The organism is Psychrobacter sp. PP-21 (assembly GCF_033790785.1).
In the GTDB taxonomy this organism is placed as follows: domain Bacteria; phylum Pseudomonadota; class Gammaproteobacteria; order Pseudomonadales; family Moraxellaceae; genus Psychrobacter.
On record NZ_JAMYEB010000009.1, the window covers coordinates 1 to 57,671 of the forward strand.

Genomic DNA, 57,671 nt, shown 5'->3' on the forward strand with positions numbered 1-57,671 from the left:
AGGTCATGCCCTCATCTAAGCTTTTTAAGACTTGTTTGCGATAATCTAGGGAGTAAGTCATGGTTATTTATTGTGGTAATCGTTTAGTTGATTTATTTTATAACATTTTTGTGGTCAGGTGACTATATGGTCAGATGACTGTTTAATATAACAGTCTTTTATCGGCGATAAAGCCTGTTTTGTAGTGATCTGTCTTAACAAATCAACATGTCTCTACCAATCAAAAGGTGACTTCATAACCCAAAGTGATCCCTCTATGAAAAAGAACCTCATAACTTTGCCCGCTCCTTATCAATTACAGACAATCACTATCAAAGCAACAGATGGTACAGCGCTCCCCGTATCGGTTATTGGACGCGGTACACCCGTCATGATGATGCATGCTTATGGTATGGATGCACGAGAGTTTTTACCTTTTATACTGCCATTGATCGGTAAATATGAATTTTACTTGCCGCATTTTCGGGGATTTGGTGCCGCAAAAAATATCGAGGTGACGCCGTTTGATTTTGTCAATCAGTACGCTGAAGATATTGATGCCATCATCGATCATGTTTGCATAAACCGTAACGTAGAGTCGTTACCCGTTGCTGGGATTTCGATGGGGGCATTGGTGATGTGGTCTTACTTTACCCACTTTGGCACATCCCGTATCAGCCGCTATTTGAACATCGATCAAAGCCCTGTTATTCACAATCAACCAGCTTGGCAAGGTGGATTGTTTGGTGATCGGCAAACGGAGATGTTTGCAGTTTTCCAAGAAATTATTGATATGACGCTACCGTATGCGCAAGTCGAATGCTTTACGCATTTGCCTTTTTCTCTTAAACGCCGTGTGACCGATGTTGAGAAATTATTTTCTTTACTCTCTGTCAGCCGCCCGTGCTCGAAAGCCATCGTACGCGCACTCACTCATCAAAATGATCATAAACTGGCATTTTATAATCATAAGACATGGCAACATAAGATGCGCTGCCTACAAGCGTATCTTGCCATACCTTATGATTTTCGGGTAGGTATAGAAAACATCACCATTCCCGTCGTCAGCTTGATCGGTGGTCAATCAACGCTCTATGACCCTAAATGGCAGCAAAGAATCACCCAAATGCTGCCCAATGCTAGTGAAATCATACTGCCATACTCAGGTCATGCCGTGCCACTAGATGCACCTATAGCCTTCTATAAAGTCCTAAAAGAATTTCTACAAGATTAACTAGAGTTTTACACAACCGCTTTACAATCCCTACTATAACTTTACAACCTGTCATCGCAATTGTTTTGGGCTAGTTCTATACTTAAAAGCTGATGCTAATCCTTAATGACTCACTATGAATAACATTCACTGATAAGCATCAACATAAAAATATATGAACATAATAATACCAAAAGGATAAGATAATGCCCTATGTCACTGTTGCAACACAAGACGATCAACCGGTTGAACTCTATTACGAAACCCAAGGTACAGGCAAACCTGTCATACTCATCCATGGCTGGCCACTCAGTGGTCGCGCTTGGGAAGCACAGCTACCTGCGCTAGTCGAAGCAGGCTATCAAGTCATTACTTATGACAGACGCGGTTTTGGTCAATCGTCTAAACCATGGAATGGCTATGATTACGATACGCTAGCCGAAGACTTGAAAGGGTTGATGGAGGCGCTCGATCTACAAGACGCGACCATCGTTGGATTCTCTATGGGCGGCGGTGAAGTGGCGCGTTATCTGGGCAAATACGGCTCAGAGCGTGTGAGTAAAGCAGTACTCGCGTCTGCGGTCCCGCCATATTTATTTAAAGCAGATGACAATCCTGATGGTGGTCTCGAAGAGTCAGATATTCAAGGTTTCTTGGATGGTGTCAGCGATGATCGTATTGCCTTTTTAAATGATTTTACTAAGAACTTCTTTACCCCAAAAGATGGTAAGTTGCTGGTCAGCAAGCCCATGCGCTTATACAACCGTGACATCGCAGCGTTCGCTTCTGCTAAAGCAACCTTTGATTGCGTCAAATCGTTCAGCTATACCGATTTTCGCGATGATTTAAAAGCGTTTGATGTACCGACATTAGTCATACATGGCGATGCGGATCAAATCGTACCAATCGAAGCCAGTGGTGAACGCTCTCACGATATGATTGCAGACAGTAGATTACACGTCATTGAAGGTGGTCCACACGGTATCAATGTGACCCATAGCGAAGAGTTCAATAAAGCATTGATTGCATTTTTGAACAACTAATGGCGCATCTATCTAAAACCTAGATATAAAACAAAAAAAACGACCTCAACGGGTCGTTTTTTTTGGGTGAAATTTCTCGTGCGTGGTGGTTCAGTACTAATCATTCAATGATTGAATCAACTCAAATCGTGGTACCTCTTTACCTTCAACGCTGACTGTTTCAGCAAACATCGCAAGCGGGCGTACCCACACCCCATACTCACCGTACAGACAACGATAGACTATGAGCGACTCTTCGGTCTCTGAGTGCTGCGCGGTATGCAATACTTGATACAAGCTGCCTTTGTAATGGCGGTAAATGCCTTGGGGGATGGTTTCAAAATTATTATTTTTCATACTTAGCTAGCTTCTCTATTAACTTGATTTTATGCTCAAACCATTCATCTTTTGACATGCTATACATCACCGTGTCCGTGACCACACCATTTCGACGTACTCTAATACCGCGTATGATGCCATCTTTTTTGGCACCTATTCTTTCAATTGCCTGTTGCGATTGAGTATTTTCAATATCTGTACGCCATCCAACGGTTAGGTACTCTAAAGTTTCAAAAGCATGAGTTAATAGCATGAGCTTACAGGTTGTGTTGATATGACTACGCCAGTACGATTTGGCATACCATGTATAACCAACCTCTAAACGCTTTGCTTGAGATAAGATGTCATGGTAACTTGTACTTCCGATAGCTTTTCCTGTCCTTTCGTCTATCACTACAAAAGCCACTCTATCTGTCATATTTGTGGCTTTATTAATATAGTCAGCAACTGTTGTCGGCGTAGGTACAGATGTGGTTGTTTTTTCCCAAAGTTCACCATCTTGGCAAGCCACCATTAACTCATTGGTATGACTTAGCGTTAACGGCTCAAGAGTAACACCGTTATGTGACAGGGTTGGTTGATTTAGCATGTGTTACTCTCATTAAAAAATATTTTATTTCATATGCCGTTTGATAAGTTTGCCTTGGTATTTAATAATCAAATACTTTGAGAGCTTAGCCCACCGTTACTCTAGCATAGCCCTTTTTGCCTGCTTGAATCACGACCGTCTGACCTGAGGTTAAGCTAAACCCACCATCAACTACCTCACCATCGACTTTTACCGCGCCGCGCTTGACCATATCTTTTGCCGCGGCGCCGTTTTTGGCAAGCTCAGCTTGGTTTAGGATTTGCGCGATAAATAAGGCATTTTGACCTTCTTCAAGCGTTAATGTCACTTCTGGCAAATCAACCGGTAGCTCACCATCTGCTAACACATTACCAGCAGATTTGTGCGCATTGGCAGCGGCATCCGCATCGTGGAAACGCTCGATCAATTCTTCAGCTAGAATACGTTTGATTTCTTGTGGATTACGACCAGCTTCCATCTCCGCCATCAAGGCTTCGATTTCGTCCATTGGCTTAAAGCTCAAAAACTCAAAATAGCGTTGGATTAAGGTATCTGGCATCGATAGGATTTTTTGGTACATGGTGCCTGGTGCATCATAGATGGCGACATAGTTTCCTAGTGATTTGGACATTTTATTAACGCCGTCTAGCCCTTCCAAAATAGGTACTGTGATGCAGACTTGTTGCTCTTGATCATAGCGCCCTTGCAATGTGCGTCCCATTAGTAAATTGAAGGTTTGATCGGTACCGCCAAGCTCAACATCGGCTTTTAGCGCGATAGAATCATAGCCTTGCACTAATGGATACAGAAACTCATGGATTGAGATAGGTGTTTGCGAAGCATAGCGTTTAGAGAAGTCATCACGCTCAAGCATACGCGAGACCGTCTGCTGACTGGCAAGCTGAATCATGTCAGCGGCGCTCATGTCACTGAACCACTCAGAGTTAAAGACCACGCGAGTTTTTTCTTTGTCTAAGATTTTAAATACTTGCTCAGCATAGGTTGTTGCATTGGCTTTGATTTGCTCATCAGTCAATGGCGGACGTGTAGAGTTCTTACCAGAAGGGTCGCCAATCTTGGCCGTGTAGTCACCGATTAGAAAATAAATCTCATGACCCAAATCTTGAAAATGCTTGAGCTTATTGATCAGTACTGTATGACCTAAATGCAGGTCGGGCGCAGTAGGATCAAAGCCTGCCTTGATACGTAGCGGGCGATTGAGTTTTAGCTTAGCCACCAAATCGTCTTCGGAGAGTATCTCTTGCGTACCGCGCTGAATAAGGGCCAGTTGTTCTTCTAGGGTGTAGGTTTTATCGGTCATGGTACTCTCTATATATTGCTGTCGTTAGGGTTTTTATAAGGGATTATTACTGGCTCAATACCTTATGACGTTTAGAAGCTCAAAAGGTGAGAAAAAATGCTAGAATTTGACGGATATACTAGCGTTTTTTAAGGTAAATTGCCATGACCAACCTCGCATCGCCTACTGATACTGATCATAATGCCCTTGCCGACTTGCTTATGAATAATAGTTTGGATAATAACTCAAACGATATCGACGACTTAGCCCATGATGGTTCGAACTACGCCACCCTGACCGACGCTCTTGAGCAAACGGTGTTTGAAAGCTTTGATGATGGCTTATATATCGGCATGATGTCAGGCACCAGTTTGGATGGGATGGATACAGTTCTTTGTCAGTTCAATAACGACATGGCTGATAAAGAAAATACCAACAAAGAAAACACCATTGATGAAGAGAATAGCCAACCAGCAATGCAACTTCTCGCGACATATAGTCAAGAGTTTCCACCAAGACTGCGTGAAGTGCTACTGGGGCTATGTCAGCCGAATGGTGTGAATCAACTCGTACCGGAGGCCGGTGAACCAAACAGTGAATTGGATTGGTTTGGCTGGGCAAGCCGCGCGTATGCGGAGTTCGCAAGCGAAGTGGTCAATACCTTATTGCAGCAATCAAATACCGACCCCGAATCAGTACTGGCGATTGGCTGTCATGGACAAACCGTCCGTCATCGCCCGCAAATGGGCTTTAGTTTGCAACTGGTCGATGCCAATATCATCGCTGAGCGTACAGGCATCAGCGTGGTCAGTGATTTTCGTCGTCGTGACATGGCAGTTGGTGGTCAAGGTGCGCCTTTAGTACCTGCGTTTCATCAGGCCTTATTTGCTACACCTGATAGCACACGCGTGCTCCTAAATTTGGGCGGTATTGCTAATATAACCGTCTTGCCAGCGTTAACTAATAGCGCAGACAGCAATCTGGATAATAACGTAGATAGCGCAGATAACGTCATTGGCTATGATACTGGGCCTGCTAATTTATTGATGGATGCATGGACAGCGTTACATACAGGTAATGACTATGATGCAAAAGGCGCTTGGGCACAATCTGGCACCATCATCGAGCCGCTATTGCAACAGCTATTGACCCATGCATTTTTTGCTCAGCCTTATCCCAAGAGTACTGGTCGTGAAGACTTTAATTTGGCATGGCTACAGGATGAGCTACAGGCTTTTAAACACGCCAATGCCAACGTCAGTTATTCAGCGGCTGATGTACAAGCCACTTTGACTGAACTAACCGCTATCAGTGCGAGCACGCAAATCAGTATGTTTACAGATACGGATAAAAACAGCTCGGTGTACGTCTGTGGTGGCGGCGCACTAAATGATTATCTAATGACACGTCTACAAGCCCATCTACCTCACTGTACAGTACAAACTACTGACGATCTGGGGCTGGCGCCAACATGGGTAGAAGCCGTCGCTTTTGCGTGGTTAGCCCGTCAAACTATCATGGGTGAAACGGGTAATTTACCAGTAGTAACTGGTGCCAATAAACGCGTGGTATTGGGTCAGGTCTGTTTTGCCTGACCAGTTATATTTTAGTTTACATACGTGCACCTATGTGTTTTATAATAACTTTTAAAATGCCATCCTCTTAGGACCCGTAAGTATAGGACATATCGTATGAGCCAACACAGCAGTTCACCTATTGACCAAGCCACCAATGATGACACAAACAATATGACCGCAGCACCTGTACATAAATCGCGTCAAAAACCACCGCACTACGAGCGTTCTGATGAGACTCGCGTGGTGGTCACAGGGATGGGCGCCATCACACCGCTTGGTCTAGATGTTGATAGCTCGTGGTCCAAATTGCTCAATGGTGATAGTGGTATCGCACCGATTACTCATTTCGATGCCACAGGCTACCGTGCTCAGATCGCAGGCGTGGTCAAAGACTTCGATGCCAAACAGTATATGAGCGCCAAAGATGCCCGCCGCTATGATGAGTTTATACATTATGGGATTGCAGCATCTTCTATGGCATTGAAGCATGCTGGGTTTATTGATGAGATCAGTGCTGCTGATGCGCCAGTACAAGATGTGGAGCAAGATCGTTTTGGTATTATTTTGGGCTCAGGTATTGGTGGTATCCAAACCATCGAAAACAGCCGCGATACCCTACGTGAAAAAGGCGCAGCCAAGGTGTCACCTTTCATCATTCCAGGATCTATTGTCAATATGGCGGCAGGATTGGTCGCGATCAAACACACCCTAAAAGGTCCGAACTTGGCAACATCAACCGCTTGTACCACTGCCACTCATGCTATGGGTTTGGCAGCGCGTTTGATTGCTTATGGTGATGCTGATGTCATGCTGGCGGGTGGTAGTGAAAAAGGCTCAAGCCCACTTGGCATATCTGGATTTAGTGCCATGCACGCGCTCTCAACGCGTAACGATGAGCCCACCAAAGCATCGCGTCCATTCGATAAAGGTCGTGACGGTTTTGTACTTGGGGATGGTGCTGGCGTGGTCGTCTTAGAAAGTCTTGCTCACGCCAAAGCTCGCGGCGCAACGATCTTGGCAGAGCTTGTCGGGTTTGGTATGAGCGATGATGCCAGTCATATTACCGCACCACCAGAAGACGGTAGCGGCGCTGCAAAAGCGATGCGAAATGCACTCAATGATGCGGGTATCGAGCCATCAAGCGTGGGTTATGTCAATGCTCATGGTACCAGTACACCTGCGGGCGACGTGGCGGAGTCCATTGCTATCGAAACTGTGTTCTCTCCTGTTAAAGACAGTATCTTGGTCAGCTCGACTAAATCAATGACGGGGCATTTGCTGGGTGCTGCTGGCGGTGTTGAAGCTATCTTTACCGTACTTGCGCTACAGAACCAACATGTACCACCGACAATCAACTTAGATGACGTCGAAGACAACTGTAACCTCGATTATGTGGCTAATCAATCGCGTAAGGTCGATAACCTACAGTATGCTGTCTCTAATAGCTTTGGTTTTGGCGGTACCAATGGGTCCTTGGTATTTGCACGTTGGCCCATCAATCAATAACAGCCACCCATCTGCATCGCAGTGCATGATAATGATTGCGTTGTAACGCTGGTGTCAGGTTGGCTACGTTTGTCCACTTGCAGCCCCTTATCGTACTTGCGTATGATAAGGGGTAATTTTTGGAACATTTATGGAAGATACCATGTCAAGCTACTCATTTTCCCATCAGTTTTATCAGCGCTGGACGTGCGCACCTGAGCCGGTACGCGCAGCAATCACTCAAGAACTCAAAGACATCACCACTCTACTACAAGCTGACACTCCATTCGAAAGCTTTGAATTTAATACGCATGATCTGGATACTCATGTGGACGAGCTATACGACAATTATAATGCCGAACAAGCCATTGCCAAAGCTATCGCTGACAAACAAGAGCAAGCAAATGAAGCAGCCGAAAAACAGCGATTAGAAGAAGAGCAGAAAAAAGAGACCGAAAAAGCGGCACTCCAAGCAGAATCCGAACTGGCTGAAGCAGCTCAAAAAGAACAAGAAAAAAATAAGCAGTCAGTACTGAAAGAAGACAATAATCAAGGAGAGCCTACCGCTACCGATATAGAAAAAATAAATGCTGATAAAGCCATTACAGACAGTGCGGTTACTGATAATTCTATTGCAAAGACCGAAAAAGAAGCATCAGAAACACAAAAGACTCAAAGTAGTGCTAGCGATAATAAAAGTGATAATAGCAAAACTATTAACGAACAAACCCATGCTATTAGCGAAAACCATATTAAAGACATTCATCATAAAACCAGCACAGCGATTAACTTAGTGTTAAAAGACGCAAAATTAGATATAACGCATCAAGAGCTTATCCGTGAACTTGAAACGCAAGTCGATGATTATTTGAGTGAGCAAATGATGCTATTGTCTGAAAATCTAAAGTCTTGGCTACGTGCTGAGGTGACCCAGCATTTGAGCGAACAGAATGATTCGACTGCTAATAACGAAGCTGCTAAGAGCATCCATTAACTTTGCTTATTTTTCAATATTGGACTTGCCGTTAGAAACAGCCGCTCAGCAGTAAGTAACGAGCATTAAAAAGCCCCGTAAATCTTTACGGGGCTTTTTATTTTTATTTAATGTTTTGAGCTTGATATTAAATGGCTTTGGTACGTTCAGTCAACCATTCAAACGCGGCGCCTTCGACCCGATTTTTTAGCTCTGCATAGACTTGGCTATGATAGTCATTTAGCCAGTCTATCTCGGTTTGATCCAACAACGATGGCTCAATCAGACGCGTGTCAATTGGGCAGTAAGTAATGGTCTCAAAGTTTAAGAATTGACCAAACTCTGTCTCAGTAGGACTGGCAACTGATGTATTCACCACCAAGTTCTCGATACGAATACCCCATTTGCCTTCGCGGTATAGACCTGGCTCATTACTTGAAATCATACCGACTTTCATCGCGCGCTCTTTTGGGGTGCTGGCACTATAAGCGATGACTTGCGGGCCTTCGTGTACGTTTAAGAAATATCCAACGCCATGACCGGTACCATGACCATAATCCATCTGCGCTTGCCACAGCGGGGCACGGCAAATCGCATCAATCAACGGTGAGGCGATGCCATCAGGGAAATGCGCACGGGCAAGCGCAATATGTGCTTTTAGTACCGTCGTAAAATCACGCTTATGCTCAGCGGTGACTTGCCCGATACCAACCACGCGGGTGATATCTGTCGTGCCATTCTGGTACTGCGCACCTGAGTCTATCAGTAGCAATCCGCCCTCGCCTTCACTCACATCAAGGTAGCTGAAACTCTCTGGTGTCGCGCGGTAATGGGGCAATGCGCCATTTTCGTTAAAACCTGCGATGGTCGGGAAGCTTGGCGAGACATAATGCGGCTGACGACTACGTACCTTTATCAGCATACTATCGACATCCAGCTCACTTAGACGCTCGCCTGCCGCTAGACGCTGCTCAAAATCGACAAAGAATTCAGCTAAAGCAGCACCATCTTGACGCATGGCCTCACGCACATGCTCGATATCTGCATCAGACTTCACAGACTTAAGCAGTGTACTGGGTGCCATCTGCTCAATAAAACCAACATCATCTGCCATTTTTGAGAGTGTGCCAACGGCAACTTTGCTCGGATCTAATAGCAATAAATCGTCTGGCGTCAGTGCACCAAGTGCTTCTTGTACAGCCGAATAATCAGCCAAGGTGATACCGCTGTCTTTTAGACTCTGTGCTATGTCAGCACTGACTTTATCACTATCAACAAACAACGTCGCACGGTCTGCATCAATCAGCATATGTGATAAAAATACAGGATTATAATCAACATCAGCGCCGCGTAAGTTCGTCAACCAAGCGATGTCATCTAAGCTTGAAAGCAAATGATGGGTCGCTCCTGCCGCTGCCATACCTTCACGTACTGCGACAAGTTTTGAAGCAGCAGACTGGACAAGGAACTGCTCATCATGTACGTATAGCTTGGCAGCTGGCAGGGCCGGGCGATCTGTCCAAACGCTCGTCAATACATCACGCTCAGTGATCAAAGTAATATCATTCACATCAAGGGCCGTGAGCAATCGGTCTTGCTCAGTGATAGAGAGCACATTGCCGTCTATTGCCACGCTATTCCCTTCTTGTAGATGTTCGGCTAACCAATCGATATGGTTTGGTTGATCTGGCGCGAGCTTTTCTAAAGTGATACCTGTACCTGCTAACTGATCAGCAGCATGTACCCAATAGCGGCTATCAGTCCACAGACCAGCAAACTCAGCTGTCACAACTAGCGTACCAACAGAACCGGTAAATCCTGATAGCCATTGGCGGGTTTGCCAGTACTCTGGTAGATACTCAGACAAGTGAGGATCGGCAGAGGGCACGATGATTGCGGTGAGATCTTGCTCTACTAAGCTCGCACGTAGGCTAGCTATCCGCTCGTGAATGGTTTGTTTTTTCATTGAATGTGTCCTTCTAGATGTTTTAAGAATATTATGATGGCGTGATTATTTACAATCGTCTTGTTCTAATAGTCATCTTTTTTGGGTTATTGATACCGCTTTAGTTTTAATAAAATATTTATTATCGATAGTAATTGTTTAAGTAAGCACTTTCTTTAACTGTGTTTGCTTGATAGTTGCTTCTGCTTATTGAGAATATTTGATTGAGGTTGATATTGCGTCACTGATATTTAGCGTGAGCTACCCTTAGATGTTTGGGCAGAGCGTAAGCTTTCAATGACTGATGCCAAATATCTCACCAAATAAAACAATAAGACGTGCTACCAGTAATGGTAACACGTCTTGTCATACGTCATTTATGCCGTTGTCGTTCGCGGCTATACCGGTCACTCAGCTCCATAGACGTCGCTTACTGTTTGGCCAGCTGCTTCTCACGCTCACTATCTCTAAGCATTTTGTTGATAGGTTTAGCGAGTGCTAGCAAAAACAATGCTGTCACCACCAAGAAAATAGTCATGGTAGTAAACAGTCCTGGTAATCCTTCGATTTTGTCAGCAGATACATGACCACCGAAGAACGCAGCAACCAAGTTACCCATGGCAATAGAAGCGAAGAAAAGCCCCATCATTTGACCTTGCATGCCCTCTGGTGCCAGCTTAGTCATTGCAGATAATCCAACAGGGCTTAATGCCAGCTCACCTAGCGTCAATAATAATAGACTACCTACCAACCATAGTGGCGATGCCAAGCCCGCACCAGGTGCTAAAATGCTTTTAGAGGCAAAAATCATCAAAGCAAAACCCGCAGCGGCAAGTAACATACCCAGCGCAAACTTTGCCATACTGCTTGGCTCAAGACCTCGGTTACCAAGCTTGACCCAAATAATGCTGACGATAGGTGCCAATATCAAGATAAACAATGGGTTCAATGACTGGAACCAGATACTAGGCACGTCAAACCCTAAAACGTTTAGGTCGGTATAACGATCAGCAAATAAGTTAAAAGACGTGGGCTGCTGCTCAAAACTTGACCAAAACAGCGTCGAACCGATGATTAAGACAAAACAGATCAACAAGCGTAATTTGTCCGTCTTATCGAGGCGCGGTGAGATAAACATAATCGCAAAATATAAGATGACTACCGCAGCGATGATATACGTCATGTACTCTGCGACCATCTCAGGATTGAACGATATCATGCCAGTAGACACTAATAGCACTACGGCGACTAACAACGCGACAAACCCACCAACCCAGCGTCCAATGTTTTTGTAGCGGTCATTGGAATGCTCCCATTCGGCAGAGATACCTTTAGCTGTGGCATAACGAGTCAGATTTTTTTGCGCGACAAAACGATAGATAAGCAAGGACACGAGCATCCCTAAACCACCGACGCCAAAGCCGACATGCCACATGCCTTTTTCTTTGAAGACACCAACGATCAGTGCCGCCAATAGCGCGCCGATATTGATACCCATATAAAACAAGGTAAAACCACCGTCACGGCGAGAGTCCCCTTTAGGGTATAGCGCGCCAACCATGACTGAGATACAGGTCTTAAATAATCCTGAGCCCAAGACGATACAGATTAGACCTACGAAGAACAATGTCATGCCAAACATGGCAGAAAGCGCGATACATAAGTGACCAAGAGCAATCACAATACTGCCCCACCACAGCGCGCGCTCTTGACCAAGCCAGTTGTCAGCCAACCAACCCCCTGGTACCGCTGCTAAGTACAACGAACCTGCAAAAATACCATAGATAGCAGAAGCCGTGACTTCACTAAAACCAAAACCGCCGCTACCCACAGTCGCAACCATAAATAGAACTAATAATGGACGGATACTATAGTAGGAGAACCGCTCCCACATTTCGGTAAAAAATAATGAGCGTAATGGCGCAGGATGTCCCATAAAGCCATTGTCTAGTGCTTGCAGCTCTGCTGCACTAGTACCTGTTTTTGATTCTGTACTCACAGCTTTATTCCTTTAAAGATTGTTTTTTTAATGACCAAATGCCCTATTATCCAGACGAGCGGTCATATAGGCGGAACATTGTTTCACTTGGCCATAATCAAGTAAAGAAATAATTGGTTAAAAATTACACAAATACCCATAAAAAAGCCCGCTCTCAATGACTGAGAACGGGCTTTTTTATGGGTCTATCAACACATCTATCATATTGTTATTACTAACAATCAGTACTTATACAACTGCCAACTTATAAGATATTTTGCAATATAGCTATTTACCTATCGAGTCACGACAGCAAACACTACTGTGCGGTGGCAGTATCATCAGCAGTAGCGGCGGCATCACCAGCATCTAAATCGCCATCTGCTTGCTCAGCGGTCAAGTCAGCATCGGCAACCGCGGCTTGGCTCACTGTACCAGAAGCTGTCGCTGTACCTGCTTCTGCACTAACAATTGCGCTATCAGCGTCTGTCGCTGCTGCTGGTGTTACCGCTGCATCTGCAGCCGTATCAGGTGCTGCCGCATCTTCTGCAACCATCGCAGTATCTGTCTCAGCAGCTGTGTCTTCAGTCGCAATGGCTTCTGCCTCGTCTGCCGCCGCTGATGCTTCCGTTGACTCAGCAGTGATATGCTCACCTGCTGGACGCAAAAATGCAGAAACACCAATGAGTAAGACAATACCTAAGAACATGGCAATGCCGCCCAGAGTAAACAACAGCTCTTTTTTTGGATTGTTATTGACGATACCTTCTGACATACCTTATCACCTTGCACAAAATATTTGAAATATTGACCTATTATATCGCAATTTATACTGATTTGTGAAAACCCTTAAGTATTTAAAGGGTTTATTATCAACAATTTTACTACTCATTTTTGGTATATATAGCCATCATTCACCCAATTACCTGATTATCATAGGCTAGCACCATTGAGCGTGTATCGTTTTTACTTACCCAGACGTATTGGAGTTTTTGGACGCTTGCCCAAGTAACTCAGTATGAGTAATAGCGCCATAATAAATAAAATAGGATAATGACCAAAGCGCATGAATGGTGTGTTACCCACTCGTGCTTGCACCTCACCGCGTAATACCGTGCGCTCGAACTGCGGCGCGCGTTCTACGATACGACCTTTGTGATCGATGATAGCGGTCACACCTGTATTGGTCGCACGCATAAACCAGCGACCGTTCTCTAGTGCGCGCATCTGTACCATTTGCAGATGTTGTAGTGGACCTGCTGACGTACCGAACCAAGCATCGTTTGAGATGGTTAATAAAAAGTCCGTACCAATCGCGTTTTTGCGCGTCGTATCTGGATACGCGACTTCATAGCAGATGGCAGCACCTAAGCTATGACCACGCACCTGTAACGGTGATTGTTGGTCACTGCCTCGGCTATAACTCATAATGTCTTGACTACCAGCCAGATTGGGCAATATATCAAGCACACCTTGAAACGGGATGTATTCACCAAACGGTACTAGACGCTGCTTTTTGTATAGACCCTCTGCCTGAGCACCAAGCGCCACCACGCTATTATAAAACGGCGCATACTTGTCTGTACTGGCATCAAACGCGGCTTCGTCTTTGTAGGGAATACCCGTCACCCATGTCGTATCCGTTTCCTTCGCCATCGCTACCATTTCATTGATAAAACCAACCGCTTCTGTCTGAAACATAGGAATCGATGACTCAGGCCACAAAACAAGATCACGGCCCCATTCGTCACGCGTCAAAGTAGCGTAGATTTTTAGGGTCTCAATCTGATACTCAGTGAGCCATTTTAGATCTTGCGGGATATTGCCTTGAATCAGCGACACTGACAGATCAGGCGTACCTTTGGGCTTGGTCCATTGCGGATTGACCAACCACAGCGTAGTACTAATAACCAGCAGCGCAACCGACGGAATCATATAACCGCCACGGCGACGCAGCAGCTCAACGATACTGGCAGCCAGTAGTATCGCCACAAAGGAAACCGTGAAGACGCCAGCAACAGGAGCGAGCGATGACAGCCAATACTGCTCAGTAAAGGCATAACCGACAAACAACCAAGGAAAGCCTGTGAACAGCCATGTTTTCATCCACTCTTGCAGTATCCAAAGCGCAGCAAAAGATAATGGTTGCTTACCGACCACGCGATTGAAAATCAACGCCAAAAACCCATGGAACAGTCCCATGCCAAGACCCATCAACGCAATCATAATCAGCGCAAGCCATGCAGGGGTGGAGCCATAAACATGAATAGACGTATATAGCCAGAATGCCCCCACGCACCAAAGCCCTGTACCGTATGCCTGACCAATAACAAAGGCGCGGCGACCTGTCATCTCAGGCATCAATAGTGCATATAAGATAGCAGGCGATATCAGAGCCACTGGCCAAATGCCATAAGGCGCGAGCGCAAGTATAAAAGCAGCCCCTGCCAACAAAGATATCAGTGCCGCCAATCCCAAATGTAATCCTTTTGACTTCTCAGGGTTCAAGCGTTTTTGTAAATCAACAGTAGACAGGCGCATAGCAATTATCCAAGACTATATTTTTCAAATATTTCACAGCTCAACACTAAAAAAACTGAAGCGAAACTGAGGCAAAGCTGGCTGCATCATACATCATGCAGAACCACAAATAAAACCCACCCATGATACCAGTCAAAACCCATCAATGGGTAAATTTGCGTAGCGAAACCTCAAACTAAAAAGCAAAAGCCAGAAAGCAAAAAACACGATTTTTTATCGTGTTTTTTATTACATTTACTAGCGAAATTCATTGAGCACTCAGCTGCTAAGACATGATTCACAAACTATATGAATAAGCTAATGGCTACCTATTAATATCTGCTGGTCTGCAGTGGTCTTGGTTAGCTCTAGGTTTTGGATAAATCGTCCTTCAACATCAGTGATGGTGATCTGCCAATCATCTATCAAAACGCTCTCGCCCTCTAGGTCACCGACATAACCGAGTGCTTGCATGACCAATCCGCCCATCGTATCGACATCGGTATCATCGAAACGACTACCAAGCTCATCATTGCAGTCTTCGATGACGGTAGACGCTTGGACACGCCATGTGTTCGGCTTTTCTGGATCTGCAACGATGTTGTTGATGTCGCTGTCTTCGTCAAAATCGTCATGCTCATCCACGATGTCACCGACGATTTCCTCAAGCAAGTCTTCCATGGTCACCACACCACCAAAGTTACCAAACTCATCGACGACAATCGCCATATGAACTTGCGTCCGCTGCAACGAGCGTAGCAAAGTATCTGAGCGCGCAGTTTCACTAATATAGAGCGGCTGACGTACTAGGTCTTTTAGGCGTTTGCTATCAATTTTGTCTTCTTGGTTACGCACCATATGAACCAAAATAGGAATCAAATCTTTGGCCAGTAAGATACCAATAACGGCATCATCATCTTGACTGTCAAAAACAGGATAGCGCGAGTGCGTGGTCTCAAGAATAATGTCCATCACTTCAGCAAGGCTGGTGCTTTCGTGAATACCAATCACTTGCGGGCGTGGCGTCATGATTTCGCGCACTTGGGTTGCTGGTAGATCGAGTACGCCTTCTAGCATATCGACCGTATCAGGCTCTAAGAACTGGCGCGAGTCTTGTACCAGACGAATCAATTCGTCACGGGTCTCGGGGGCGGTCGATAGCCAGCGTTTTAAGCCGCGCATCGACCAACTACTCGGGCTGGGAGTGTCGTCAGACATGGTGGTGTGATTTAACCTCTTTAGTTAATGGCAATTAAAATAATCGTGAATAAAAACAAGTAGCGCCTAGATGGGGACAAAAGTAGCAAATAAAATGGCTGATTTATCATTAGTTGATGATTCAATCGTAAACATGCCAGCACTAATTAGCTTCACTTTATCGCAAGGCTCACCGACATTCAACGACAAATTCACTCAATTTGTATTGTCAGCGTGTTATAAACTTTGCTATGGTCAAAGCCTTTATTTAGCAAAACAAACCCTATGTCGCTACGTTCTCTTTTTTCTCGCTTGCTCTCGTCGCGTTCACGCCGCCATCCTAAGGATCGTAGCGTGAGCGATAGCGTAGCAGATAGCAAACAGCCAAAATCCACATGGCGACATCGGCTCGTGTCTTTTTTGATTGCTATTACTCTGCTCCTATCGGCAGTATGGTTACTGCTAGCGATTTGGTACCAGTACGGGATAGGCTCTATAGTGACTTGGCTTTTCACCATTGCCGTCACAAGTCTACTAGGAGCACTGCTTAGCACCCGCTATTGGCGTGCCGTCACAAAAATACTGTATCGCTATACCTCAGCTGACAACATAGTGACTAATAAAGCCACTGCCAATAAATGGCTCATCGGAATATACGGCGTGATTTGGCTCATGGGTGTGGGCTGGTTTTTTTCTATTGAGCCCAAGCAGGATCGTGACTGGATGGCTGAGGTCGATCAGCAAGTCGCTTATAAGCGCGATGCGGCCAATCCTAATTTGATTACGTTAACCAATGTCCGCAACTTTGATTGGCGTACAGATACAGAAGCAACCGCGCACTGGGATACCCGTACGATTGATTTGTCCAAACTCTCAGGCATCGATGTGACCAACTCTTATTGGATGGGACCACTCATCGCTCATACTTTGGTCAGCTTTCGTTTTGAAGACGATAGACCACTTGCCTTTTCCTTTGAGATTCGTAAAGAAGATGGTGAGTCGTTTTCAGCCCTTGCTGGGTTTTTTAGGCGTTATGAGCTGAGCCTGATTGCGGCAGAAGAGCGTGACATTATCTATACCCGTAGCAACGCGCGCGGTGAGCAGGTCTATCTATTTCCCATTAGCAACTTGCAGCAGCATGAAGTCAGATCATTATTTGAGTCCTACCTGACTGCCATTGATGAGCTAAATAACAAACCTGCTTGGTACAACACATTGACGAGCAACTGTACCAATATTATCTTTTATATGGCGCGTATCGTCAGTGGCGATCGCTTGCCATGGGATTACCGGATTTGGGTCTCTGGGTGGTTACCCAACTATCTATACGATGTCGGTATGCTCGATGCAGCGCCCGAACAGCCCGATCAACCTTGGTCGATGGATACATGGTATGAGCGTACTCATATTAATCCAAAGTCGCTCGGTTTTGACAATCTGCACTCCACTGGCAATAGCCGTGCATTCTCACAGCAAATTCGTCAAGACATTCCACTACCGCCACTCGCCCACTCTCAATCTAGTGCCGAGGCAAAAGCTAAGTCTACTGCTCAGGCGTCTAACTAAGTATCATCCAACGAATAAATGAAGAAATAAAAGTAGCGCAGTATTTTGCTAAGGGTTAACCCAACTGACCACCCGTGTCTCCATCTCTTCCTCAGACATACTGGTTTCAGACACACAGCGTCCTGCAACGCCGACATTAGCAGCGCGCATCTCGTGTTGTGTCACCACTGGATCCTCAGTCAATAACAGGTGCCAGCTTGGCAGACTCTGTCCTTTATATAACCGCTTGTAAGCACAGTGCGATGGTAGCCACATCATGTTGGGCAAGTTGTCCATGGTGAGCTGAATGCAATCTGGGACATAGTCTTGACGCGTCGCATAATGGCTACAATATCCCGTCGCACAGTCCATTAGCTGGCATGTGACATCGGTATATTCAACCAGCTCTTCGTCTACATTGCCATCCTCATCTTCATCGATGTATTTGATCAGGCAGCAACTGCCGCAGCCATCACACAACGCCTCCCATTCGCTATGATTCAGCTCGTTCAATGCAAATCGCGACCAAAACTGCGGGCGCAGTGGCTCAGACTTAGAGCCAGTATTAGAATCGACATCGCCGCTATCAGGAAACAAACTCATCGATTGCGTAGGCTTAGTATCTGAATCAATACTTGAGTGCAAGTCTGGTTTGTCATCATTTTTGTTTAACAAATTTATAGTCATAAGGTCGCAGTAGCATTTTGATAAAGAGCGTTACAGTATTATAGCTGTTTTTGCTAGACATGGGCGTTAAGGTAGTACGAGTTAGGAACACGAACCATCACAGCCACAAATAATTAAAACTCATAACATAAAAAAGGACAATAATATGTCAATTAAGACTTTTGAATTAATCAGTACAACCGAAAACGGTATCGAACTTATCAGCTATGTTGCACTGCCAGAAAATGCTTCAGATGATAATCCAGCAGCAGGTATTTTGGTCGCACCAGAATGGTGGGGCGTGGTCGACCATCCAAAATCAGTAGTAGAGCGTTTGGCTGAAGCAGGCTATGCGGCTGTCGCTATGGATGTCTACGGTGAAGGAAAATTAACTACTGATGCTGCCATGGCCAACATGTGGATGGAGCAGGTATTGGCTGATCAAGACATGCTTATGTCACGCTGCCGTCTGATTTTGAACGACTTTAGCGATCAGTTATCAGTGGATGGTGACAATCTGGGCGCAATCGGTTACTGCTTCGGTGGTAAAGTTGTCCTTGATATGGCACGTGAAGGCATGCCATTAAAAGCCGTTGCAACGTTCCATGGTAACCCAACGCCAAAACAGCCAGCTGACAAAAACTTTGCCGCAAAAGTACTTGTCGCTCATGGCCGTGATGATTCAATGGTATCGATGGATGCCATCGAAGGTCTAAAATCAGAGCTAGATGCTGCTGATGTCGATTACACTATCGATGTCTATGACAACGCTAAGCACGGCTTTACCAACCCACACGCTGATGAGCGCGCTGCCAATAATGAAGTAGACCTTGGCTATAATGAAGCAGCGGCTAAACAAAGCTGGGAAAATATGATTGAGTTTATGAAAGCAAACTTGGCATAAAAACAGTTTGATATAAAACTTATCAAGAAGGGCAGCTTAACTATTTAAGCTGTCCTTTTATTTTGCGTATGTTTTAACCAATGTTTTTGAGGAGCGTCATCAGACCAGTCTTGTACTTCTTATCAAATCGCGTCATTATCACCTTACTATCCGTTGGCTTGAGTAACGAAGATGTTATATCTATTGGTGACCCAGCTCGGTTGGCTGGCTTTTACGATTCTATTGATTGTGGTAGTCGCGTTATACACTAGGACAACTCGAAAAATCGAGTATCTACGCCGCGACGTCACAAAACTACAAGCTGAGCTTACACAGCAAAAAGACCTCAGAAAAGATAATAGTATAAGTCGTATGACTGCCTCATCTACCGGTTTGGCTGATGACAGTGTTCATGTGCGCAGGTCTTTTACTGAAAATATCGCAACTGAAAACAATGCGCCTAAAAATAGCGCGCCTGAGCCCTCTAATATCGTTACGACAAACAGCGCTAATGAGAGTGCAGCTTTTGATTCACAAAAGTCGTCAACAGCAGATACCTTACCATCCACATCATCATTTACGTCGTCATCCACGTTACCGCCACCATTGCCAACGATGGCACCAGCGCCAGCCCAAAATATCATATCGGGCGTCGCTAATGATGGAACTATAGATCAACCCCACTCAAAAACAACTGCGCATAGCGTGCCAGCTGCCCCAATTGAGCCAGATGAACGCTCACTACCCATCGTCACATCGCTCATTCATTCAATAAAAAACTGGTTTTTCGGTGGCAACTTGGTCGTGCGAGTCGGCGTACTGGTGCTGCTGGTAGGTGTGGTGCTCCTGCTTCGCTTATTGAGCGAATATATCGAGATTTCAATTACCACAAAGCTGATAGCAGTTGGCGTTACAGGGTTAGCATTGGCAGCGCTTGGGTTAAAGCTAACGGCAAAACGCTTCTCATATGGGATTACGCTACAAGGTGCAGGTTTAGCAATTGCGTATCTAAGTACCTTTTTTGCTTACAGTGTTTATGAAATCATTCCTAGTGTCCCAAGCTTTATCGGACTTGGGTTATTGTCTGCCATTACCATTGCCCTCGCCGTACGTCAGAACGCCTTCCCATTGGCATTACTGGCATTATCGGGTGGTTTTTTTGCACCGATTTTGACCAGTGAAGATACTGGCAGCTTGGTCATCTTATTTAGCTATTATCTACTGTTAAATATCACGATTGCCGTTATTGCTCATTACCGCCCGTGGAAAATCCTAAATTTATTCGGTGCATCGGTGACGTTTGGCTTGGCCTACTACTGGGGCGTCAGTGAAAATCTGAGCGCTGTCATAGAGTCGCAGCGTTGGTCACTTGTGACACTGGTTGCATTACATTTACTGCTTTATTTATTTGTCGTCATTCGTTATGCGCAGCAGATCATTACTTACAATACGCTTAATGACCAGAGTCTTAGCCATACAGATGATGCAAACATACTAGGACATTTGGACAAAACACCTAAAAGTAATCACCCCTACCTATTCCCCATCGATACCGGACTGCTGTTTTCAGTACCGATTCTGGCTTTTGGCTTATTTGCTGCCTTACTCGATGACATTTCCAATGCTCTAACCTTTACTAGTACAATTTTGGCAGCGGTGTATCTCGGACTAGGCTGGCTGTTTGTCCAGCGTAGTGGGCGCTATGCACTCATTACTGAAGGTATGCTGGCGTTAGGATTTGGGTTTTTAGCGCTGGTAATACCGCTGGCGCTGGATGCTGAGTGGATTGCTTTTGGGTGGTCAGTACAGGGGCTCGCATTAGTCTGGTTTGGCAGGCGCTCCTTACGGTCATGGTCCGTGTTATTTGGCTTGGCTTTACAGCTCATCAGTATCGGTATGCTCTTGACCACCGCGATATTCTCTATCAAAGACTATCCCGTCTTAGCCTTTAGTGTCTCAGCGATTGCTTATCTGGCGACTGTCTTTATCTTACGCGCCAGCAACTCCCCTACCATGCTCATGACTGAGCTCAATAATAGCAACACTGATGGCAACAGTAATAAGCACAACGCGGCAACTGCCTCAGAGTCGGTTACTCGTTACGCCCGTACGCTTGGTGTCAGCACCCAAGCTGCCCAGCAATGGCTAACCTCTATTGATAATCAAAGCCGCGCATTCAAGCTTGTTTGGCACAGTCCTAGACTAATAAAGTTCCTAACAGTGACTGCCATGGCGTGGGTGTTACAAGTGCTCATACTTGATCTTCATCATTGGTTTGATACTTGGCAGTTAGAGACCACGGTCATTGCGCTAGCCGCACTCATTAGCCTAACGATCTATTGGATGATCAATCGCTATCGCTCATGGTCGGAGATTCGGCAGTTTAGTCGTGGATTGCTACTATTGTTTTGTCTCATGCTAGTGGTACAACTCGCGCAAAAGTTTGAGCTCAATTTGACATGGACGACAGCAGAATGGCTGATATTCGTAGGTTTGATAATCGGCTGGCTCATGATAGGTCAGCTATGGCTAAAAACATGGTCTGATATCTGGTCTGATACATGGATTAATAATAACAATGCCTCACGCTATACGGCTATTAGTTGGCTAGGTACTGGTATCTTACTGGTTGCTGCCGCTGCGCATTATGGCCTACCAGACTCTGATGGCATCATAGCGGTATTGAGCTCAGCTGTACTCATTTTGACTGGGCTATGGCTCAGTCATCGTGATCTCAGTCATCGTGATCTCACTCAAAGAGAAAAAAATCTATCAACCAATAAAGCTTCACAACAAGGGCTACTGTATTGGTTTGACTGGCAACAGGCACTACGAGGATGTGCTGCGATCTTTGCTCCCATTGCTTTATTCTGGATTGTCATGACCAATTGGTCTTATGACGGTATAATTTGGGACATGTCTTATTTTCCATTATTCAACCTGTACGACATCACCTCGTGGTTGACGCTATTGGTTGGTTTTAGTCTTTATTATATAAGCTGGCGACACCGAGACAAAAACCCTATCCAATCAGATACAGTCACCAAAACCAAGCAGATATTCAATGCTGACAGCTTACTAATAATACTGGGGTTTATTAGCTTTTGGCTGATATCTAGCATGTTGGTCAGAACGCTGCATGCCTTTATCGGTACACCGCTCTGGGACGGTACTGGCACTCAAGGCGGTGCATGGCAAAGTGAGCAAGTGCAAACAGGACTGACGATTTTATGGACACTCTTGGCATTGGTCGCCACCATTATGGCGAGTCGCTACTGGCAACGCGCGCTTTGGTTTATGGGTATTGGATTGTTAGGCGTCGTCGTGCTCAAGCTGGTACTGATTGATCTGTCACAGACCGAAGCGATTTGGCGCGTGATTTCCTTCCTTGGCGCGGGTAGCTTGATACTATTGATTGGTTATCTTGCGCCTTTACCACCAGCCAATGAGACAACAGAAAATAAGCATCCAGAGTAGCGGCGTACCTGGTCAAGCGAGCGGACCAAGTGAACTGCTCAGGCGAAATTGTCCCGTGAATACATAGGTTCTGTAGTAAACTGGCAACTATGAATAAAGACAATGCCAAAAGTTACCAAAATCGCGCACTGTCTTTAATGCAATATTTTATGAATAAAAAGGTTATGAAAGACAATGGATAAGAGAACAAGCATTCAGTGGTTCCCTGGGCATATGAACAAAGCCCGTAACGAAATCAAAGAAATCATGCCGCAGATGGATTTGGTCATCGAGGTCATTGATGCGCGTATCCCTCATAGTAGTGAAAACCCAATGGTTGCAGCACTACGCGGCGAAAAGCCTGTAATCAAAATCCTGAATAAAGCTGATCTTGCCGATCCAGAATTGACCCAAGCGTGGATGGACCATCTTGAGCAGCAAAATGGTGTCAAGGCCATTGCTTGTGATACGGAAAAAGCCGATGACGTCAAACGTATCATCGCCATCTGTAAGCACCTCGTACCCAACAAAGTCGGTACTGGCCGTCAGATCAAAGCGATGATTATGGGCATCCCGAACGTCGGTAAATCAACACTGATCAATACGCTAGCAGGACGCGCCGTGGCGAAGACAGGCGACGAGCCAGCCGTGACCAAGTCGCAGCAGCTCATCAAGCTCGATGATGACATCATGCTCTATGACACGCCTGGTATGCTGTGGCCAAAGGTTGAAAATGAAAACTCTGGCTATCGTCTAGCCGCAACGGGCGGTATTCGTGATACGGCTTTTGATTTCGCTGATGTGGCAAGCTATACCGCTGAGTATCTCATGCACGCCTATCCTGAGCTGCTAAAATCTCGCTACAAAATTGAAGAACTGCCCAAGACCGATTGGGAGTTTTTTGAAGTGGCGGGTCGTAATCGCGGCTGTGTGCGCGCGGGCAACCAAGTCGATACGTATCGCATGTCTGAGATTCTCATCAATGAGCTGCGTAGCGCGAAGATTGGGCGTATGACGCTTGAAACCCCAGCCATGATTGAAGCGGAAGAAATTGTCGTCGCTGAACAACGTCTCGCTGCTGAAGAGAAGCGCAAAGCCCGCGAGGAAGAAAAACGTCTACGCAAAAAGCGTACCCGCCAGAATCGGAAGTAGGTCTATTAACGATATAAGCCACTATGAATCCATTAATACCCTCAGCAAAAACCATTCAAATCTACCTGCCCACAGGTAACCCTCGTGGGCTGCGTGTCGCTGAGATGACCACGCGCACCGTGCGTCTGATTGAAGTGCCGCGCATTCATATTGCAGATTTTTTAAGTATGCCCGACGCCAAGCAAGTAGGCTTATACTTTCTAATTGGTGATACCGATAGCACGGACAAACCACTACTCTATATTGGGCAAACAGGCGATTTAACCCAGCGCCTGAAAAGCCATAATAATGGTAAAGATTTTTGGACAAGGGTGTTTATCATGCTCTCTACCAACAACACCATTACTCAGACGCATGCGTTGTATATGGAGCATAAAGCCATTCAAATTGCCACAGACGTTGGGCGTTACGATTTGCAAAATGGTAATAATGGCAGCAAGCCGCACACGCCTGCACCGCTGCAAGCAGACTGCGAAGAGCTGTTCCACACATTAGATATTTTACTATCTACCCTTGGACAGCCAGTTTTTGAAGCGATCGGTATTGATACTCCTAATACTGAAGCTTACCAACCAGTGATACCAGATACCTGCCAGTCTCTCCAAGACGCACCAGCAGTCGTACCTGACAAGCAACCAATGCTGTTTTATTGCAAAGCCAAAGACTGCGATGCTCAAGGCTATTACGATAATGACGGTTTTGTCTTGTTAAAAGGCTCTCTCTTTCGCAAAAGGCATACGCCATCATTGGGAAAATGGGCTGTTAACAAAACACACGAGCTGTTAGTAAATGGCAAATTGGTTGAACACAATAATGATTCTTATCGACTCACAGAAGACCAGCTTTTTAAAACGCCAAGTGGCGCAGCGCAAGCGGTTACTGGCCGACCAACCAATGGCTGGGTAGAATGGAAAAACGGCTCGGGACAAACACTTAGCGACATTTACCGCTAGTAAATCAACCAGATAATCACTATATAGGATGAACGCTTTGCTTAAGTGTAACCGAAGCGCCCTTTACCTACTGCCAATTTTATAAGAGCCTATGACCCAATCTACCGCCATACCCGATACTTCCTTTTCTCAGCCCACTGACGCATTAGACTCCTTCGCCCCGCGCCTTCTCGGCTGGTTTGCCGAAAACGGTCGTCATGATTTGCCGTGGCAGCAGCATCAGACTGATACGCCCAATCCTTATATTGTTTGGCTATCCGAAGTCATGCTCCAGCAAACACAAGTCACCACCGTATTGCCCTACTTTGCGCGTTTTATGGAGACGTTTCCAACCGTACAAGATTTGGCTGCGGCAGATTGGGATGTGGTCGCTGAGTATTGGGCAGGACTTGGCTACTATGCGCGCGCGCGTAATCTCCACAAAGGTGCGAAGCAGTTGGTTGCAGTGATTGATGAAACGGGCGGATTCCCGCAGACACTCGCAGGTTGGGAGGCGATTTCTGGCGTTGGTCCATCTACCGCTGGCGCGATTATGGCGATGGGATTACACCGCTACGGCGTCATCTGCGATGGTAATGTCAAACGCGTGCTGACACGTTGGGCCGCTATCGACGGCGACATCACTAAATCTGCTACCACCAAGGAATTATGGGCGTTGGCAGAGCGACTAACCCCAAAAGAAAACTCAGGACTATTTGCTCAAGCCATGATGGATATGGGCGCAACGCTATGTGTTCGCCGCAAGCCTGCATGCCTGTTATGTCCATTGCAAGCCGACTGCTTGGCACATGCAGAGGGGCGCGAAACCGATTATCCTGTCAAAGCAAAAAAACAGCCCAAGCCAAGCAAATTTAGCAATGCGCTACTGATAGAAAGTGTAGACAGTGAACTATTGTGGCTACAACGTCCTGATAACGGCATTTGGGGTGGATTGTGGAGCTTGCCATTACAGTTTGTAGAAAAAATTGACGGTAAGACAAGTAGTAAAGCCACTGGTAAGACTGATGCTAAAAAACCAGCGAACGATGATAAGCCAACTAATATACCAAGTGACGTCCGTAGTCATGAAAAAGTGTACGAGACAGAATTCACCACGGCTGAGCAAATTATCAATGAATGGTTGACGAAGAATAAGCTAGCCGCACAATCAGTCAGTAAGTCATTGCTTGATGATGCTCCGATTAAGCACTCATTGACTCATTTTCATTGGTATTTAACCCCGCAAAAACTAACGGTTGATGCTGTACAAATACTAGAGCTCAATGAGAAATTAGCAGCGGCTGAGATTGATTTTAAATGGCTCACCGAACAAATAGCGCAGGATAGTTTAGGACTGCCTCGTGCGATGATTAAGATCTTAGAATAAAAATTAGCATAAAAAACTGAAATAAAAAAAGCGACTCATAATCAATAGTGAGTCGCTTTTTTATGGTGGCAATATAAAGGCAGCTGAGATTAGAAATTTAAGACTTTGGCACACGCAAGCGCATTAGACCTTCTTGCTGCACGGTTGCGACCAGTTTGCCCTCTTGCCAAAACTGCCCATGGTTTAACCCTTTCGCATTAGAAGTGGTGTCACTCCACATGTCGTATAGCATCCATTTATTCAAATCAAACTCACGATGGAAATGCATCGAGTGATCGATACTAGCGGCTTGTAACCCACTGGTCATAAAGCTCACGCCATGTGACATGAGCCCTGTGCCCACCAAATAAAAGTCAGACGAAAACGCCAATAGTGCCTGCTGAATCGCTACTGGCTGATTGCCAAGCTTATGAATACGCAGCCAATTTGCCTGTTTAGGTTTCATAGGTTCTGGGCTAATCGGGTTGCGCGGCTTAACGGGTTTTATCTCGACATGACGGCGACGCATAAATCTTGCTTTGAGCGCTTCTGGTACTTTTCCAACGTTCTCTTCTTTTAACTCTTGCTCAGTCAGCAAGTCTTCTGGCGGTGGATAAACAGGCATATCCTCTTGATACTCAAGCCCCTCCTCCATCGGTGAAAACGAGGCAATCATCGAAAATATCACTTGCTCAACAGGCGGCTTACCACGTACTTCTTTGTATTGAATAGCCGTCACTTCACGTGCAGAGAGGCTGCGGCCATCACGCAGACGACGCACTTGATAGATCACTGGTTGATTGATATCCCCGCCACGCAAAAAGTACCCATGTAGTGAGTGACAGGGCTTGTCTTGCTCCAAAGTATGCGCGGCTGCCATGATCGCTTGGGCAAGTACTTGTCCACCAAATATACGACTGCCCACATAGTCATGGCTTTTGCCTTCAAAGACATCAGGGGTAACTTCAATAAGTGCGATGGTAGCCAGCAGCTCATCGATCAGTTGTGAATTATTGGACATGACGATATGTTTCCTTATTTTTATCAACAACACCCAGCACTCGAAAATAAGCATCTAACCATATCGACGCGATATAACTGCTGCGCTTGCATGTAAAATAATATGGGATCACTTGCTAACAGATACAAGCGATACTGTAGAACGAACAAACAACTGTAGCTAACAGAGCCATCGCTACATATTTACTTTCGATAGAAAAGGTAAACATCTTACCCAATATCTATAGCTTTGACTAGCTACTGTCGGCTTACTTGCGAGTGTTGCTTTGCTGTTTTTGCTCAACAAATAACGATTTGTCAGTGCGTGTATGCAGTATGAATCAAAAAAACGAGATGTCTGATAACATCTCGTTTTTTAGTGGTTTCGACGATAATACTGCACTATCTACGGCTTGACGGCGACCAGTACACGAATAGAGTCCGGCACCAATGATAAGTTGCCAAGCGCTTGCTCACCTTGAGCCTTGAGTTGCTCTAGGCGCTCAATCTCTTCAGGACGCACGTTTGGATTGATAGTTTGCAGATGCTTGAGACGTTTGATCTCGCGCGACCACTGCTGACTAAAGCGGCTACTGGCTTGCTCACCAATCTCAGCGATCTGCGCGCGTGCGATATCTTCAGCTTCATAGTAACGCTGCTCAATCACATCGCTGCGTACCTTGATGACTTGGCGGGCACGGTTTTTGTCCAAACGCTCAATATGCGGCATGATCATATCGGCACTAATACGAGCAGATAAGTCACTGCCTTGCTCACTGATAAAGACACGGATGTTTTGTGTAGTCAATGTCGCAGGCAAGTTAAGCAGCTTTGGTGCGATGGCTTCAACGCGGAAGTTCACCTCTAGCAGTACCATACCTTGCGGTACAGCAGCGCTTTTGAGCATAGCCACAGTAGTATTACCAAAAGTGCTGGTACTCGCCAGCTCATAGATGGCGCGCATCAACGGATGCTCATGCGTGATAAAGTCGATATCTTCACGCTGCAGCGCTTGCTCACGCTCAAACGTCAATGTCATGCCATCTTCATCGCCAAGCGGCAACCCGTCGATATAGTCACTAATCTCTGTGCTGTCGATAGGCGCGATAACCCACGAGCCATCACGCTGGATGTTGTGATCGATATTGGCAGAGGCAAAGAAACGCTCAATGAAGTGCGGTAATAGATTGTTGCCATCAAAATCACGCATAGCATCAGCGATACGGCCAGCGACACGCGGGCGACATGAGTTGTATTCTAACAGACGATCGCGACCCGCTTGCAACTGCGCCTCAAGCCCCAGTCGCGTTTGCAGCGCTTCATCGATAATATCTTGTAAAATGACATTATTTTCAGCAGTGTCAGCGCCTTCAAGCATCGGCTTAAGATCTTGGATATACTGCTCTTGTACGCTTTGTGCGGTTGGCGATATTTGGCTAAACATGTTTAGCGCATCGTTGTACCAGTGATACAGACGCTCTTGTGCCGTACCTTGTACATAAGGGACATGCAGCATGATCTGCTGGGTTTGTCCGATACGATCTAGGCGACCAATACGCTGCTCTAGCGTATCTGGATTGGCAGGGAGATCCCATAGTACCAGTTGGCTTGCAAACTGGAAGTTGCGACCTTCTGAGCCAATCTCCGAACACAATAGTATCTGCGCGCCTTCACTATCAGCAAAGAATGCGGCGGCTTGGTCACGCTCTAGTAGCGTCATCTGCTCAGTAAAGATAGCGGTTTTTATGCCGGCATGCAGGCGCAGTACTGCCTCTAGGCTCTCTACGGTTGCACCACTACGCGCGATCAACAGCACCTTTTGCTGCTTAAGCTCACCGCGTAGGATATCAATCAACCAAGAAACACGCGGGTCGTCCTCTAACCAGCCACCATCTGGTTGATTTTCTTCACCCCACAGCTGCTCACGCAATTTACCATTGGTTTGATAGCTGTCACGCCATGCTTCAGGCAATGGTAGTGGATGCGGCTGGCTACTACGGCCATAGAATCCCTTGACACTCTCACGCGTATTACGGAATAAAATACGACCCGTACCATGACGATCTAGTAGCTCGTTGAGCGCATGCGTACGTAGCTTGTCGTCATCGTTGATCGAAGCCAGCTCATCAATACTGATGTCCAATAGACTACTCAGAGCAGCAATTTGACCTTCATTTAGTGGCTTGTCTTCTATCAAGACCCCAGCCACAGCTGCCGTCTCCTCAAAAGCAGCCTGACCATCGATGAACTCATCTAGATCATCGAAACGGTCTGGATCAAGTAGACGTAGACGGGCAAAGTGACTTTGCGCACCAAGCTGTTCTGGTGTTGCGGTCAGTAGCATGACCCCTGGGGTCTCTTCTGCAAAATCTGCCACCAGATCATATTGATCATTACCGCCCTGTGCTTCATCCCAATGCAGATGATGCGCCTCATCAACGACCAGTAGGTCAAACCCTGCATCCATCGCTTGATCATACAAATCAGGATGGTCAATCAATAGATCCATACCTGCGATGATGCATTGCTCAGTGGCAAAGACGTTTTGCTCAGGGTCATGTTCTTTGATAGCAGCCGTACGCACCAAATCAAACAGCGCAAAGTTTAGGTTAAATCGGCGACGCAGCTCAATCATCCACTGATACTGCAAGCTATCTGGCACTAAAATGAGTACGCGCTCAGCCTTGCCTGTTAGCAGCTGCTGATGGATAATCATACCCGCTTCGATGGTTTTACCAAGACCCACTTCGTCAGCCAATAGTACGCGCGGCGCGATACGCTTACCGACTTCGTGCGCGATATAGAGCTGATGTTCGATGATATCGACGCGCGCACCCATGAGACCTTTTAGCGGATGACCTGCCAGTGCTGACTGCATACGCAAGATATCTTGGCGCAGCTCATACCAGTCACCACGTTCGATACGACCAGCAAGCAGACGCTCAAGCGGCTTAGCCAATGTGATATTGGCAGCCAAACGGGTCTCCATGATGCCTTTTTCGTGCTCATCAACTCCGTACTTGAGTACACCCATGACTTCATCGACAGCATTTACGGTGTAGCTTCTGCCATCTTGGTCATAGATGGTATCGCCCACTTTGAACACCACGCGCGATAGTGGCGCAGAGTTTTTTGCGTAGACGCGTGTCTCTTCACTTTGTGGAAATAAAATATGCACACATCGATCATCGACGTCGATAACCACACCTAAGCCAAGCTCAGATTCCGTATCAGATAAATAACGTTGGCCAACGGCGAATTCAGTACTGTGCAATGAAGCAATAGAGATAGTCATAGGGCGATGTCTTTTGTACTCAGATAATTAAAAATTAGATAGCAATGGTGGCTTTTGATAGCGGTAAGATTACAAGCTATGCACAGCATCAGTAAATGTGAATGCAATATTGTAATCTTGGTAAAACCAGTCTTAAGAAAACCAATAGCTAAGCCATACCATTATATAACGTTAGCGGCTAGATGAGTGCGTTAAGTTGAATTTTCAAGAGGTCGATTGTGATACCTATAATTTTATGAAGACTTCAGTCCAAATCAGCCTGGGTAGGTCGGTTTATGATATAAATCACTTTGTTTTTAGCCGCTTATGTCTACGGCGATAGCATTTAACGAATTGGTTTTTGACTAAAAATATTAGCGTGCTACATTAAGCCGATAATGATTTATTTGATGAACGCTTATGCAAAGTGATTTGTTCGAGCATTTTCTATATAAAACTGACCTATATGACAACAATAAATCCTATATGACAACAATAAATAAGGAACAACCATGCAAGCCGTTTTTTTAGACAAAGGTACTTTTTCTGACGGTATCGACCTGCCTGCACCAACAGGCGTGAGCGATTACGTCACTTATAACGACACACCAAAAGATACAGACGTCATCGTCGAGCGCTGTCGTGACGCCGATATTATTATCACTAACAAAGTCCAAATCAGCGCTGAGGTAATAGCACAGCTCCCCAAGCTAAAGCTTATCCAGTTGACTGCTACTGGCATGAACAATGTCGATCATGATGCTTGCGATAAACACGATGTGGTCCTTTATAATGTCGCAGGTTACGCGGTAAAAAGCGTCCCTGAGCACACCTTTATGCTGATGCTAACTGCCTTGCGTGCTGGTATTCACTACCATCAAAAAGTCGCTGATGGTACATGGCTAGCAAACGGCAATTTTTGCCTGTTAGATATTCCGCTGATAGATTTGGAAGACAAGACGCTAGGCATTATTGGTATCGGTACGATTGGCAAGCGCGTAACCGAGATCGCACGTGCTTTTGGGATGACAGTACTCTGGGCAGAGCATCAAGGGCGCACGCCTCGTAGTGATGAGTACACGGCATTTGATGACGTGCTAGCACAGGCTGATGTGATAAGCCTGCACTGCCCGCTAAACGAGCAGACCGAGCATCTCATTAATAAAGACACTCTGGCAAAAATGAGCAAACAACCACTCATCGTAAACGTGGCTCGTGGCGGTGTGGTCGACAGTCAGGCATTGACCGACGCGATTAACAACGAACAAGTTATCGGTTATGCCAGTGACGTGTTCGAACAAGAGCCTATTGCTAAGGACGACCCACTGCTCAGTCTCAGTGACCATCCGCGTGTTATCTTTAGTCCGCACAATGCTTGGGGCAGTAAAAGCGCACAAGAGACTTTATGGCAGATGTTGAGCAAACAGGTGGCTGAATTTATTGACAGTCACCATTGAAAACGAACATCAATAGCGACTGTCATACACTGATCAGCTACTAACGACTAAACCGCAACCAGTCGTCTTTTATTTTGCGGTATTTAAGCATGACATGATCGCTAAGATAGTTATTGGTCACGTACCACGGGTAGCGATCGCCTTGCTTAGGCAGTCTGTCTGTGGCGCGCCTGACATACCCAGATGACAGCGAGCCCATCACCGTGTCTGTCTGAGCACAGGCAGTAGCACTCGCTGTCTCTGCCTGTGGCAGCGCGACTTGGTAGCGGTTTTTATGCATGTAGCTCAGTAGTCTTACCAAATACTGACACGCCAAATCGATTTTTAGCGTCCACGAAGCATTGGTATAACCAAACAAAGCCGCCATGTTAGGTATGCCCTCAATCATGACTGCCTTATACGTCATGCGCGTGCCGATATCGATAGCTTGACCATCGATAGATACCGCTGCGCCGCCCAGCATTTGCAATTTCAAACCCGTTGCAGTAACGATGATGTCAGCATCGAGATGCTCGCCTGATTGCAGCAGGATACCAGTCGTGGTAAAACGGTCGATTTGATCGGTCACCACCGCTGCACGTTTGCCTTGCAAAGACTCAAACAAATCACTGTCTGGTACGGCGCAAACGCGTTGATCCCAAGGATCATAGTCAGGCATGAAATGCTCCACACTAACACCGCTACCTTTTAGCTCTTTTTTTACGCCACTCTTCATTACAGCTTTCATCAGCGTGGGTGCGTGAGTCGCTAATTTATATAACCCTTGCTGCCGTAGCACATTGCGTGCACGCAGCGCTGTATAAGCTTGCTCTTTTGACAAGGGTGAAAATTTACCTGATAGCCAGTCAATCGCGTAATCATCGCCTGGCACACTTGCCACATAAGTTGGCGTCCGCTGTAGCATCGTGACGTGGCGTGCACACTGATCACTATCTTCATCCACCATCGCAGGCAATAACGTCATGGCAGTCGCACCGCTACCGATGATGATTACTTTTTTGTCGTGATACTTTAGATCATTCCAGTGCTGTGGATGGACAATATGCCCACAAAAATCTTCTTCGCCATCAAAATGAGGTCGATACCCTTGCTCGTAGTCGTAGTAGCCTGTAGCACCCACGACGAACTTTGCTGTCTTAACGAACACCTCTCCGCTGGCGTGATTTTTTATGGTTGCTGTCCATAACTGATCCATGCTCGACCATGCTATCTGCTGGACTTCATGCTTATAGCGGATATGATCCGTAATACCAAACTCGCGCGCCGTATCAGCGATATAACGCTTAATATCACCGCCTGCTGCTAGCATTCTATAATCTAGCCATGGCCGAAAGTTGTAGCCAAAGGTGAGCGCATCAGAGTCAGAGCGAATACCAGGATAGGTAAATAAATCCCATGTCCCGCCAAGATCAGCACGTTTTTCTAGTACGACAAAGCGCTGCGAGGTATTTCTCTTATCGACTGATTTATTTTTCTTTTGCTTTTTTGCGCTTTTGTGGCCAAATAAATTTGTGTGCTGTAGTTGCTGTAAACGGCAAGCCATGCCAATACCAGCAATACCGGCGCCAATAATCATAACTTCATAATCGGCTGGCGCATTCAATTTTTCACTTTTATGTCTAAGACGTTTTTTGATACCTTGTGCGGTGTTGTTAAGCATGCTCTCATCCTTGTGTGCATAACTGATGCTATGTGACTGACTTTGAGGCCATAGCTGTTATGGCCTTTATTCATTTCCCTTTACAAAATCTAACGCTCTAAAACACAGAATCTAACGCCCTAAAACGGACATGGGCTTTCCCAATCCATCCAAGCACCCAATACTGGATGTTTTAACCGTAATTGCTGCGCATGTAAGTTTAGCCTTGGTGCAATCTTGAGTGCCGTACCTTCAGCATAAATCGGATCACCAATCATCACGTGACCTGCATGGACCATATGTACGCGCAGCTGATGACTGCGACCCGTCACCGGTTTGAGCATCACTCGCGTAACTGCTTCACCATTACACATTTCGTGCGCTATGACTTCATACAATGTTAATGCATGTTTTGACCAGTCGTGATCGACGATATGACGCGGTTTGGTAGTCGGCTCATAACGCACTGGCACGGAGATCTTACCCGTTGCACCCACCTGCTCCCATTCGCCAAAGACCCGCGCTTGATAATTTTTTTGTGGTAGACGCTCAATAAACTGCTTACTGATATTGGTTTGGGCTTCTGCATTTTTTGCAAAAATAAGCAGTCCTGAGGTATCCATATCCAATCGATGAATCAGCTTGACCGCTGGATTGGCACGCGCAAGCCGAGCAAGCAGACTTACCTTTAGCGTTTTGCCATCGACACTTAGCAGCCCTGCTGGTTTATCAACCACCCAAATATCATCGTCCTCATAAACAGTAATTTCTTGTGCAAAATTCTTGAAAAACTCGAGCGGGTAAGCATTTTCTTGAGCATTAAGGGCGTTGACTTCTTCATCGGTAAAAGGCATAAAATTAACTACTTATGTAAATTGGATTAAATATGTGATTTTGGTTGATATTGTTTTGATACGCTATCGCTGTTATTACTATTCTCAAAATATTATTGTTTGATACCGAAAGCAGCCACTGCTATATGATTGACTGGTGCTCAAAGAAATGCATTATTGTCACAATGGTGATAGCAAGTAACAGGGAAAACCTAAGCGGTATCATTTTGTCTTGATTTATTGTGCTAATCGTAATTGTTAAACAATTTAACCGGCCTGTATCTGTCAAGCATGAGCAAACATGTTAATATAATGGCACATTTTCACCCCTTCCAAACAATTCTTTAATCATTAATCGATTCATTATTAAATCAATATGCACGTCGATACGTGATGATAGAAGTTACAAAACAAAAGAGATAAAATTATGTCAGACCTTATTGTACATACTACCGACACAGACTTTGATCAAGACGTTCTACAATCAGACGTGCCTGTACTGGTAGACTTCTGGGCACCATGGTGTGGTCCTTGCAAAGCCATTGCCCCTATTTTAGAAGATCTAGCCACTGAGTACCAAGACAAAGTCAAAATCGTCAAAGTAGACGTGGATAACAACCCACAAGCAGCAAGCCGTTTCGGTATTCGCAATATCCCAACACTATTTGTATTCAAAGACGGCGAAAAAGTTGATTCAGTAATGGGTCTACAACCAAAAGCTGAATTGGCTAAAGTTCTAGACAAGCATCTGTAAGCCAAATGCATTCGCTCTAAACTGTTTAGCGTGAATAAGTAGAACACGTGAAAAGCCATTATCTGAATCAGATAATGGCTTTTTTGCTTGTTTTTTGTGCAAAAAACTTGATTATACGAATTTTTTGGCAAAAATTATTGACAATGCTATTGTGAAGACCGTATAGTCTGCTGACAAGAGAAAACCAACTGTTTTCCTAGTATCTTGTCGCTATTCTCCTCGTGTTTATCAACAAAAACACAATCGTCATTATAAACACCATTGCTGAACAAAATGACTAAACGCAATTACTGATATTGAGTTTTTGACGCAGACTCTTATGTAGCCTTTTTTATCCCTATTTCTTAAGACCTTGCATCTACCGATCGCAATGCGTCCATAAGCAGACATGCATAACCAAAACTACATAAACCACAGCGCTGTACAACTACCCTCTATCCTCATATTACTGTTATTTTAATCACTGTCGTGATTTGTGCTGCTAATGGCATCTCTCATCTGATCAATTGCTAATGACCTATCTATGAATCTAACTGAATTAAAGAAAAAATCAATCTCTGAGCTATTGGCTATCGCCAAAGAAATGGGTCTTGATAACATGGCGCGTAGCCGTAAACAAGACATTATCTTTGCTATCCTAAAAACTCACGCTCGTAACGGCGAGGCTATCTATGGCGATGGCGTACTTGAGGTTCTTCCTGATGGCTTTGGCTTTTTGCGCTCATCAGAAGGCTCTTATTTAGCAGGTCCTGATGATATCTATGTCAGCCCTAGCCAGATTCGTCGCTTCAGCCTAAAAACTGGTGACAGTATCGCTGGTACGATTCGCCCACCAAAAGATTCTGAGCGTTATTTTGCGCTTCTTAAAGTCGGCGAGATCAACTTTGATACACCAGACCGCTCACGTCATAAGTTGATTTTTGAGAACCTAACGCCCCTATTCCCAACTGAACAGCTAAAGCTTGAGCTAGGTAACGGTACTACTGAGGATTTGACGGGTCGTATCATTGACCTAATCGCTCCGATTGGTAAAGGTCAGCGCTCTATCATCGTTGCACCGCCAAAAGCGGGTAAAACGATGTTATTGCAATCTATTGCTCAGTCCATCACGCGTAATAATCCTGAATGCTACCTGATTGTACTTTTGATTGATGAACGTCCAGAAGAAGTCACCGAGATGGAGCGTACCGTGCGCGGTGAAGTGGTTGCCTCTACCTTTGATGAGCCGCCACAGCGTCACGTACAAGTGGCTGAAATGGTCATCGAAAAAGCCAAGCGTTTGGTTGAGCATAAACAAGACGTGGTCATTCTATTAGATTCGATTACTCGTCTGGCGCGAGCTTATAACACAGTCATACCGTCATCAGGTAAGGTCTTGACCGGTGGTTTGGATGCCAATGCTTTAGAACGTCCAAAACGTTTCTTCGGTGCGGCTCGTAACGTCGAGGAAGGCGGAAGCTTGACGATTATTGCCAGTGCATTGATCGATACTGGTAGTAAAATGGACAGTGTTATCTTTGAAGAATTTAAAGGAACGGGTAACCAAGAAATCACGCTTGAGCGCGACTTGGCCGAAAAACGCGTCTTCCCTGCGATTAATATCAAAAAATCTGGTACGCGCCGTGAAGAGCGTCTATTGGATGAAGATAAGCTGCGTAAGGTATGGATCTTGCGTAAACTACTACAGCCAATGGATGGTGTCCAAGCGACTGAGTTCTTGTTAGATCGTCTAAAAGAAGCAAAAACTAATGATGAATTCTTTGAGCAAATGAAACGTAAATCACAGCATTAATTTGCACACACTTTGCTAGCGCTGTTTTTGTAGCCAACTCAGATTAAGACCACTACTAGGTGGTCTTTTTTTTGCTTATCTAAAACTCAGCGTACTCGCTATCATACTATTATTACTATTACGTCAGTTATGCCACCTAAGAAGGTATCAACACGATAAAGTGTCAATATAGAAAAACACTAATATAAATAGGTGCTCATTACGTGTAAGTGCTAGCTCGATGATACAGTCTGGCAACATCGATTACATGTTATTTGCAAAGTTTAGCGTTTTTACTATGACCAATAAGTTGTTAACCGACTATTATGGCAGACAGTAGAAATATATTTGAAAATACGATGGGTACTGCTTTTTAAAAGTTCTGTATTCTAACTTGACGACTCAATAGGTGATAATATGAAATTTGCTAAAACAATCGCAATGACTGCAATTACTAGCTCAGCACTAATCATGACTGGCTGTAACTCATATGGCGGCATGAGCAACACTGCTAAAGGTGCAACTGCTGGCGCTGCTGCTGGCGCGCTTATCAGAAGCAAAGGCGACAGCAAAGATATCGCTCGTGGCGCGTTAGCTGGCGCAGCTATTGGCGGTGCTGGTGGTTATGTTCTTGATAATAACTAATAGCGTTTTACTCTGATATTGTCTGACTGTTAGGTTGGTAATATCAAATAAAAGACATTAAAAAAGCCCGCAATTGATTGCAGGCTTTTTTAATGTCTTTATTTTAGTGTTATATGTGAGCTGTGGTTTTTACGAGTTAGTATACGTCGCTTTTAGCGCACGCTACTGATAGTTCTAGAGCGCACCACTAAAGGTGTCGCAAGATTGTACATTACCGCTCTCTAGACCACGAGTAAACCATTCCACACGTTGTTGGCTGGTACCGTGAGTGAAGTTATCAGGAACAACTGCCCCGCCGCTAGCTTGTGCCAGACGATCATCACCGATTTGACTGGCAGCGTTTACAGCTTCATCAATATCGCCTGCTTCTAAGAACTGTACGCGCTCTTGATTACGCTGTGCCCATACACCCGCAAAGCAATCTGCCTGCAGCTCTTGTAATACTGATAATTTATTAGATTGTACTTGCGTGACTTGCTGACGAGCTTCATTAACTTGCTGACTGATACCAAGTAGCGTCTGCACATGGTGACCGACTTCATGTGATATGACGTAAGCCTGCGCAAAATCTCCTGCTTTGCCTTGGTTCTCTTGACTACCTGACCCTTGCTGATCTCCTGAGATACCAAGGTTCTGACGCATCTCTACAAAAAACGAGGTATCTAAATAGATTGTTTGATCGCCAGGGCAATAAAATGGACCTGTCGCTGAACTGGCACTACCGCAAGCTGAGCTTACTTGACCATTAAAAAGAATTAGTGAGGGCTCTTTATAAGTACTGCCCCCTTCATTAAATATCTGATGCCATACTTCTTCTGTATCCGCCAGTACCACTTTTACGAACTGTGTATCCCGATCAGTACTGGTCGCAGGCTCGGTAGAGGTCCCATTACTACCACCACCAGCAACCACCTGACCTGTTTGCAATGCGGTCATTGGATTGACGCCAAAGACTAGCCATAAAATTCCAGCAATAATAATACCGCCGATACCGCCGCCTATCATCTTACCGCCACCCTTACTGGATCGTACGTTAGAGCTGCCTCGTCTGCCTTGCCATTTCATAGTTTGTTCCTCAAATATACGATATCTATAGTCATTCGTATTGGTTATTCATTATGTGATACAGTTTTTAGTACAAAGTTTCCAATTGGTTTTCTGTTCAGCCATCTGATATTTTCGTTAGGTACTCTAAAACGAGCGATTCTAAAATATTTCAGCTGTCTTTGTCCCTCATAGTCTCAAGAACTGGTATATTTTCTTATACTACTTATAGGTAAAACGCCAAGAATAATCAAAAACCATGGTGAATATTAAGCACCTAACACTTTCTTGAGTAGGCTGATGTCATTGATTATACGTCGATTAATTTTATTTGTTGTATTAAAAATACTATCAGTTAGACAAAGTAAAATATTATTGAAAATATTATTGTTACTTAATTGTACAGCCTATTCCTATTTACATAGAAAACATATAGAATGCGTGAAAGCTGAGTAGCTGTAACTAAGACCAGTTGGATTCTGAGAAATCTTAGAATTCAGCCTTTGTTGCTGCTACTGCTCATTTCATTTTTCCGGAGAAAACCTTATGAAACTTAAATTACTTGCTCTAGCTGGTATCATGACTGCAACTATGGGCTTAACTGCTTGTGACAGCAGCACAGAAAACGCTGCTGAAGATCTATCTGACGCACAAGAAGAAGTGCAAGACGCATCTGAAGAGCTAAACGAAGCTGCTGCTGAAGGCGAAATGACTGCTGATGCTGAAGCTGCTGTTGCTGACGCTGAAGCTGACATCGCTGATGCACAAGCTGCTACTGCTACTGACGAAATGGACGCTGAAGTTCCTGTAGACGGTACGACTACTAGCATGGACGTAGCTAGCGAAACTGATACTGCTGCTGTTGAAGCTTCTGACGAAGTAGTAGTTGAAGAAGCTCAGTAATTTATTGTTCATACAATAGATACACTGTAGTAAAAAAAAGAGAGCATATGCTCTCTTTTTTTATGTCCAAATTATGGTGTTAATATCGCATGCTGTATCTAGTCTCGGCTGCTATAGCGATATCAGAACTATATATTGTAACACTGATATAAAAGACCACAGTAGATGCTCTATAAAGTAATAATAAACGCTACCAGAGCATCATTTGAGCTCCTACTAAACAACACATCAAGTATCAAATAAACGCTCATCGACTTTTTGGCGAAACTTTTGTCCCGTTTTAAAAGTAACAACGCGGCGAGCAGATACAGCAACTGGCTCCCCTGTCTTTGGGTTACGACCGGGACGGCTGTTCTTATCTTTAAGCTCAAAGTTGCCAAAGCCTGATAGCTTGACCTCTTTGCCATCAATCAAACTATCTGACAGCTCATCAAAAAAGTTCTCTACCAAACAGCGGCCTTCTTGGCGTGTTAGGTTCAGGTGACTCATCAAGTGCTCAATCATGTCAGATTTGGTTAAGGTGCTCACAGTACGACTCCTATGCTATGTCGTGATGTCGAATATCATGGTTTAGCGGTATGAGGTTAAGAGTAGTCATTATAAAGGTTTTTTGACTGCTTTTTAACACAGTATGCATTAAAATCCTTTATTAATAACGACTTAACGTATTCTATAAACAAAAAAGGTTATAGATAATGGTTTTACGAATAACAATGCTCTATAGCCTAATAAGTCAAAGGCTATAGAGCACTGGGTGTTTTAATTACTAAAAATTAGCTGTCGCGTAACTGCGCTGAGTGTTGCTCCGTTAATGCCTGTACGACATTGTTCGTAGCAGTCTTTACAGCGTCATCAGATAGGGTCTGAGTACTGTCTTGCCATATCAATGCAAACGCCAATGAACGCTGACCTGTAGGCACGTTATCCCCTTGATACACATCGAACAGCCACAAATCAACCAACAAGTCCCCTGCCGCAGCTCGCACCGTTGACTCTAAGGTCTGCAAACTGATATCACTGTCGACTAAGATAGCGATATCACGGCGTACTTGTGGAAACTTACTTGGCGTGGTGATCGCATGTTGCTCGCGAGCCGTCGTTAATAGCGGTGCTAATGACAATTGAGCAACCCATGTCGTTGGCAAATCGAGTTGCTTTGCCGTACTTGGATGCAGCTGACCCAACCAACCGACGTATATATCATCGATATACAACTCAGCGCTTTGGCCAGGGTGCAAAAAGCTCAGCGTGCTACGCTCGTAGCGGATACGGGCGCTATCGATCTGCGCTGGTAGCAGCTGCTCAATATCATGCTTTAGGTCATAGAAATCTAAGGCACGGTTTTGATACGCTTGCTCACTCCATATATCACCAACGGCAACTAAAGCAATGCTTGGCGTTTGTACCAGCTCGCTAATACTTTGTCCAACAAAGCTAAGACCTGTCTCAAAAAAACGTACACGCGGCTGCTGACGATTCAGGTTGTATTGCACGCAAGGCAGTAGGCTCGATAGTAACGTGCGGCGCATGACGGCCAAATCACTAGAAATAGGATTTGCCAGCGCCAATACTTCCCCTAGCGCGTCATCATCAAGCAACGCTTCTAGTTTTGCATCACTAAAACTAAAGCTGATAGCTTCCATGTAGCCATTATCAACTAATGCCAGCTTCATCTGATGCGTCAAATCTGCAGTATCATCATAATCCATGCTGACCTGCAAATGCGGCAATACACTTGGTATATTGTCATAACCATAGATACGAGCGATTTCTTCGATTAAGTCTTCCTTGATACTCATATCAAAACGATAAGATGGTGGTGTGCAAACCAGTGCGTCGCTCTGCTGCGTAACGTCAAAACCCAATTGAGTCAAGATACGCATCATCTCTGATGGCTCGATATCAATGCCAATAACGTCACGAACTTTCGCGATTGGTAAGGTGATTGGCGCGCGTGCTGGCAAATGCTCAGTACTCTCTACCGTGACTATTTGACCCGCTTCCCCGCCCGTGACACTAGTGATTAGATCACAAGCACGTGCCAATGCTAACTGTGGTAATTCAAAGTCGACGCCGCGCTCAAAACGTTGTGAGGCATCGGTATGTAGTCCAAAACGACGTGCGCGCGCAGCGATAGCGAGCTGATTAAAGAATGCGCTCTCTAGCACGATGTTTGTCGTGCTATCCGTTACACTACTACGCTGTCCACCCATGATACCAGCGAGTGCCAAAGCACCTTTGTCGTCAGCAATGACGAGCTCATCACCTGTTAAGGTAACCGTTTGCTCATTGAGTAAAGTAATGGTCTCAGACGGTTGTGCCAAACGTACAACAATATCACCCACGATAGTATCAGCATCAAACGCATGTAACGGTTGACCCAATTCCATCAATACATAGTTGGTCACATTGACTAAGAAGCCATGCGAGCGTAGACCTGACTGTACCAACGCATCTCGCATCCATTTCGGCGTTTCAATGCTGCGATCGATATTGCTAATCGATTGTAACAAGTATCGAGGACATGCTTCTACTGCATCAACGGTTACCGCTGGTGTTGCGCCATTATCAGAAGCGACTATGTTGTCAGGAATCGCAGGCGTTTGTACAGACAAATCATTGATGACTGAGATCTCACGAGCAATACCGCGCACGCTAAAACAATCACCACGGTTTGGCGTGATAGAGATGTCCAATATCTGGTTATCTAAACCCAGATATTCACGGATATCAGTACCAATTGGTGCATCTTCAGGTAACTCAAGCAAGCCATCGATGTCATCAACCAAGTCAATTTCAGAGGCGCCGCACAGCATACCATTTGAGGCCACACCGCGTAGCTTGCTCTTTTTGATCTTAAAACCTTTGATATCGTCACTTGGTAATACCGCGCCGACAGTCGCAACGGGTACTTTCATACCAACGGTCACATTGGGCGCACCGCAGACGATTTGTAATGGCTCAGCGTCACCGATATTCACCTGCGTCACACGCAATTTATCTGCATCTGGATGCGGCTCTACACTAATGACTTCACCGACAACCACACCGCTAAACTCACGGGCAACGGCATAACGATCATCAATCTCAAGCCCTGCCATGGTTAGCTGCTCGGCCAACTCTTCACTAGTATTGTTGGGGTTTACCCATTGACGTAGCCACTGTTCGCTAATTTTCATAAATATCTCGGATCAGAATTTTATAATAAAGATGTTGGAGTAAAGCTTGGCAAGTTAACTTGCTATATTAACAAGGGGCACTTTTATATCAACAAAAGCACTCTAGCCAAATTGCTTTAAGAAGCGCACGTCATTTTGGAAAAATAAACGTAAATCATCGATACCGTAATACAGCATTGCAAAGCGCTCGATACCCATACCAAAAGCAAAGCCAGTATATTTGTCGCTATCGATACCGCAGTTGGTCAATACTTGTGGGTGCACCATGCCGCAGCCCATTACCTCAAGCCATTTGCCGTTATCATCCAAGATATCTACTTCCGCAGACGGCTCAGTGAATGGGAAAAACGAAGGACGGAAGCGCACGGTTAGCTCTTTGGCAAAAAATGCTTCTAGAAACTCACTAATCAGACCTTTTAGCTCAGCAAAAGTGCTCGACTCGGTGACCATAAGGCCTTCTAACTGATGAAACATCGGCGAGTGCGTTTGGTCTGAGTCATTACGGTACACACGACCAGGACAAATAATACGAATTGGTGGCTCGTTTTTTTCCATGGTACGGATCTGTACCGGACTGGTATGCGTACGTAATAGATAATGCGCATCAAAATAAAAAGTATCATGCATCGCACGTGCAGGATGATGCGAGGGAATGTTTAATGCTTCAAAGTTATAGTAATCACTCTCAACTTCAGGGCCGGTTGCGACATTAAAGCCTGCTTGAATAAAATACTGCTGCATGCGCTGAGTAATCATCGTTACTGGATGCAAATGACCTTTTTGACCACCGCGAGCGGGTAAAGTAACATCGATACTTTCACTCTCTAACTTGGCGTTGAGCGCAGCCACTTCTAATTGCTGCTGTTGATCAGTAAGTGCTTGCTGAATGCGACTACGCACTTGATGCAACCGGCCGCCATAGATCTTTTTATTATCGGCATCGAGTTTACCCATTTGCTTTGACCAACCTGTCAATGGGCTTTTTTTACCAGTCAATTGCACACGTAAGTCTTGTAGTGTACGCGCATCAGTTACTTGTAGAATCAAAGCTTCAGCAGCACTCGCAAACTCAGTAAGCTGAGCCTCAGTAAGCTCACTTAGCTCTGAAGACAAGGTCGGTAACGCCGACAAGTCGTTGGTGGCAGCAGGGTTAGTCATAAGACGCATTATTCCTGATTTAAACGAACTATTAATTGTAGGGATTTGACCAAATATTGCAAACCATTTATCCAGTTATATTCATATACAGAATATGCAGAGAGACTGGCTATTAGAATGGCTTGAATATTTGGTCGATGATAAGCGTATTTACTGTCGATACAGTCTCAACATCGATTGGGCATGGAATAATTTAATATAAAAAAAGCCACCGACCAGCGGTAGCTTCTATTAATATCATACTATTAATCAATATTAGTCCTATCCGTTTAGATAACTACTTATAAATAATTATTTAAAGGCATCATATCTAAAGGACGGTTAATATTTAGGCCAATTCCGCTTTTGCTTTTTCGACCAATGCTGTGAAAGTCGCTGCATCATGCATAGCGATGTCTGCTAGAACGCGACGATCGATTGCGATGTTTGCTTTTTTCATACCATTGATAAAGCGGCTATAGCTTAAGCCATTTAAGCGTGCACCAGCATTGATACGTGCGATCCAAAGACGACGGAAAGTACGTTTCTTGTTGCGACGGTCACGATAAGCATATTGACCAGCTTTGGTCACTGCCTGTACCGCTACGCGGTAAACACGTGAACGGGCACCGTAGTAGCCTTTTGCGCGCTTTAAGATTTTTTTGTGACGGCGATTTGCCTGTACACCACGTTTTACACGGGCCATAATTTACTCCAAGATTTTTTTGATCACTGTTAAGCGAGTGATGATGCTGTCAAATGACAAACACCATTGTCAGATTGCAAAGTCAAATATCATTTCATCAGATAATTTCTGATTAGATATAGATGACGGTAGGCTATTAGATGTATGGGCACATACGACGAACTGCTGCTTCGTCAGATTTATGCACTAACTTAAGACCACGCAACTGGCGAATACGCTTAGGTGATTTCTTGGTCAAAATATGGCTTTTGAATGCTTGCTTACGCTTGAAGCCATTCGCTGTTTTTTTGAAGCGTTTAGCTGCGCCGCTTCTGGTTTTCATCTTGTTTTTCATGATGATTTGCCTCTTTTTCTGTTTTAGAACCTGGTCGTCAAATAGTCATGCTGGCCAATTGTTATCATAAATAACAACCAAACCTCTATTTGCCTCGAGGTGGGAGGCGCTATTTTAGCAGATAGTGCGTTGTTTTGCCAAGTAAAGTTTTGGCTTGGCTCTGGTGAATAATAAAGACGGGTAGCCAATAGAATACAAGCCTTAACAGCACTGCCAAAAATTCCAATAAAATATCTAATTTGTCTCCAAATAGATTGAATATCAGCTTAAGCTGTGCTTAAGTATGTACTGTATGTTTCCATGATACGCGTGCCATTGAAACAAGCGTATTTATCGCCTACATATAGCTGTACTATAAGGTCTTAATCACTGTAATACTACTCGCCTCTCGCATGATAGGTGGCGTAATCAATTACCATCACTTTAGGAGATAGTGTGTCAGAACAAGCGTTAGCATTTGAAGATGACTTATTTGTCTTTGAGACAGTGATGCGTGTGCGTCATACTGAGATTGACTTGGGACAGCATATGGCCGTTGAGTCTCTAACAGCACTCCTGTCTGAGGCGCGTCTTAGATTCCTACAAGCCAAAGGTATTAAGGATATCAACGCAGAGCAACAGGGTTTGATTATTGATCAATTGCAGCTAGATATCATGAGCCGTATACGAGTGCGCGAAGAGCTTTTATTCGAAGTCGGTGTGGAGCCAATATATGACAATGGCGGTCACATAGTCATAAAGGTCACCCGTATGCATACTGGTGAAATCATGGCACAATCACGGCAGCACTTTGTCAATTATGACTTTAGCCTCAATAAAGTAGTCAAACTCGATAAGACGACCAAAGAAGCGCTTTATCCCCATTTATTTAGGCTGTAAAATAGCGGGCTATAGCATACTTTTATTTTAATCAGTATTCATCTGATACAACTTGTCGAATCATCTCCTCGCATCCTTCATTACTTCACTCACAACATTGCTTCACTCATAAGTAGTATAATTGCTTATTGATCTTTTTCACCTTTTACCTATAAGACGATAGATACATTATGACTTTACCTGCTTGGCTGACTGCCGTAACTTTTAACGATGATGGTTTGATTCCTGCGATTGCTCAAGATCACCAGTCAGGTCGTATCTTGATGATGGCTTGGATGAATAGCGACGCACTACAACTAACGGCGCAAACAAAGACCGCCGTTTATTTTTCGCGCTCGCGTGCCAAATTGTGGCACAAGGGAGAATCATCAGGTCATACGCAGACGGTGCATGATATTCGTCTAGACTGTGATGCAGACGTGATTGTACTTAGTGTCACGCAAGCGGGCGGTATTGCCTGTCATACGGGCCGTGAATCTTGCTTTTATCAGCGTTTAGATTTATCTGGTCCAACGCCAGAGTGGCAAACGGTTGATAAGGTACTCAAAGACCCTGCTGATATTTATCATGCTACAAAAACTACTAACGATATGCCTGAAGGCAAGAAAGATGATGCCCATGCTGATTCTGCTACTAACCAAGAGTCAGTTGATAACGCCTCTGTACTACAACAGCTCGATCAAGTCTTAGCAGAACGCAAACAAGCCGATGCTGACAGTTCATACGTAGCCAGTCTATATGCCAAAGGCTTAAATAAAATATTAGAAAAAATCGGTGAAGAAAGTACAGAGAGCATCATCGCTGCTAAAGATTTTGCTCACTGTGATAAAAGTAGGGATAAGGCGCAGTATGATGAGGCGCGTCACGAGCTAATATATGAAGTGGCAGATGTCTGGTTTCACACTCTAGTTGGACTGGCATGGTTTGATATTGAGTCAGATGCTGTGTTGGGCGAACTAGGCAGACGTTTTGGGTTGTCAGGTATTGATGAAAAGGCTGCTAGATAGCTCTTATGCAATAAGCATCACTTTTATTTGATTACTGTTGTTTTCATCTATTTGTAATAACTGCAGGTTATAATATATCTCTGTTTTATCTCGACTTATATGTCGATGCTTTTTGTTTGATACATAAACCTTTTATAACTGCAAAATATGCATATAAAGACTGAAAACTAAGTCACAAAACCAAGTCATAAGGATACCGTTATGGGTAGTTTTTCTATTACACATTGGCTAATACTACTGGTTGTTGTCGTTGTCGTTTTTGGCACTTCAAAACTTAGAAATGCTGGCAAAGATTTAGGCGGTGCGGTTAAAGGCTTTAAAGAAGCGGTCAAAGACGAAAATACAGAACACGCCAAAAAACACGTGGTGCTTGATCACGACGGCACAGCCCATACCGAAGAGCGCACAGCAACCACCAAGGTTGATGATAAGCATAATGTATAGCATTTAGACAGTGACATCGGACCATTATGTTTGATATCGGGTTTTCTGAACTACTTCTCTTTGGCGTTATCGCTCTCATTGTCTTGGGCCCAGAAAAACTGCCACAGGCAGCGCGCACGGCTGGGCAATGGTACGCCAAAATTCGCCGTACAGTCTCAACATTGCAGTCTGAAATAGAGGCTGAGCTTGACTTGGCTGAGACACGCCAGCAAATGCAAAAAGAGCTTGCCAAAATTCGCCAGACTGAAGTTGAAATGAGGCGTGAGATGGCTGAGATGCGCGGCAATATGAAAGCTTTTGAAAGCTCACATAGTCCTGCTTCTGAAGCATCCACGAATGCTGAAAACAGCAAGGGTGACGAAGCTCATGAAAATAGCCGCACACAAAAGCAGCAACCAGCCACACCAAAAGCCTTCGACTATGCTTATGCCTCTGACGAGCAGCCAGATACATTAGAAAATGGTCAATTATCGAAGCGCGGTCACAACGGTGACAATGTAGATGATGTAAATGTGGGTGATGCAACTATAGGTGATAATGCCAAGGCAGCGCCAGTTGTTCAGACCATCACTACCCGTCCATGGGAAAACATGTGGTTTCGACTTGGTGCTTATGACAAAGCACGTCGGCTCCCAATGCCGCCATATGTGCCAAATTATAAAGCTGACGCCCTACTCAACAGTCCTGCCAACATGCAGACTTCTGACCATAAGCAGGAGACTGATTGATGCCATTATTCAAGCGTAAAAAAAGTCGTCAAGAGAAAATCGCTGTTTCTGCCGTTACTGACCCAAATGTCATCGATCAAGATACTGAAACAAAAACTAGTACCACTCAAGATAAAAAATCAGAGGATGTTTTAAGCCCTTTGGCTGATATGCCTATTACCGAGCATTTGATTGAGCTGCGTCGGCATTTGATCAAAATATGTGTGGCGGTACTGATAATATTTTTAGGCTTGGTCGGCTATTCGCGCGAGCTATATAACTTGTTGTCTGACCCATTAGTTGCACAGTTACCCGCCAATTCGACCATGATTGCCACCGATATCACGTCAAACTTTATGGCGCCGATACGTCTGACCGTATTCGTAGCCGCATTTTTGGCGATGCCCTATATCCTTTATCAAATTTGGTCATTTGTAGCGCCCGGTCTGTATAAAAAAGAAAAGAAAATTGCTATTCCAGTGCTGCTATCTTCTATATTTCTGTTTTATGCAGGTGTGGCTTTTTCTTACTTTATTGTGCTCAAAGGGGTCTTAAAGTTCTTTATCATGTTTGCCCCGCAAAACGTACTACCCATGACGGATATCGACAGCTATCTTAGTTTTGCCTTAAAACTATTTATGGTATTTGGCTTAACCTTTGAGATTCCCGTTGTCACTTTACTATTGATATTGGCCGGCATTGTCTCCATTCAAAGTCTAGAAGAAAAACGCCGTTACATCATTGTTGGCTGTTTTGCTGTGGCTGCCGTAGTCACGCCACCTGATGGGGTATCGATGTTGATGTTAGCCTTTCCAATGTGGCTGTTGTTTGAGCTTGGTTTATTTCTGGCAAAAATTTTGATAAAAGAAGAAACAAGTCCTAATCTAACATCAGCAATCAAAAAATAGTCTCACCAGTGCCCTATTTGGATGTCCAATAGCTCCTAATTTAGATTAGAATGAGACTAGATACATAAAACTGTGCTGTAAACTGCTCACATATTTTCTTCTTGTCCCATCAGTAAGCTTAGCGCTTATTATCATGTTTTAGCACCATCATCATCTCTAAGCCATTGTTTATCCAGTGGCTTTTTTGCCCCTTGTGTTTTAATCATTTTTTGTACTTTAGGTAACTTTATTATGTCCGCATCGATGCCAGCTTATATGAGCGACCCCACTGATGAGCAGCTTGCTGCGCTGAATATGGCGATGGATCACAAGTCATTTAAAGTGGTCGCTTATGCAGGTGCTGGTAAGACAACGACCCTCAAGCTGATTGGGGAACGTTTACGTGGGCGCGGTCTATATTTGGCGTTTAACAAAGCCATTGCCAATGATGCACGGCAGAAGTTTCCGCCGCATGTAGAATGCCGTACTTTTCACTCGCTGGCCTATCGCCATGTCGCTCGTGATATTACTGCCAAGCTGTCTTTGCCGCGCTTTTCACCCAAACGTCTGGGTGACGACTTGGGACTGCAGCCTGTGCAAGTACGTCGGCAAATGGAGGGGGTCAATAAATATATTACGCTCACGCCAGCACGGCTGTCTCGGTTCGTCAGCGATGCAGTAAGTAATTTTTGCAGCACACATGCCAGCTACCCTGCGCCAAGGCATATCCTGTTCCCCAGTTGGCTCAATGCGTCAGATGCAAAGCAACTGCGTGAGATGCTCTACCCTGCTGTTGAGCAACGCTGGTTACAATCGATCGATGCGCGTCATCCTGCGGGCATTGGGCATGATATTTATCTCAAACTATGGGCGCTGTCCAAGCCAAGTATCCCTGCGGATTTTATTTTGTTTGATGAAGCGCAAGATGCTGACCCCTTGATGATGGGTATCTTGACCCAGCAGTCGAGACAAGTCATCTATGTGGGCGACGCGCATCAGCAGATTTATGAATGGCGCGGCGCGGTCAATGCAATGAAAAAACTACCCCTACCGCAGACGTTACTGACGCAGTCCTTTCGCTTTGGCGAGCCGATTGCAGAGGTAGCTAACACCTTACTTAAGGCCCTACAAGAGGACGTACCGCTAAAAGGCAATCCGAATAAACAGTCCTCTACCGATAAGGGCATGGTACATAGTAAAAAAGATGCTATTTTGTGCCGTACCAATGCGGCTGCTATGTCACAACTATTGACAGGACTAAAGCATGGCCACCGCGTGGCGCTACAAGCAGATACTGACCGTATGCTCAAATTCTGCCAAGCAGCCGAAAACTTAAAAAATGGTAAATCGGCTTATGGTGTACCTGAGCTGGCGTATTTTTATAACTGGGGTGATGTGCAAGAGTACGCCGAAACCAATGAAGGCAGTGATCTCAAAACACTGGTCAAACTGGTCGATGACCACGGTACCAATGTCTTGAGTCAAGCGGTCAATAGCCTGACCAGTATCGAAAATGCTGACTATGTCATCTCTACGGCTCATAAAGCCAAAGGGCTCGAGTGGGAGAAAGTACAGTTAGATGATGATTTTTACTACGATGTGACCACCAATGCGGTCAAAATAAGCCCAGAAGAGTTGCGTTTGCTCTACGTTGCTTGCACGCGTGCGCAAAGCAATTTGGATATTCACAATATTAAAGACTTGATATCAGGATTACAGACGGGCAAAAAAGTGATTTTTGGTAATACCTAATTACCCTACACCTCTGTCAGACTCAAGTTTTATTCAATCTCTCTTATAACGACCCTTTAGCAGTGAATCACCAGCATGAATAATAGCCAGCAACTTCAAACGCGTCAAAATACTATTAATCAGTTATTTGCAGCTCCCGTGCGTTTGCTCGCACCTATGGAGGGCTTGACCGATCCTTTGATGCGCCAAATTCTAACGCAGATTGCATCAGATTTAGGGCGTCCTTATGATTGGTCAGTGAGTGAGTTTATTCGTATTACTCAGCATGTCTTGCCTGCGCATGTTTTCTATAGGTACGTCCCCGAACTCCATCACGATGCCAAAACAGCCTCTGGCACGCCTATTCATATACAGATTTTGGGTAGCGAAGCGCAGCTGATGGCAGAAAACGCCACTTATGCTTGCGAGCTTGGCGCGCCTGCAATTGATATCAATTTTGGATGTCCTGCAAAAACGGTCAACAGCCATCGTGGTGGTTCTGTATTGTTAGATGAACCTGAAACAATGTATCAGATTATCAGTGCCGTACGTCAAGCCGTTCCCGCCCATATACCAGTATCAGCTAAGATTCGTCTGGGCTATACCGACACTAGCCGAATGGATGATATTCGCGGCGCAATTAACGACAGTGGAGCCGACTGGCTCACCATTCATGCACGCACTAAGACCCAAGGCTATAAGCCGCCCGCCTATTGGGACAAAATCCAAAGTTTTAATGCGCTCGATATTCCAGTCATTGCCAATGGCGAGATATGGACAGCAGCGCAAGCAAATGAATGTATGACGCAAGCAAGTACACCGCATTTGATGTTAGGTCGCGGTGCAGTAACACGTCCTGATCTGGTTGCGCAAGTCGATAGCCATACTAATAATAATGCTGAAGAAAATGCTGAGAGCAATGCTAAAAACAATATTGAAAATCTAGAGAATGTCTCTACATTGTTGTGGCAAGATTTGATCGCCCATCAGATTAAGTTTTTGGAGGGTGCAGCAAAGAATGATGTGGTGTTGGTCGGTCGCTACAAGCAATGGCTAGGTATGCTTACTAAAGGCTATGTTGAGGCACAGATGGTATGGGAAGCGATTAAAAGAGAAAAGAATAAAGCGGTGATTATCAGCGCACTACAAGCGAGTGTGCAAAAATAATCACCTAGTCATACGTGGTTTGCTTTATAAGTAACAATGGGCAGTGCTATACGCTGACTCGTATCGCTAAATAAAACAGCATTAGACAGCATGCCATCGACAATACCCAAAGAATAGAGCGAAATGTCGATAAGTTGGTAATATAAGCGGTGCAGTAGCCAATCCTAATCATTACATACAACCAAGCCAATACATTAATAATAGACTGCGGTACAAAGAGTAGCATCGCTGTCAGTACAGCTGCTAAAAATACAGGTAAGGTTTCATAGCTGTTTTTTTGTGCGGCATCAGCGCGTGCAGCAATACCAGTAGTGCTTTGCATAAAGTCACGTGGATGCGCATTGTTTCTGATTCTAAATCCACCGGATATTTTTGCCACTAAAGATACTGCCCATGGCAGTAAGCTTGCGGCTATCATCGCCCAGATAGCGGAGGCAACTTTATCAGAAACCAAGTCAAAGAGTGCACTGATCATTGTATAAGTCCCTAACCTGCAATCACTTCAAAATCGTGGGTAATGTTGACCCCACCTTCCACTAGCATACGGCTGGCAGAACAGTATTTTTCAGCTGATAGCTGAACCGCTTTTTCGACCTGTTTGTCTTTGATATTTTGACCTGTCACAACAAAATGCATATGAATATCAGTATATACAGCTGGTATGGTCTCAGCACGCTTGGCAGTTAGCTCACAGCGCACGTCTGTTATTTCTTGACGAGATTTCTGCAAGATCGATACAACATCGTAACTGGCACACCCCCCTAATCCTAGCAGGATCAGCTCCATCGGGCTTGAGCCTTTCTCTTTATCAGCATCGAGCTGCACGTTATGTCCTGATGGTGACACACCCATAAAAGCTTTGTTTTCTTGCCATGTGACGCTTGCTTTTGACTCTGACATTGCAGATGCTCCTTACTTTGATTGGCATATTGCCTATTTTTATTGTTTGAAATATATAACACTTGGCTAGTGTAGCATAAGCCAAAGTAAGATTTTATAGAGCCATTGTTCTGCTACCGTGTCACGATGAGTAAATACACTACTCTTACTCTTCGATTTTTGATAAAGCTGTTATTTCGTAAACCTTTTGATTGTTTTGGAATAGTGCAGTTGTCGCTGCTCATTACCACGCCTACAAAACCATTATCTTATAAATACACAAAAGTTCATTTATAAATATTTGATTTTAAAAGGTAAAACTCGTGAAACATTTTATAGCAAAATACTGTTACACATTTTGCTTGTTTCTTGGTTTAATAACGGTAATGAAACTCGTTTTAGGCAGATACCAATAACAATCACCTTATAATAATTACGATTGCTATTATGATTTGGATCTAGGACGAGCTATTTTTAAATAAATTAAAAGGTTTAGTCATGATAGATGCAGACGGCTTTCGCGCCAATGTCGGCATCATCTTGGCAAATACACAAGGGCAGGTTCTGTGGGCAAAACGGATTGGTCACAACGCTTGGCAATTTCCGCAGGGTGGTATCGACCGCGGGGAGACGCCGATGGATGCAATGTATCGCGAACTCTGGGAAGAGGTCGGTTTACATCCGCGTCATGTGGACTTATTGGCAGTCACGCAAGATTGGCTGCGTTATCGCTTGCCAAAACGTTATGTACGTCATGGCCAGCACCCCTTATGTATTGGGCAAAAACAAAAATGGTTTTTGCTACGCTTAGATGAGCCAAATACTCAACATATTCGCTTCGATGAAGGGAAGCCTGAATTTGACCATTGGCAATGGGTCAGCTACTGGTATCCACTCGGACAAGTGATTCACTTTAAACGAGGCGTTTATCGCCGTGCCTTGCAAGAATTGGTACGCGAACTCCCCTTAAAACAAGAACTGATCATTCCTGAGCAAAATAATCATCTGCTTATGTAATAAATTACTCAATAGTACGATGCAAAACACCCACGACAATAGCTAGAATGTTAGCAATTACCGTGGGTGTTTTTTTATGCTCCTAGACCTATACTCTCAAAACGCTATTGATGACTACTTTGAGTTACTGTCAAATTCTCGGCTGATGATATCGGTCGTGAAATCTGCATCCCTATCTTTGCGTAATGTCAAAATGCTTTGAGTCCGCGTACCATAGGTGGGTGTGTTGGTTTCAACATCACCAAAAGCCACTGGCTCAATATAAACAGAGGACAAGGTTTGCTCAATCTCAGTGCTCATACCCGTCTCTGGCAGCTGATCATCTGGTGCTTTGGTGTTATCCGATAGTACATCGAATGCCGCCGCTTGCCAGTATTCAGCCGAGCTGTCCTCAGCAATCAACGGCAGCACCTCTTGGCGCAAACGTCCACGCAACCGCTCGGTCTTAAACCAGCTGTCCTCTGGCTGACCGTTAGATATGACATGCAGACCTGCATATAATGGCGTGGGTGCATGACCGCGATTATTAACGATGACAGCTTGAGTGGCGTCACCAATAATCAGGTTAAAGCCTGCATAGTTTTGCAAATCAATCTGCCGTGCAAAATCCATCGGACTTAGAGTTCCTGTTAAAAACTCAGTGACCAGTGCACCACGTGAGCGCTCATCACTGCTTGCTTGCACTCCATCACGAAAATTCAATACCGCAGCCCAAAGACCATTTTGTTCATAATACTCTGGACTCTGCGCTGGCGATGTTTGCTGATGAATGCCTAACCACGTACCACCGCTTTGTTTATCACGTCCAGCATAAATAGGTTGGTCAGCCCACTGATGTAGCGGATCCGTCGGACGCTGCAAAAACTCATCGCGATTGGACAATAGCACTAATGGCAGTTCGTCAAATAACTGCCAAGCAATGGCAACAATACACATAGCATTCCTTTTATTATTTTATGTTGGGCGCGAGATTTTTGGTAAAAATAAAAATCATCACTTAAAACTGATTTACTAATCAAGCGCCGCTTATCGATTACCACTCAATACTTTATTGGTAGGGTAACTGATTTGGGACGTTGAGCGTATCACCTGTGACTGTTTGCTCGGCAAGTCAAACTCCCACGCTACCATGCCTTGATTGTCATTCCAATTGCGCTCAGTGATAGGCGGCGTGTGGGTGACTGCAACTTTCAGACTATCATCGCGGCTAACAGGCTCGCTACCTAGTACTTGCAAGCGTACAGCGCGGTCGTGCTGGTTGGTAAATTGATAGGCTTGGGTAGTCGTTAAAGTTTGTGTGCGGCTTAGCACACCTTTTTCACCTTGCTTGTCTTCGTTGATCAGCGCTTTTACAAGCATATTTGAATCACGACCAAAACCAATCCCCTGCTCTTTTAGCATCTGATAGTTATAGCGCGATTGACCTACATAGTTGTCATCACGGTACAGCTGTAATGAGCCATCCACCCACTCTGGCGTCAGAAATGGTGCTGATGCATACCAATATGCTGTCGTCTCAACGCTAGGGGTACTTCGAACCCACAGCTTACTACCGCCATACTGCTCGCCAATAACTGTGCGTACCCGTCTACCATCACTAGGGATACTCACCAGCTGCGGCAAGCGATACTCAATGATACCGTTTTTGTTCTGGCTACTGACCGTAAAGTTCGGTAGCGGCGCCATATTTGGTGCTCTAGAGTCGTCGCTATAGCTCTCTCTCGCAGACACGACTACAGGCGTGTTATCCACCATAGCTGATGCATACTGAGCATTTTGGTTTTCTTCATATAGCGATAGGCGCGGCACATAAGGCAGTCGTCCTGTCGCACTTTGGTTGGGATTGGCGGTACTGAGAGTGACAGGTACGTTGGTCCAGTTCTCGCCCGTTTGCTGGGCGATGATCGCCGAGGCGGTGATACTCAACTGATCACTACTGGTGTTTAGACGCGCCTGATACGTAGGCTCCCATCCTGCACCCTGTACTTGATAGTGCAATTTAACGCTACTTGGCAAGCGACTGGCAGTGCGCACACTTACCTGTGTCACGTCATTGGAGGTTGATGTTGCGCTGCCCGCTACCAGCTGATTCAGTGCGTCTTGGGCACTTGCCTGTCGCCGCTGAATGTCCAAAATCTTTTGGTTAATGCGGGTTGCTTGCGCTTCTATGTCGCGTGCGTTATTTGTAATCGTACTCGCTGTGTTGACTTGCGTGGCTTTAGTCAAATTCTGCAAGTAGGCTTTTGCCAAGCGCGCCGCTTCTAATTCAGCATTGATACTGGCTAGAGTGTTTTGCTGCGCCTGCACTTTAGTATCGCCTTGATATTGGCATTGGGCGGCTTGCTCTCCACTCAACGCTTCAATACTGACTTCACCAATATTGACATTACCTATTGCCTGTACGCTTAGACTTTCTTTATCTATATAAGGTGATAGGCAAGAGAATATCACGGTTTGCTCGCCACTCCCTGTGATAGGCAACGAACGTGTGACACTTGCCAGTCCCTGATAGATAGTCACTTGCTCGACGCTACTGATAGCTGCTTGTGCACTAGATATACCCCATACTGCACTGCCACCGCATATCACTGGCAGGACAGCGAGCCGCGTCATTCGAGTGAACGCAGATAATATACTGGTACGATCATTTGAGACAGACCAGTGTGTTAGGTGGACATTCATACGTCATTCCTCAAAATGAAATTATCCTAGCGTCACCGTCAGTCTTATATCAGATAAGCGCGTAAGAGAACCTCTATCTTAGCAAGATTACCGTAGCCGTTTTGACCGTTTTTAATAGAAACTTTTTTATCGCCTCAGGTCTTTTAATGAGAGCTTTTCTATTTCAGTGTGCTGCTCTATACACTGCACCAACTTTTTATTCCTCTCCCCTTTATGGTGCACTTTCATTAACAATCGTGCACTAAATTAATGAAAACGACCGACAAGATTTAATTATTGCTCAATTATTACTCGATTACTGACTCTTTTGACTTGGCACAGAACTTGAAGTCTTAATTATTGTTCAGGAGCAGTATTTTTACTTTTTGTGTTTATTTAGGAGATGTCCATGTTTTCGTTACCAACTTTAGCCAATCCTCAGTGTGTTGACTCTCACTTACCCAGCAAAATCAAATCTCGCTTCTCATTACTAGCCATCGCTGTCGTTGGTAGCTTGAGCCTCGCTGGCTGTCAAAAACCTGCTGAAACGGCGACCTCTACAGAGACAACAACCGAAACCACTACAGAAACAACGACGACTCCTGCTGCTGATGGCGACACCATCAAAGTGGGCATTTTGCATTCACTATCTGGCACCATGGCCATCTCTGAAACCTCTCTAAAAGACACGGCACTCATGACCATTGATGAGATTAATGCCAGCGGCGGCGTACTCGGTAAACAGCTAGAACCTGTGGTCGTTGACCCTGCTTCTGATTGGCCGTTGTTTGCTGAAAAAGCCCGTCAACTACTCACTCAAGACAAAGTAGATGTTATTTTTGGTGGCTGGACATCAGTATCACGCAAGTCAGTATTACCAGTGGTTGAAGAGTTGAACGGGTTGATGTTCTATCCAGTACAGTACGAAGGACAAGAGCAATCAGAAAACATCTTTTATACTGGCGCAGCGCCCAATCAGCAAGCTATACCCGCGGTTGAATACTTAATGAGCGAAGAAGGTGGCGGCGCAGAGCGCTTTGTACTGTTAGGTACTGATTACGTCTACCCAAGAACCACCAACCAGATCTTAAAGGCATTCTTAAAGTCAAAAGGTATCGCTGATGAAGACATCATGGAAGAATACACGCCGTTCGGCTTTAGTAATTATCAAACCATCGTCTCCAATGTCAAAAAATTCTCAACAGGCAAAAAGACAGCCGTAATCTCTACCATCAATGGCGACTCAAATGTTCCGTTCTATCGTGAACTTGCCAACCAAGGTATCAACGCCTCAGACATTCCGGTTATGGCATTCTCAGTCGGTGAAGAAGAGCTACGCGGCATCGATACCAGTTTATTGCAAGGGCATTTGGCGGCATGGAACTACTTTATGTCGATCAAAAACCCAACCAACAGCGACTTTACCAAACGCTATAAGCAGTATGCACTAGATCAAAAACTGCCAAATGCTGAAAAGGTTGTGACCAATGATCCGATGGAAGCCACCTATGTGGGCATCAA

The 57,671-nt window shown here is 44.9% G+C and carries 48 protein-coding genes (1 of these 48 running past the window's edge); 25 read left to right on the forward strand and 23 right to left on the reverse strand.

What is annotated here, in order from left to right:
• Positions 1–256 precede the first annotated feature (256 nt).
• Both NJD71_RS08665 and NJD71_RS08670 read left to right on the forward strand, forming a co-directional pair.
• A complete protein-coding gene (locus NJD71_RS08665; protein WP_319051575.1) occupies positions 257–1,213 on the forward strand; it encodes an alpha/beta fold hydrolase in 957 nt (318 codons plus the stop codon).
• A gap of 185 nt (positions 1,214–1,398) precedes the next feature.
• Complete coding sequence (locus NJD71_RS08670) at positions 1,399–2,235, forward strand: alpha/beta fold hydrolase (protein ID WP_319051576.1); 837 nt, start codon at positions 1,399–1,401, stop codon at positions 2,233–2,235.
• Positions 2,236–2,331: 96 nt separating this feature from the next.
• Here NJD71_RS08670 and NJD71_RS08675 read toward each other — a convergent pair whose 3' ends face one another.
• The 3 genes from NJD71_RS08675 to tyrS form a co-directional block, all read right to left on the reverse strand.
• Positions 2,332–2,571 (reverse strand): DUF1653 domain-containing protein, encoded by a 240-nt coding sequence (locus tag NJD71_RS08675; RefSeq protein WP_319051577.1) that lies wholly within the window; start codon positions 2,569–2,571, stop codon positions 2,332–2,334.
• Positions 2,561–3,142: a GNAT family N-acetyltransferase gene (locus NJD71_RS08680; protein WP_319051578.1), complete on the reverse strand. Its 582-nt coding sequence runs from the start codon at positions 3,140–3,142 to the stop codon at positions 2,561–2,563. Before NJD71_RS08680 ends, NJD71_RS08675 begins: the two co-directional genes overlap by 11 nt.
• An 85-nt stretch (positions 3,143–3,227) precedes the next feature.
• Complete coding sequence (gene tyrS / locus NJD71_RS08685; RefSeq protein ID WP_319051579.1) at positions 3,228–4,442, reverse strand: tyrosine--tRNA ligase; 1,215 nt, start codon at positions 4,440–4,442, stop codon at positions 3,228–3,230.
• Positions 4,443–4,642: 200 nt separating this feature from the next.
• Between tyrS and NJD71_RS08690 the strand changes: the two genes are divergently transcribed.
• From NJD71_RS08690 to NJD71_RS08700, 3 genes are all read left to right on the forward strand, one after another.
• Positions 4,643–6,016 carry an anhydro-N-acetylmuramic acid kinase gene (locus tag NJD71_RS08690; protein ID WP_442967665.1) on the forward strand — a complete coding sequence of 458 codons (1,374 nt, stop codon included), beginning with the start codon at positions 4,643–4,645 and terminating at the stop codon, positions 6,014–6,016.
• A 153-nt stretch (positions 6,017–6,169) separates the two neighbouring features.
• Positions 6,170–7,504: a beta-ketoacyl-ACP synthase II gene (gene fabF, locus NJD71_RS08695; protein ID WP_319051646.1), complete on the forward strand. Its 1,335-nt coding sequence runs from the start codon at positions 6,170–6,172 to the stop codon at positions 7,502–7,504.
• A gap of 130 nt (positions 7,505–7,634) precedes the next feature.
• Positions 7,635–8,477: a hypothetical protein gene (locus NJD71_RS08700; RefSeq protein ID WP_319051581.1), complete on the forward strand. Its 843-nt coding sequence runs from the start codon at positions 7,635–7,637 to the stop codon at positions 8,475–8,477.
• 127 nt (positions 8,478–8,604) lie between these two features.
• Here the strand turns inward: NJD71_RS08700 and NJD71_RS08705 are convergent, their stop codons facing one another.
• From NJD71_RS08705 to NJD71_RS08725, 5 genes are all read right to left on the reverse strand, one after another.
• Positions 8,605–10,422, reverse strand: a complete 1,818-nt coding sequence (locus NJD71_RS08705; RefSeq protein WP_319051582.1) for an aminopeptidase P family protein — start codon at positions 10,420–10,422, stop codon at positions 8,605–8,607.
• 409 nt (positions 10,423–10,831) lie between these two features.
• Positions 10,832–12,337: a peptide MFS transporter gene (locus NJD71_RS08710; protein WP_442967666.1), complete on the reverse strand. Its 1,506-nt coding sequence runs from the start codon at positions 12,335–12,337 to the stop codon at positions 10,832–10,834.
• Between the two features lie 361 nt (positions 12,338–12,698).
• Positions 12,699–13,154: a hypothetical protein gene (locus NJD71_RS08715; RefSeq protein ID WP_319051584.1), complete on the reverse strand. Its 456-nt coding sequence runs from the start codon at positions 13,152–13,154 to the stop codon at positions 12,699–12,701.
• A 191-nt stretch (positions 13,155–13,345) separates the two neighbouring features.
• Positions 13,346–14,920 (reverse strand): apolipoprotein N-acyltransferase, encoded by a 1,575-nt coding sequence (lnt, locus tag NJD71_RS08720; RefSeq protein ID WP_319051585.1) that lies wholly within the window; start codon positions 14,918–14,920, stop codon positions 13,346–13,348.
• Positions 14,921–15,217: 297 nt separating this feature from the next.
• Positions 15,218–16,117 carry a CBS domain-containing protein gene (locus tag NJD71_RS08725; RefSeq protein ID WP_319051586.1) on the reverse strand — a complete coding sequence of 300 codons (900 nt, stop codon included), beginning with the start codon at positions 16,115–16,117 and terminating at the stop codon, positions 15,218–15,220.
• A 333-nt stretch (positions 16,118–16,450) separates the two neighbouring features.
• Between NJD71_RS08725 and NJD71_RS08730 the strand changes: the two genes are divergently transcribed.
• Positions 16,451–17,662 (forward strand): Lnb N-terminal periplasmic domain-containing protein, encoded by a 1,212-nt coding sequence (locus NJD71_RS08730; protein ID WP_319051587.1) that lies wholly within the window; start codon positions 16,451–16,453, stop codon positions 17,660–17,662.
• Positions 17,663–17,710: 48 nt separating this feature from the next.
• Here the strand turns inward: NJD71_RS08730 and NJD71_RS08735 are convergent, their stop codons facing one another.
• Positions 17,711–18,244 (reverse strand): YcgN family cysteine cluster protein, encoded by a 534-nt coding sequence (locus tag NJD71_RS08735; protein WP_319051647.1) that lies wholly within the window; start codon positions 18,242–18,244, stop codon positions 17,711–17,713.
• Positions 18,245–18,473: 229 nt separating this feature from the next.
• Here NJD71_RS08735 and NJD71_RS08740 point away from each other — a divergent pair, with 229 nt between their 5' ends.
• From NJD71_RS08740 to mutY, 5 genes are all read left to right on the forward strand, one after another.
• The gene (locus NJD71_RS08740; RefSeq protein WP_319051588.1) at positions 18,474–19,211 is read left to right on the forward strand and encodes a dienelactone hydrolase family protein; all 738 of its coding nucleotides are present in this window, start codon (positions 18,474–18,476) and stop codon (positions 19,209–19,211) included.
• 171 nt (positions 19,212–19,382) lie between these two features.
• Complete coding sequence (locus NJD71_RS08745; RefSeq protein ID WP_319051589.1) at positions 19,383–22,667, forward strand: DUF2339 domain-containing protein; 3,285 nt, start codon at positions 19,383–19,385, stop codon at positions 22,665–22,667.
• Positions 22,668–22,841: 174 nt separating this feature from the next.
• On the forward strand, positions 22,842–23,798 hold the full coding sequence (gene ylqF / locus NJD71_RS08750) for a ribosome biogenesis GTPase YlqF (protein ID WP_319051590.1): 957 nt from the start codon (positions 22,842–22,844) through the stop codon (positions 23,796–23,798).
• A gap of 23 nt (positions 23,799–23,821) precedes the next feature.
• Positions 23,822–24,751 carry a GIY-YIG nuclease family protein gene (locus NJD71_RS08755; protein WP_319051591.1) on the forward strand — a complete coding sequence of 310 codons (930 nt, stop codon included), beginning with the start codon at positions 23,822–23,824 and terminating at the stop codon, positions 24,749–24,751.
• 91 nt (positions 24,752–24,842) lie between these two features.
• A complete protein-coding gene (gene mutY / locus NJD71_RS08760) occupies positions 24,843–26,117 on the forward strand; it encodes an A/G-specific adenine glycosylase (RefSeq protein ID WP_319051592.1) in 1,275 nt (424 codons plus the stop codon).
• A 97-nt stretch (positions 26,118–26,214) separates the two neighbouring features.
• Here the strand turns inward: mutY and NJD71_RS08765 are convergent, their stop codons facing one another.
• Positions 26,215–27,117, reverse strand: coding sequence for an acyl-CoA thioesterase (locus NJD71_RS08765; protein WP_319051593.1), 903 nt, complete (start codon positions 27,115–27,117; stop codon positions 26,215–26,217).
• A 384-nt stretch (positions 27,118–27,501) separates the two neighbouring features.
• Positions 27,502–30,390, reverse strand: coding sequence for an RNA polymerase-associated protein RapA (gene rapA / locus NJD71_RS08770; RefSeq protein WP_319051594.1), 2,889 nt, complete (start codon positions 30,388–30,390; stop codon positions 27,502–27,504).
• A 491-nt stretch (positions 30,391–30,881) separates the two neighbouring features.
• Here rapA and NJD71_RS08775 point away from each other — a divergent pair, with 491 nt between their 5' ends.
• Positions 30,882–31,826 (forward strand): NAD(P)-dependent oxidoreductase, encoded by a 945-nt coding sequence (locus NJD71_RS08775; RefSeq protein WP_319051595.1) that lies wholly within the window; start codon positions 30,882–30,884, stop codon positions 31,824–31,826.
• 40 nt (positions 31,827–31,866) lie between these two features.
• Here the strand turns inward: NJD71_RS08775 and NJD71_RS08780 are convergent, their stop codons facing one another.
• A complete protein-coding gene (locus NJD71_RS08780) occupies positions 31,867–33,486 on the reverse strand; it encodes a flavin-containing monooxygenase (protein WP_319051596.1) in 1,620 nt (539 codons plus the stop codon).
• A 119-nt stretch (positions 33,487–33,605) separates the two neighbouring features.
• On the reverse strand, positions 33,606–34,319 hold the full coding sequence (locus tag NJD71_RS08785) for an RluA family pseudouridine synthase (protein ID WP_319051597.1): 714 nt from the start codon (positions 34,317–34,319) through the stop codon (positions 33,606–33,608).
• A gap of 406 nt (positions 34,320–34,725) precedes the next feature.
• On the opposite strand from NJD71_RS08785, the gene trxA reads away from it, so the two are divergent.
• From trxA to NJD71_RS08800, 3 genes are all read left to right on the forward strand, one after another.
• Positions 34,726–35,052 carry a thioredoxin gene (gene trxA / locus NJD71_RS08790; protein ID WP_319051598.1) on the forward strand — a complete coding sequence of 109 codons (327 nt, stop codon included), beginning with the start codon at positions 34,726–34,728 and terminating at the stop codon, positions 35,050–35,052.
• Between the two features lie 523 nt (positions 35,053–35,575).
• Entirely contained in the window at positions 35,576–36,844 is a 1,269-nt protein-coding gene (gene rho, locus NJD71_RS08795) for a transcription termination factor Rho (protein ID WP_319051599.1), read from the forward strand.
• A 396-nt stretch (positions 36,845–37,240) separates the two neighbouring features.
• Positions 37,241–37,468, forward strand: coding sequence for a glycine zipper 2TM domain-containing protein (locus NJD71_RS08800; RefSeq protein WP_058023542.1), 228 nt, complete (start codon positions 37,241–37,243; stop codon positions 37,466–37,468).
• A gap of 174 nt (positions 37,469–37,642) precedes the next feature.
• Here the strand turns inward: NJD71_RS08800 and ypfJ are convergent, their stop codons facing one another.
• The gene (gene ypfJ, locus NJD71_RS08805) at positions 37,643–38,533 is read right to left on the reverse strand and encodes a KPN_02809 family neutral zinc metallopeptidase (RefSeq protein WP_319051600.1); all 891 of its coding nucleotides are present in this window, start codon (positions 38,531–38,533) and stop codon (positions 37,643–37,645) included.
• A gap of 525 nt (positions 38,534–39,058) precedes the next feature.
• On the opposite strand from ypfJ, the gene NJD71_RS08810 reads away from it, so the two are divergent.
• Positions 39,059–39,415 (forward strand): hypothetical protein, encoded by a 357-nt coding sequence (locus NJD71_RS08810; RefSeq protein ID WP_319051601.1) that lies wholly within the window; start codon positions 39,059–39,061, stop codon positions 39,413–39,415.
• A 228-nt stretch (positions 39,416–39,643) separates the two neighbouring features.
• On the opposite strand, the gene NJD71_RS08815 is transcribed toward NJD71_RS08810, so the two are convergent.
• The 5 genes from NJD71_RS08815 to rpmI form a co-directional block, all read right to left on the reverse strand.
• On the reverse strand, positions 39,644–39,943 hold the full coding sequence (locus tag NJD71_RS08815; RefSeq protein ID WP_058023539.1) for an integration host factor subunit alpha: 300 nt from the start codon (positions 39,941–39,943) through the stop codon (positions 39,644–39,646).
• A 245-nt stretch (positions 39,944–40,188) separates the two neighbouring features.
• A complete protein-coding gene (gene pheT, locus NJD71_RS08820) occupies positions 40,189–42,594 on the reverse strand; it encodes a phenylalanine--tRNA ligase subunit beta (RefSeq protein WP_319051602.1) in 2,406 nt (801 codons plus the stop codon).
• Between the two features lie 102 nt (positions 42,595–42,696).
• The gene (gene pheS / locus NJD71_RS08825) at positions 42,697–43,752 is read right to left on the reverse strand and encodes a phenylalanine--tRNA ligase subunit alpha (RefSeq protein WP_319051603.1); all 1,056 of its coding nucleotides are present in this window, start codon (positions 43,750–43,752) and stop codon (positions 42,697–42,699) included.
• Positions 43,753–44,080: 328 nt separating this feature from the next.
• Positions 44,081–44,437, reverse strand: coding sequence for a 50S ribosomal protein L20 (gene rplT / locus NJD71_RS08830; RefSeq protein WP_011281252.1), 357 nt, complete (start codon positions 44,435–44,437; stop codon positions 44,081–44,083).
• Positions 44,438–44,573: 136 nt separating this feature from the next.
• Positions 44,574–44,771, reverse strand: a complete 198-nt coding sequence (gene rpmI / locus NJD71_RS08835) for a 50S ribosomal protein L35 (RefSeq protein WP_011514608.1) — start codon at positions 44,769–44,771, stop codon at positions 44,574–44,576.
• Between the two features lie 435 nt (positions 44,772–45,206).
• Between rpmI and NJD71_RS08840 the strand changes: the two genes are divergently transcribed.
• From NJD71_RS08840 to NJD71_RS08870, 7 genes are all read left to right on the forward strand, one after another.
• Positions 45,207–45,650, forward strand: a complete 444-nt coding sequence (locus NJD71_RS08840; RefSeq protein ID WP_319051604.1) for an acyl-CoA thioesterase — start codon at positions 45,207–45,209, stop codon at positions 45,648–45,650.
• Between the two features lie 170 nt (positions 45,651–45,820).
• Positions 45,821–46,657 carry a bifunctional phosphoribosyl-AMP cyclohydrolase/phosphoribosyl-ATP diphosphatase HisIE gene (gene hisIE, locus NJD71_RS08845; RefSeq protein WP_319051605.1) on the forward strand — a complete coding sequence of 279 codons (837 nt, stop codon included), beginning with the start codon at positions 45,821–45,823 and terminating at the stop codon, positions 46,655–46,657.
• Between the two features lie 201 nt (positions 46,658–46,858).
• Positions 46,859–47,101, forward strand: a complete 243-nt coding sequence (gene tatA, locus NJD71_RS08850; RefSeq protein WP_319051606.1) for a Sec-independent protein translocase subunit TatA — start codon at positions 46,859–46,861, stop codon at positions 47,099–47,101.
• A 26-nt stretch (positions 47,102–47,127) separates the two neighbouring features.
• The gene (gene tatB / locus NJD71_RS08855; RefSeq protein WP_319051607.1) at positions 47,128–47,829 is read left to right on the forward strand and encodes a Sec-independent protein translocase protein TatB; all 702 of its coding nucleotides are present in this window, start codon (positions 47,128–47,130) and stop codon (positions 47,827–47,829) included.
• The gene (tatC, locus tag NJD71_RS08860) at positions 47,829–48,716 is read left to right on the forward strand and encodes a twin-arginine translocase subunit TatC (protein ID WP_319051608.1); all 888 of its coding nucleotides are present in this window, start codon (positions 47,829–47,831) and stop codon (positions 48,714–48,716) included. Before tatB ends, tatC begins: the two co-directional genes overlap by 1 nt.
• 231 nt (positions 48,717–48,947) lie before the next feature.
• Positions 48,948–50,447, forward strand: a complete 1,500-nt coding sequence (locus tag NJD71_RS08865) for a UvrD-helicase domain-containing protein (RefSeq protein WP_319051609.1) — start codon at positions 48,948–48,950, stop codon at positions 50,445–50,447.
• A 75-nt stretch (positions 50,448–50,522) separates the two neighbouring features.
• The gene (locus NJD71_RS08870) at positions 50,523–51,593 is read left to right on the forward strand and encodes a tRNA dihydrouridine synthase (RefSeq protein ID WP_319051610.1); all 1,071 of its coding nucleotides are present in this window, start codon (positions 50,523–50,525) and stop codon (positions 51,591–51,593) included.
• Between the two features lie 46 nt (positions 51,594–51,639).
• Here NJD71_RS08870 and NJD71_RS08875 read toward each other — a convergent pair whose 3' ends face one another.
• Positions 51,640–52,068, reverse strand: a complete 429-nt coding sequence (locus NJD71_RS08875; RefSeq protein WP_319051611.1) for an MAPEG family protein — start codon at positions 52,066–52,068, stop codon at positions 51,640–51,642.
• Between the two features lie 11 nt (positions 52,069–52,079).
• Positions 52,080–52,493: an OsmC family protein gene (locus NJD71_RS08880; protein ID WP_319051612.1), complete on the reverse strand. Its 414-nt coding sequence runs from the start codon at positions 52,491–52,493 to the stop codon at positions 52,080–52,082.
• A 477-nt stretch (positions 52,494–52,970) separates the two neighbouring features.
• Between NJD71_RS08880 and NJD71_RS08885 the strand changes: the two genes are divergently transcribed.
• Positions 52,971–53,489: an RNA pyrophosphohydrolase gene (locus NJD71_RS08885; protein ID WP_057761956.1), complete on the forward strand. Its 519-nt coding sequence runs from the start codon at positions 52,971–52,973 to the stop codon at positions 53,487–53,489.
• A 114-nt stretch (positions 53,490–53,603) separates the two neighbouring features.
• On the opposite strand, the gene NJD71_RS08890 is transcribed toward NJD71_RS08885, so the two are convergent.
• Both NJD71_RS08890 and NJD71_RS08895 read right to left on the reverse strand, forming a co-directional pair.
• Complete coding sequence (locus NJD71_RS08890; protein ID WP_319051613.1) at positions 53,604–54,425, reverse strand: NRDE family protein; 822 nt, start codon at positions 54,423–54,425, stop codon at positions 53,604–53,606.
• A 90-nt stretch (positions 54,426–54,515) separates the two neighbouring features.
• The gene (locus NJD71_RS08895) at positions 54,516–56,171 is read right to left on the reverse strand and encodes a DUF4139 domain-containing protein (RefSeq protein WP_319051614.1); all 1,656 of its coding nucleotides are present in this window, start codon (positions 56,169–56,171) and stop codon (positions 54,516–54,518) included.
• A gap of 388 nt (positions 56,172–56,559) precedes the next feature.
• On the opposite strand from NJD71_RS08895, the gene urtA reads away from it, so the two are divergent.
• Positions 56,560–57,671, forward strand: partial view of an urea ABC transporter substrate-binding protein gene (gene urtA / locus NJD71_RS08900; RefSeq protein WP_319051615.1) — the 5' portion only. The gene runs 241 nt beyond the window's last position; 1,112 of the gene's 1,353 nt are visible here — the first part of the coding sequence; its start codon is at positions 56,560–56,562; the stop codon falls past the right edge of the window.

What these genes read in the sequence shown, in the direction of transcription:
- NJD71_RS08665 (WP_319051575.1), top strand. Translation starts at nt 257, where the DNA reads ATGAAAAAGAACCTCATAACTTTGCCCGCTCCTTATCAATTACAGACA.
- NJD71_RS08670 (WP_319051576.1), top strand. Translation starts at nt 1,399, where the DNA reads ATGCCCTATGTCACTGTTGCAACACAAGACGATCAACCGGTTGAACTC.
- NJD71_RS08675 (WP_319051577.1), bottom strand. Translation starts at nt 2,571, where the DNA reads ATGAAAAATAATAATTTTGAAACCATCCCCCAAGGCATTTACCGCCAT.
- NJD71_RS08680 (WP_319051578.1), bottom strand. Translation starts at nt 3,142, where the DNA reads ATGCTAAATCAACCAACCCTGTCACATAACGGTGTTACTCTTGAGCCG.
- tyrS (WP_319051579.1), bottom strand. Translation starts at nt 4,442, where the DNA reads ATGACCGATAAAACCTACACCCTAGAAGAACAACTGGCCCTTATTCAG.
- NJD71_RS08690 (WP_442967665.1), top strand. Translation starts at nt 4,643, where the DNA reads ATGAATAATAGTTTGGATAATAACTCAAACGATATCGACGACTTAGCC.
- fabF (WP_319051646.1), top strand. Translation starts at nt 6,170, where the DNA reads ATGACCGCAGCACCTGTACATAAATCGCGTCAAAAACCACCGCACTAC.
- NJD71_RS08700 (WP_319051581.1), top strand. Translation starts at nt 7,635, where the DNA reads ATGGAAGATACCATGTCAAGCTACTCATTTTCCCATCAGTTTTATCAG.
- NJD71_RS08705 (WP_319051582.1), bottom strand. Translation starts at nt 10,422, where the DNA reads ATGAAAAAACAAACCATTCACGAGCGGATAGCTAGCCTACGTGCGAGC.
- NJD71_RS08710 (WP_442967666.1), bottom strand. Translation starts at nt 12,337, where the DNA reads ATGGGACATCCTGCGCCATTACGCTCATTATTTTTTACCGAAATGTGG.
- NJD71_RS08715 (WP_319051584.1), bottom strand. Translation starts at nt 13,154, where the DNA reads ATGTCAGAAGGTATCGTCAATAACAATCCAAAAAAAGAGCTGTTGTTT.
- lnt (WP_319051585.1), bottom strand. Translation starts at nt 14,920, where the DNA reads ATGCGCCTGTCTACTGTTGATTTACAAAAACGCTTGAACCCTGAGAAG.
- NJD71_RS08725 (WP_319051586.1), bottom strand. Translation starts at nt 16,117, where the DNA reads ATGTCTGACGACACTCCCAGCCCGAGTAGTTGGTCGATGCGCGGCTTA.
- NJD71_RS08735 (WP_319051647.1), bottom strand. Translation starts at nt 18,244, where the DNA reads ATGAGTTTGTTTCCTGATAGCGGCGATGTCGATTCTAATACTGGCTCT.
- NJD71_RS08740 (WP_319051588.1), top strand. Translation starts at nt 18,474, where the DNA reads ATGTCAATTAAGACTTTTGAATTAATCAGTACAACCGAAAACGGTATC.
- NJD71_RS08745 (WP_319051589.1), top strand. Translation starts at nt 19,383, where the DNA reads ATGTTATATCTATTGGTGACCCAGCTCGGTTGGCTGGCTTTTACGATT.
- ylqF (WP_319051590.1), top strand. Translation starts at nt 22,842, where the DNA reads ATGGATAAGAGAACAAGCATTCAGTGGTTCCCTGGGCATATGAACAAA.
- NJD71_RS08755 (WP_319051591.1), top strand. Translation starts at nt 23,822, where the DNA reads ATGAATCCATTAATACCCTCAGCAAAAACCATTCAAATCTACCTGCCC.
- mutY (WP_319051592.1), top strand. Translation starts at nt 24,843, where the DNA reads ATGACCCAATCTACCGCCATACCCGATACTTCCTTTTCTCAGCCCACT.
- NJD71_RS08765 (WP_319051593.1), bottom strand. Translation starts at nt 27,117, where the DNA reads ATGTCCAATAATTCACAACTGATCGATGAGCTGCTGGCTACCATCGCA.
- rapA (WP_319051594.1), bottom strand. Translation starts at nt 30,390, where the DNA reads ATGACTATCTCTATTGCTTCATTGCACAGTACTGAATTCGCCGTTGGC.
- NJD71_RS08775 (WP_319051595.1), top strand. Translation starts at nt 30,882, where the DNA reads ATGCAAGCCGTTTTTTTAGACAAAGGTACTTTTTCTGACGGTATCGAC.
- NJD71_RS08780 (WP_319051596.1), bottom strand. Translation starts at nt 33,486, where the DNA reads ATGCTTAACAACACCGCACAAGGTATCAAAAAACGTCTTAGACATAAA.
- NJD71_RS08785 (WP_319051597.1), bottom strand. Translation starts at nt 34,319, where the DNA reads ATGCCTTTTACCGATGAAGAAGTCAACGCCCTTAATGCTCAAGAAAAT.
- trxA (WP_319051598.1), top strand. Translation starts at nt 34,726, where the DNA reads ATGTCAGACCTTATTGTACATACTACCGACACAGACTTTGATCAAGAC.
- rho (WP_319051599.1), top strand. Translation starts at nt 35,576, where the DNA reads ATGAATCTAACTGAATTAAAGAAAAAATCAATCTCTGAGCTATTGGCT.
- NJD71_RS08800 (WP_058023542.1), top strand. Translation starts at nt 37,241, where the DNA reads ATGAAATTTGCTAAAACAATCGCAATGACTGCAATTACTAGCTCAGCA.
- ypfJ (WP_319051600.1), bottom strand. Translation starts at nt 38,533, where the DNA reads ATGAAATGGCAAGGCAGACGAGGCAGCTCTAACGTACGATCCAGTAAG.
- NJD71_RS08810 (WP_319051601.1), top strand. Translation starts at nt 39,059, where the DNA reads ATGAAACTTAAATTACTTGCTCTAGCTGGTATCATGACTGCAACTATG.
- pheT (WP_319051602.1), bottom strand. Translation starts at nt 42,594, where the DNA reads ATGAAAATTAGCGAACAGTGGCTACGTCAATGGGTAAACCCCAACAAT.
- pheS (WP_319051603.1), bottom strand. Translation starts at nt 43,752, where the DNA reads ATGACTAACCCTGCTGCCACCAACGACTTGTCGGCGTTACCGACCTTG.
- rplT (WP_011281252.1), bottom strand. Translation starts at nt 44,437, where the DNA reads ATGGCCCGTGTAAAACGTGGTGTACAGGCAAATCGCCGTCACAAAAAA.
- rpmI (WP_011514608.1), bottom strand. Translation starts at nt 44,771, where the DNA reads ATGAAAAACAAGATGAAAACCAGAAGCGGCGCAGCTAAACGCTTCAAA.
- hisIE (WP_319051605.1), top strand. Translation starts at nt 45,821, where the DNA reads ATGACTTTACCTGCTTGGCTGACTGCCGTAACTTTTAACGATGATGGT.
- tatA (WP_319051606.1), top strand. Translation starts at nt 46,859, where the DNA reads ATGGGTAGTTTTTCTATTACACATTGGCTAATACTACTGGTTGTTGTC.
- tatB (WP_319051607.1), top strand. Translation starts at nt 47,128, where the DNA reads ATGTTTGATATCGGGTTTTCTGAACTACTTCTCTTTGGCGTTATCGCT.
- tatC (WP_319051608.1), top strand. Translation starts at nt 47,829, where the DNA reads ATGCCATTATTCAAGCGTAAAAAAAGTCGTCAAGAGAAAATCGCTGTT.
- NJD71_RS08865 (WP_319051609.1), top strand. Translation starts at nt 48,948, where the DNA reads ATGTCCGCATCGATGCCAGCTTATATGAGCGACCCCACTGATGAGCAG.
- NJD71_RS08870 (WP_319051610.1), top strand. Translation starts at nt 50,523, where the DNA reads ATGAATAATAGCCAGCAACTTCAAACGCGTCAAAATACTATTAATCAG.
- NJD71_RS08875 (WP_319051611.1), bottom strand. Translation starts at nt 52,068, where the DNA reads ATGATCAGTGCACTCTTTGACTTGGTTTCTGATAAAGTTGCCTCCGCT.
- NJD71_RS08880 (WP_319051612.1), bottom strand. Translation starts at nt 52,493, where the DNA reads ATGTCAGAGTCAAAAGCAAGCGTCACATGGCAAGAAAACAAAGCTTTT.
- NJD71_RS08885 (WP_057761956.1), top strand. Translation starts at nt 52,971, where the DNA reads ATGATAGATGCAGACGGCTTTCGCGCCAATGTCGGCATCATCTTGGCA.
- NJD71_RS08890 (WP_319051613.1), bottom strand. Translation starts at nt 54,425, where the DNA reads ATGTGTATTGTTGCCATTGCTTGGCAGTTATTTGACGAACTGCCATTA.
- NJD71_RS08895 (WP_319051614.1), bottom strand. Translation starts at nt 56,171, where the DNA reads ATGAATGTCCACCTAACACACTGGTCTGTCTCAAATGATCGTACCAGT.